At 45.6% G+C, this 57,671-nt stretch carries 58 protein-coding genes (1 of these 58 running past the window's edge); 7 read left to right on the forward strand and 51 right to left on the reverse strand.

The genetic code is table 11. From position 1 onward, the window contains the following. Window positions 1–257, forward strand: a 257-nt coding sequence (locus tag IEW67_RS06500; RefSeq protein ID WP_229671690.1) for a hypothetical protein, incomplete at its 5' end; no start/stop codon positions are given. A gap of 53 nt (window positions 258–310) precedes the next feature. On the opposite strand, the gene IEW67_RS06505 is transcribed toward IEW67_RS06500, so the two are convergent. The 6 genes from IEW67_RS06505 to IEW67_RS06530 all read right to left on the reverse strand — a co-directional run bounded on the left by IEW67_RS06505 (window position 311) and on the right by IEW67_RS06530 (window position 6,383). Then, complete coding sequence (locus IEW67_RS06505) at window positions 311–1,423, reverse strand: acyltransferase (protein ID WP_229671691.1); 1,113 nt, start codon at window positions 1,421–1,423, stop codon at window positions 311–313. A gap of 121 nt (window positions 1,424–1,544) precedes the next feature. Beyond that, the gene (gene galU / locus IEW67_RS06510) at window positions 1,545–2,438 is read right to left on the reverse strand and encodes a UTP--glucose-1-phosphate uridylyltransferase GalU (protein WP_188632252.1); all 894 of its coding nucleotides are present in this window, start codon (window positions 2,436–2,438) and stop codon (window positions 1,545–1,547) included. A 198-nt stretch (window positions 2,439–2,636) separates the two neighbouring features. Further along, window positions 2,637–3,713, reverse strand: coding sequence for a glycosyltransferase family 4 protein (locus IEW67_RS06515; protein WP_188632253.1), 1,077 nt, complete (start codon window positions 3,711–3,713; stop codon window positions 2,637–2,639). Between the two features lie 232 nt (window positions 3,714–3,945). Continuing rightward, window positions 3,946–4,584: a TetR/AcrR family transcriptional regulator gene (locus tag IEW67_RS06520; RefSeq protein WP_188632254.1), complete on the reverse strand. Its 639-nt coding sequence runs from the start codon at window positions 4,582–4,584 to the stop codon at window positions 3,946–3,948. Window positions 4,585–4,648: 64 nt separating this feature from the next. Continuing rightward, a complete protein-coding gene (locus IEW67_RS06525; protein WP_188632255.1) occupies window positions 4,649–5,665 on the reverse strand; it encodes an ABC transporter permease in 1,017 nt (338 codons plus the stop codon). Further along, on the reverse strand, window positions 5,643–6,383 hold the full coding sequence (locus IEW67_RS06530; protein WP_188632256.1) for an ABC transporter ATP-binding protein: 741 nt from the start codon (window positions 6,381–6,383) through the stop codon (window positions 5,643–5,645). The genes IEW67_RS06525 and IEW67_RS06530 overlap by 23 nt, the downstream gene beginning before the upstream one ends. A gap of 246 nt (window positions 6,384–6,629) precedes the next feature. Here IEW67_RS06530 and IEW67_RS06535 point away from each other — a divergent pair, with 246 nt between their 5' ends. The 3 genes from IEW67_RS06535 to IEW67_RS06545 all read left to right on the forward strand — a co-directional run bounded on the left by IEW67_RS06535 (window position 6,630) and on the right by IEW67_RS06545 (window position 8,556). Continuing rightward, the gene (locus IEW67_RS06535; protein ID WP_188632257.1) at window positions 6,630–7,058 is read left to right on the forward strand and encodes a DUF2935 domain-containing protein; all 429 of its coding nucleotides are present in this window, start codon (window positions 6,630–6,632) and stop codon (window positions 7,056–7,058) included. 262 nt (window positions 7,059–7,320) lie between these two features. Then, window positions 7,321–8,058: a threonine/serine exporter family protein gene (locus IEW67_RS06540; RefSeq protein WP_188632309.1), complete on the forward strand. Its 738-nt coding sequence runs from the start codon at window positions 7,321–7,323 to the stop codon at window positions 8,056–8,058. Between the two features lie 54 nt (window positions 8,059–8,112). Continuing rightward, complete coding sequence (locus IEW67_RS06545; protein ID WP_188632258.1) at window positions 8,113–8,556, forward strand: threonine/serine exporter family protein; 444 nt, start codon at window positions 8,113–8,115, stop codon at window positions 8,554–8,556. A gap of 14 nt (window positions 8,557–8,570) precedes the next feature. Here IEW67_RS06545 and IEW67_RS06550 read toward each other — a convergent pair whose 3' ends face one another. Continuing rightward, window positions 8,571–8,861 (reverse strand): hypothetical protein, encoded by a 291-nt coding sequence (locus IEW67_RS06550; RefSeq protein ID WP_188632259.1) that lies wholly within the window; start codon window positions 8,859–8,861, stop codon window positions 8,571–8,573. A gap of 106 nt (window positions 8,862–8,967) precedes the next feature. Here IEW67_RS06550 and IEW67_RS06555 point away from each other — a divergent pair, with 106 nt between their 5' ends. After that, the gene (locus tag IEW67_RS06555) at window positions 8,968–9,219 is read left to right on the forward strand and encodes a hypothetical protein (RefSeq protein ID WP_188632260.1); all 252 of its coding nucleotides are present in this window, start codon (window positions 8,968–8,970) and stop codon (window positions 9,217–9,219) included. Here IEW67_RS06555 and IEW67_RS06560 read toward each other — a convergent pair. After that, window positions 9,166–10,125 carry a nuclease-related domain-containing protein gene (locus IEW67_RS06560; RefSeq protein WP_188632261.1) on the reverse strand — a complete coding sequence of 320 codons (960 nt, stop codon included), beginning with the start codon at window positions 10,123–10,125 and terminating at the stop codon, window positions 9,166–9,168. The genes IEW67_RS06555 and IEW67_RS06560 overlap by 54 nt on opposite strands. Window positions 10,126–10,245: 120 nt before the next feature. On the opposite strand from IEW67_RS06560, the gene IEW67_RS06565 reads away from it, so the two are divergent. Further along, the gene (locus IEW67_RS06565; protein WP_188632262.1) at window positions 10,246–10,767 is read left to right on the forward strand and encodes a hypothetical protein; all 522 of its coding nucleotides are present in this window, start codon (window positions 10,246–10,248) and stop codon (window positions 10,765–10,767) included. Here the strand turns inward: IEW67_RS06565 and IEW67_RS06570 are convergent. The 8 genes from IEW67_RS06570 to IEW67_RS06605 form a co-directional block, all read right to left on the reverse strand. After that, the gene (locus IEW67_RS06570; protein ID WP_188632263.1) at window positions 10,687–13,758 is read right to left on the reverse strand and encodes an efflux RND transporter permease subunit; all 3,072 of its coding nucleotides are present in this window, start codon (window positions 13,756–13,758) and stop codon (window positions 10,687–10,689) included. The genes IEW67_RS06565 and IEW67_RS06570 overlap by 81 nt on opposite strands. Beyond that, window positions 13,755–14,624, reverse strand: a complete 870-nt coding sequence (locus IEW67_RS06575) for an efflux RND transporter periplasmic adaptor subunit (protein ID WP_188632264.1) — start codon at window positions 14,622–14,624, stop codon at window positions 13,755–13,757. The genes IEW67_RS06570 and IEW67_RS06575 overlap by 4 nt, the downstream gene beginning before the upstream one ends. Window positions 14,625–14,741: 117 nt before the next feature. Continuing rightward, the gene (locus tag IEW67_RS06580; RefSeq protein ID WP_188632265.1) at window positions 14,742–15,602 is read right to left on the reverse strand and encodes a TetR/AcrR family transcriptional regulator; all 861 of its coding nucleotides are present in this window, start codon (window positions 15,600–15,602) and stop codon (window positions 14,742–14,744) included. A 120-nt stretch (window positions 15,603–15,722) separates the two neighbouring features. After that, the gene (locus tag IEW67_RS06585) at window positions 15,723–16,226 is read right to left on the reverse strand and encodes a competence protein ComK (RefSeq protein ID WP_188632266.1); all 504 of its coding nucleotides are present in this window, start codon (window positions 16,224–16,226) and stop codon (window positions 15,723–15,725) included. Between the two features lie 916 nt (window positions 16,227–17,142). Further along, window positions 17,143–17,469 (reverse strand): hypothetical protein, encoded by a 327-nt coding sequence (locus IEW67_RS06590; protein WP_188632267.1) that lies wholly within the window; start codon window positions 17,467–17,469, stop codon window positions 17,143–17,145. A 546-nt stretch (window positions 17,470–18,015) separates the two neighbouring features. Then, window positions 18,016–18,435 (reverse strand): 3-hydroxyacyl-ACP dehydratase FabZ, encoded by a 420-nt coding sequence (gene fabZ, locus IEW67_RS06595; protein ID WP_188632268.1) that lies wholly within the window; start codon window positions 18,433–18,435, stop codon window positions 18,016–18,018. A 417-nt stretch (window positions 18,436–18,852) separates the two neighbouring features. Continuing rightward, window positions 18,853–19,224: a DNA-directed RNA polymerase subunit beta gene (locus IEW67_RS06600; protein ID WP_188632269.1), complete on the reverse strand. Its 372-nt coding sequence runs from the start codon at window positions 19,222–19,224 to the stop codon at window positions 18,853–18,855. 278 nt (window positions 19,225–19,502) lie between these two features. Further along, window positions 19,503–20,504: a rod shape-determining protein gene (locus IEW67_RS06605; protein ID WP_188632270.1), complete on the reverse strand. Its 1,002-nt coding sequence runs from the start codon at window positions 20,502–20,504 to the stop codon at window positions 19,503–19,505. A 516-nt stretch (window positions 20,505–21,020) separates the two neighbouring features. Between IEW67_RS06605 and IEW67_RS06610 the strand changes: the two genes are divergently transcribed. Further along, the gene (locus IEW67_RS06610; protein WP_188632271.1) at window positions 21,021–22,064 is read left to right on the forward strand and encodes a nuclease-related domain-containing protein; all 1,044 of its coding nucleotides are present in this window, start codon (window positions 21,021–21,023) and stop codon (window positions 22,062–22,064) included. Between the two features lie 471 nt (window positions 22,065–22,535). On the opposite strand, the gene spoIIID is transcribed toward IEW67_RS06610, so the two are convergent. From spoIIID to IEW67_RS06780, 35 genes are all read right to left on the reverse strand, one after another. After that, window positions 22,536–22,820: a sporulation transcriptional regulator SpoIIID gene (spoIIID, locus tag IEW67_RS06615; protein ID WP_188632272.1), complete on the reverse strand. Its 285-nt coding sequence runs from the start codon at window positions 22,818–22,820 to the stop codon at window positions 22,536–22,538. A 602-nt stretch (window positions 22,821–23,422) separates the two neighbouring features. Then, window positions 23,423–23,554, reverse strand: coding sequence for a hypothetical protein (locus tag IEW67_RS18325; RefSeq protein ID WP_268238649.1), 132 nt, complete (start codon window positions 23,552–23,554; stop codon window positions 23,423–23,425). 92 nt (window positions 23,555–23,646) lie between these two features. Beyond that, entirely contained in the window at window positions 23,647–24,684 is a 1,038-nt protein-coding gene (locus IEW67_RS06620) for an AimR family lysis-lysogeny pheromone receptor (protein WP_188632273.1), read from the reverse strand. A gap of 255 nt (window positions 24,685–24,939) precedes the next feature. Continuing rightward, a complete protein-coding gene (gene spoIIQ / locus IEW67_RS06625; RefSeq protein WP_188632274.1) occupies window positions 24,940–25,920 on the reverse strand; it encodes a stage II sporulation protein SpoIIQ in 981 nt (326 codons plus the stop codon). Window positions 25,921–26,355: 435 nt separating this feature from the next. Next, window positions 26,356–27,477 carry a stage II sporulation protein D gene (spoIID, locus tag IEW67_RS06630; RefSeq protein ID WP_188632275.1) on the reverse strand — a complete coding sequence of 374 codons (1,122 nt, stop codon included), beginning with the start codon at window positions 27,475–27,477 and terminating at the stop codon, window positions 26,356–26,358. Between the two features lie 297 nt (window positions 27,478–27,774). Further along, on the reverse strand, window positions 27,775–28,794 hold the full coding sequence (locus tag IEW67_RS06635; protein WP_188632276.1) for an ABC transporter ATP-binding protein: 1,020 nt from the start codon (window positions 28,792–28,794) through the stop codon (window positions 27,775–27,777). Beyond that, entirely contained in the window at window positions 28,794–29,750 is a 957-nt protein-coding gene (locus IEW67_RS06640) for a C40 family peptidase (protein ID WP_188632277.1), read from the reverse strand. The genes IEW67_RS06635 and IEW67_RS06640 overlap by 1 nt, the downstream gene beginning before the upstream one ends. Before the next feature lie 38 nt (window positions 29,751–29,788). Next, entirely contained in the window at window positions 29,789–30,706 is a 918-nt protein-coding gene (locus IEW67_RS06645; RefSeq protein ID WP_188632278.1) for a S66 peptidase family protein, read from the reverse strand. A 148-nt stretch (window positions 30,707–30,854) separates the two neighbouring features. After that, a complete protein-coding gene (locus tag IEW67_RS06650) occupies window positions 30,855–31,127 on the reverse strand; it encodes a hypothetical protein (protein WP_188632279.1) in 273 nt (90 codons plus the stop codon). Between the two features lie 97 nt (window positions 31,128–31,224). After that, complete coding sequence (locus tag IEW67_RS06655; RefSeq protein ID WP_188632280.1) at window positions 31,225–32,880, reverse strand: peptide ABC transporter substrate-binding protein; 1,656 nt, start codon at window positions 32,878–32,880, stop codon at window positions 31,225–31,227. A 19-nt stretch (window positions 32,881–32,899) separates the two neighbouring features. Further along, complete coding sequence (locus IEW67_RS06660) at window positions 32,900–33,907, reverse strand: ABC transporter ATP-binding protein (RefSeq protein ID WP_188632281.1); 1,008 nt, start codon at window positions 33,905–33,907, stop codon at window positions 32,900–32,902. Between the two features lie 8 nt (window positions 33,908–33,915). Next, window positions 33,916–34,872, reverse strand: coding sequence for an ABC transporter permease (locus tag IEW67_RS06665; protein WP_188632282.1), 957 nt, complete (start codon window positions 34,870–34,872; stop codon window positions 33,916–33,918). Between the two features lies 1 nt (window position 34,873). After that, window positions 34,874–35,806, reverse strand: coding sequence for an ABC transporter permease (locus IEW67_RS06670; RefSeq protein WP_188632283.1), 933 nt, complete (start codon window positions 35,804–35,806; stop codon window positions 34,874–34,876). A gap of 483 nt (window positions 35,807–36,289) precedes the next feature. Next, window positions 36,290–37,615, reverse strand: coding sequence for a UDP-N-acetylglucosamine 1-carboxyvinyltransferase (murA, locus tag IEW67_RS06675; protein ID WP_188632284.1), 1,326 nt, complete (start codon window positions 37,613–37,615; stop codon window positions 36,290–36,292). Window positions 37,616–37,648: 33 nt separating this feature from the next. Then, entirely contained in the window at window positions 37,649–38,365 is a 717-nt protein-coding gene (locus IEW67_RS06680) for a YwmB family TATA-box binding protein (protein ID WP_188632285.1), read from the reverse strand. A gap of 432 nt (window positions 38,366–38,797) precedes the next feature. Continuing rightward, on the reverse strand, window positions 38,798–39,031 hold the full coding sequence (locus IEW67_RS06685; RefSeq protein WP_188632286.1) for a DUF1146 family protein: 234 nt from the start codon (window positions 39,029–39,031) through the stop codon (window positions 38,798–38,800). A gap of 651 nt (window positions 39,032–39,682) precedes the next feature. After that, a complete protein-coding gene (locus tag IEW67_RS06690; protein WP_188632287.1) occupies window positions 39,683–40,078 on the reverse strand; it encodes a F0F1 ATP synthase subunit epsilon in 396 nt (131 codons plus the stop codon). Window positions 40,079–40,364: 286 nt separating this feature from the next. Next, window positions 40,365–41,768 carry a F0F1 ATP synthase subunit beta gene (gene atpD / locus IEW67_RS06695; protein WP_188632288.1) on the reverse strand — a complete coding sequence of 468 codons (1,404 nt, stop codon included), beginning with the start codon at window positions 41,766–41,768 and terminating at the stop codon, window positions 40,365–40,367. A 38-nt stretch (window positions 41,769–41,806) separates the two neighbouring features. Then, entirely contained in the window at window positions 41,807–42,679 is an 873-nt protein-coding gene (gene atpG / locus IEW67_RS06700) for an ATP synthase F1 subunit gamma (protein WP_188632289.1), read from the reverse strand. 103 nt (window positions 42,680–42,782) lie between these two features. Next, window positions 42,783–44,294 carry a F0F1 ATP synthase subunit alpha gene (gene atpA, locus IEW67_RS06705; RefSeq protein WP_188632290.1) on the reverse strand — a complete coding sequence of 504 codons (1,512 nt, stop codon included), beginning with the start codon at window positions 44,292–44,294 and terminating at the stop codon, window positions 42,783–42,785. A 21-nt stretch (window positions 44,295–44,315) separates the two neighbouring features. Further along, entirely contained in the window at window positions 44,316–44,855 is a 540-nt protein-coding gene (locus tag IEW67_RS06710; protein WP_188632291.1) for a F0F1 ATP synthase subunit delta, read from the reverse strand. After that, window positions 44,848–45,375 (reverse strand): F0F1 ATP synthase subunit B, encoded by a 528-nt coding sequence (gene atpF / locus IEW67_RS06715; RefSeq protein WP_188632292.1) that lies wholly within the window; start codon window positions 45,373–45,375, stop codon window positions 44,848–44,850. The genes IEW67_RS06710 and atpF overlap by 8 nt, the downstream gene beginning before the upstream one ends. 118 nt (window positions 45,376–45,493) lie before the next feature. Next, a complete protein-coding gene (gene atpE / locus IEW67_RS06720; protein WP_188632293.1) occupies window positions 45,494–45,700 on the reverse strand; it encodes a F0F1 ATP synthase subunit C in 207 nt (68 codons plus the stop codon). Between the two features lie 100 nt (window positions 45,701–45,800). Then, window positions 45,801–46,523, reverse strand: a complete 723-nt coding sequence (gene atpB, locus IEW67_RS06725; RefSeq protein ID WP_188632294.1) for a F0F1 ATP synthase subunit A — start codon at window positions 46,521–46,523, stop codon at window positions 45,801–45,803. Between the two features lie 27 nt (window positions 46,524–46,550). Continuing rightward, a complete protein-coding gene (locus tag IEW67_RS06730; RefSeq protein WP_188632295.1) occupies window positions 46,551–46,916 on the reverse strand; it encodes an ATP synthase subunit I in 366 nt (121 codons plus the stop codon). A gap of 377 nt (window positions 46,917–47,293) precedes the next feature. After that, on the reverse strand, window positions 47,294–49,492 hold the full coding sequence (locus IEW67_RS06735; RefSeq protein ID WP_188632296.1) for a S8 family serine peptidase: 2,199 nt from the start codon (window positions 49,490–49,492) through the stop codon (window positions 47,294–47,296). A gap of 236 nt (window positions 49,493–49,728) precedes the next feature. Continuing rightward, entirely contained in the window at window positions 49,729–50,844 is a 1,116-nt protein-coding gene (wecB, locus tag IEW67_RS06740; RefSeq protein ID WP_188632297.1) for a non-hydrolyzing UDP-N-acetylglucosamine 2-epimerase, read from the reverse strand. Window positions 50,845–50,862: 18 nt separating this feature from the next. Next, window positions 50,863–51,492, reverse strand: a complete 630-nt coding sequence (gene upp / locus IEW67_RS06745) for a uracil phosphoribosyltransferase (protein WP_188632298.1) — start codon at window positions 51,490–51,492, stop codon at window positions 50,863–50,865. A gap of 236 nt (window positions 51,493–51,728) precedes the next feature. Continuing rightward, on the reverse strand, window positions 51,729–52,964 hold the full coding sequence (gene glyA, locus IEW67_RS06750; RefSeq protein WP_188632299.1) for a serine hydroxymethyltransferase: 1,236 nt from the start codon (window positions 52,962–52,964) through the stop codon (window positions 51,729–51,731). A gap of 162 nt (window positions 52,965–53,126) precedes the next feature. Next, entirely contained in the window at window positions 53,127–53,699 is a 573-nt protein-coding gene (locus IEW67_RS06755) for a TIGR01440 family protein (protein ID WP_188632300.1), read from the reverse strand. Next, entirely contained in the window at window positions 53,699–54,166 is a 468-nt protein-coding gene (gene rpiB / locus IEW67_RS06760) for a ribose 5-phosphate isomerase B (RefSeq protein ID WP_188632301.1), read from the reverse strand. Before rpiB ends, IEW67_RS06755 begins: the two co-directional genes overlap by 1 nt. Before the next feature lie 60 nt (window positions 54,167–54,226). Continuing rightward, on the reverse strand, window positions 54,227–54,835 hold the full coding sequence (locus tag IEW67_RS06765) for a low molecular weight protein arginine phosphatase (RefSeq protein ID WP_188632302.1): 609 nt from the start codon (window positions 54,833–54,835) through the stop codon (window positions 54,227–54,229). Window positions 54,836–55,165: 330 nt separating this feature from the next. Further along, a complete protein-coding gene (locus IEW67_RS06770; RefSeq protein WP_188632303.1) occupies window positions 55,166–55,720 on the reverse strand; it encodes a manganese efflux pump MntP in 555 nt (184 codons plus the stop codon). 111 nt (window positions 55,721–55,831) lie between these two features. Continuing rightward, window positions 55,832–56,854 (reverse strand): L-threonylcarbamoyladenylate synthase, encoded by a 1,023-nt coding sequence (locus tag IEW67_RS06775; protein ID WP_188632304.1) that lies wholly within the window; start codon window positions 56,852–56,854, stop codon window positions 55,832–55,834. Between the two features lie 427 nt (window positions 56,855–57,281). Further along, window positions 57,282–57,671: the 3' portion of a GNAT family N-acetyltransferase gene (locus IEW67_RS06780; RefSeq protein WP_188632305.1), read on the reverse strand. Its footprint extends 12 nt past the window's final position; only the last 390 of its 402 coding nucleotides appear in the window; its start codon lies off the right edge, out of view — the gene reads right to left on this strand; the stop codon is at window positions 57,282–57,284.

Here is a 57,671-nt window from a genome sequence, read left to right on the forward strand (position 1 = left end):
GGGGCTCGCGCGAAATCTCGGGGGTGTCGCGCGATTTCGGCGGGGGCTCGCGCGAAATCCCGGGGGTGTCGCGCGATTTCGGCAGGGGCTCGCGCGAAATCTCGGGGGTGTCGCGCGATTTCGGGGTGTGCTCGCGCGAAATCCCGGGGGTGTCGCGCGATTTCGGCGGGTGCTCGCGCGAAATCCCGAGGGTGTCGCGCGATTTCGGGGTGTGCTCGCGCGAAATCTCGGGCGTGTCGCGCGATTTCGGTGGGTAGCGTGCTTTTTCCTTTTAATAGAAAATTTTCGGCGGCTGCCGAAAATCAACACCTTATAGGTTACTTTTTGAATCTATAGTAGTTATTTTTCTGCTTTGAAAAAATGCTGCACCATTCTTTTTAATTTGCTGAAGGTTTTCATAGAACAAGTAAGCTATTATTAACAAAAGCGGTGTAAAGAGAATGTTCCAAATCAACGTTTCTTGTATCTCTTCTACGCCTATTCGTGATATAAAAATTCTAACCGTCTTCATAATAAATACATGCGACACATAAACACCCACCGCCCGAGATCCAATTTTTGATATTAGTGTACCTTTTCCAATCGAATTATACTTCATAATGAACATAAACAAAATAACGACTAACGGAATGGTCGTCAGATAATAATCACCGGTGTTACCTCCAAACTGCTTAATGGTAATATTCCCCTCCAGAGCCTGCAGCAGTGGCAGGATGACAAGCAAAGCCCCGTAAAGCAAGTCAGGAATGCTGTTCGCTATTTTGTTCAGCTGATCACCATAGCGGGCAAACAACGCTCCCAAACTCGTATAGAACAACCCGAAAAACAATGCATCCCTTGTATCGAGTGGCACATCCGCTAAAAATGAATACGATTGCCCAGAAAGGCCATATATATTCAAACCTAGACTAATAACAAAAAGAACACGCACAAGTCTTGCTTTTGCAAAAATGAAAAGCATTGCTACAGACCATATCAGTGCAAGCAAAAACCACAAATGATACTGATTATGCCCTGAACCATAGTAAAACGTTTCCCATGACAAAAAGCTTTCAATATAATCATGATACATGACCATAAGCGCTGCCTGGTTTTTTTCCGTTTCAATGATATTGATTGCCAGATCAAAGCAGAAATAAAATACAAACCATGCAGCCCATAGTTTGATTAGTTTTACCATGTACTTTTTTGCATAGTGCAGCTGTGCTTCAAATCCTTGCAGCGTATCCAACTTTTGAAAGAACAAATATCCGGAAACCGTAAAGAAAAATGGGACAGCAAATCTCGCTACTGTATTGATAACAAAATCAATTGTTTCGCCGTCAATTCCACTCTGTACATCTCTTAGTGTACCTGTGTGGATACATACCACAGCAAAAATGGCGAAAAATTTTACAAAATCAATACTATAATGGCGCTCCATCACGATGTACATCTCCCTGTCATATTTCGTCTATTTAAACTATTCGAGATAGCAGTTTTAAAACAGGGTGGAATGGGAATTACATTTCAATTAAAAAAAGCCACCGTCTGTAACGTGGCTTTTACATATTGATATCTTTTTTTTCTTCCAGGTCTTTCTGCAATTCACTCAAATACGCCTTCAGCGGCTCGCGTAAATCATCGCGCGATAAGGCAATTTCAATCGTTGTCTGAATAAAGCCAAGTTGTTCGCCGACATCATAGCGTCTGCCTTCAATTTCAAGGGCGAACACACGCTGGATTTTATTCAATTCCTGGATGGCATCCGTCAGCTGGATTTCCCCGCCGGCGCCAATTTTTTGCTGTTCGAGGAAATCAAAAATCTGCGGTGTCAGGATGTACCGACCAATAATTGCCATATCGGATGGTGCGGTGCCCTGCTTTGGTTTCTCAACAAAGTTCTTCACCTGATGCAGGTTACCGGACTTTTCAAATGGATCAACAATCCCATAACGATGCGTCTCATCTTCCGGTACTTTATGTACGCCGATGATCGAGCTTTGCGCTTTTTCGTATTCACGGATCATTTGACTCAAACCCGGCGTACCACTTTCGATGATATCATCTCCTAAAAGTACCGCAAACGGCTCCTCGCCAATAAACTTGCGTGCGCACCAGACTGCATGTCCCAGCCCCTTAGGCTCTTTTTGCCGGATATAATGGATATCAACATTGGCTGACTTCTTAATCCGCTCCAGCTGCTCAAATTTTTCCTTTTTCATCAGGTTATCTTCCAGTTCAAGCGAGTGGTCAAAATGATCCTCAATTGCACGCTTCCCTTTCCCCGTGACGATAATGATATCTTCAATACCTGATTCAATAGCCTCATCGACAATATATTCGATTGTTGGTTTGTCAACGATTGGCAGCATTTCTTTCGGCATCGCCTTTGTGGCCGGCAGAAACCGTGTCCCAAGACCCGCTGCAGGTATAATCGCTTTTTTGATTTGCTGCATAATGATACCTCCTTATTTGGTTCTATTGTAGCTGAACTTTTGAACAAGTGCATGGATTGAGCTGATTTGTACCATGATGGTTGAATAGGGTATGTACGGGGATTTGGTCACAGATGGATCCCGGCCGATATTTATCAACGGTTGCGACGCAGGGAGGATTAATGGCTGACGTTCGTAATGGTCCTGGATCCAACGCAGTTACCGTCCCCTCTTCCGCTTACTGAACGTTTTTCCCACTGTATCCAGAAACGGTTTTTTGCCACCCATGACAAGGCCCCCAATCTCGGCAAAAATATGCAGCAAAAACAGAACCAGAAACGTGATGACGAGTGCTGTCGTCAGGCTGGCGTAAGAAAACAGGATGGCCATAAAGCCAAACAGGACGCTGAACGCGTAAATGATCAGCACCGTTTTTCGGTGGCTAAATCCCGCTGCAATCAATCGATAGTGAATGTGCTTGTTATCCGGCATCATGATCGGCTCTTTATTATAGGCACGTCGGGTGATGGCAAACAGTGTATCAAAGATCGGTACCGCCAGTACGATAACCGGAATGATAAAACTGAACAGGGCAATGTTTTTGAACAAACCAACGATGGAAACAACGGCAATCATATAGCCCAAAAAGTTCGATCCGGTGTCGCCCATATAAATGTTAGCCGGGTAGAAATTGTGATACAAAAAACCAAGGTTCGCACCAATCAGGATGACGCACAAGTAAGCAGCCAGAATCTTGACATCAATCACCGCCATAACCAGCATGCTTGAGAGTGCAATTGTCGAAACACCTGTCGCAAGCCCGTCCAGTCCGTCGATCAAATTAATCGCGTTCGTGATACCGATGATCCATAGCACTGTTATCAGCACACTCATAAATCCCAGATCAATCATACCAATGATCGGGAGTGTAATCCGGTCGATGATTAACCCGGATGAAATAAGAAATGACGCAGCGATAAGCTGACCGGTCAATTTGACGACGGGCCGAATAGCAAAACGGTCATCCAAAGCGCCGGTAATAAGAATGACAATGCCGCCCAGTATGATCTCCGGCAAATGCGGGTGACGCGGCTGCAAATAGAGCCCACCCAAAAGGACTCCCGCAAATATCGCCACACCGCCCAGCCTTGGTGTAACCTTTTTATGGATTTTCCGATAGTTCGGCAGGTCAACCGCTTTAAGTTTGATGGCCAGTTTTTTGACGGGATTGGTTAACAAAAAGGCCGAAATGAGGGCGATTAAAAACGCAATCGCCAAATCGGTATAATTAAACATGATTGGTCTCCTTGGAATGGCTATATCGAACGATGTCATTATTGTTTAAATTATAGCGGAATATAGCCGGATGAGGCAAATTTATTCACATTTCGTCACGATACTGAAGTTGCCAATGCCCGCTTGAGACTTATTTCGACAACCATCATGTCCGGTTCACTTTTTTGATAGCCAAACGTCTCCCGTCGGAATGTCAGGCATGAAGCTACGGCGGGTATGCTGTTATGTTGGCTCACACCTTTCCTAACCCATCCATCATGATGTCGATGGTCTGTTTTATCTCCGCTTCATCATCCCAATTCTGATCCGGCTTTAACATGAACCGTGTCATCATGAATCCCAGTATGGTAGATACTATGGTGCGGATAATCGTCTCGTTCGGCATATCCTTAAGCTCACCTTTTTGTTTGTAAAAATCGATTGCCTGATTAAGCGCCGGATAAACTTTTTCAGAAAACTGCTGCTTATACACAGTCTGGATTTCCGGGTGAAACGCCAGTTCCTGCAGCAGGATTCTGATCAGCGGAACGTTGGATTGTGCAAATTCAAAGCGGTTTTTGATGAACGCGTAAAGCAATTCTTTAAAGGTCGCATATGCCTCGCGGAAAACTTGAGCAACGAATTGTTCAGCAAATAATGGTGCCGAAAAATTTGAAATAACAGGCGTCACGATTGCAACAAGCAAATCTTTTTTCGTGCGGTAGTGGCGAAAAATCGTCCCCTCAGCGACACCCGCCCGATCGGCGATTTCACTTGTCGATGTATTGTAGTAGCCTTTTTCGGCAATCAGTTCAACCGCCGCCCTTAGAATGTCAATCTGTTTTGGCGTCATATTTTTTTCATTGCGTAATGTATCCATCATATCCGACATGCTCATTGCCTCCTGTATGTATATCAATTTTACTGGTCAAAGGGTCGAAATGCGCCCCACTGCATTACAGTGTCCGATGCCGCTTAAGTGCGATGATATTCAATGTGATGAAGCCTGCTGAAAAACCGATCAAAGCGGCCATATCCGTGATAACTGTGTTCAATCCCGCACCCCTTATCATAATGGCTTTCAATGCGTCCGCCCCAAACGTCAGTGGCATGATGTGTCCAATCGCATTGATCCAATCAACCGATTCGATCGGAAAAACGCCGGAGAAAAACACTTGGGGGACGATGACAACCGGGATGAACTGGATCATTTGGAATTCGTTTTTGGCGTATGCCGACAGCAGTGTTCCCAGGCTCAGGGCCGTGATAGCCAGCAGAAATGCAATCACCAGCACCGACAGGAATGACCCCGCCATATAAATATCCAGCACATAGATGGAAAATGCCGCTACAATAATAGATTGAATGATGATAAAAAGACCGAAACCGAGCAGATAGCCGGCAACGATTTCCCAACGCCGCAATGGGGTGGCCATCATCCGCTCCAATGTGCCTTGTGTGCGTTCGCGCAAAAATGACACACCACCGATAATAAAAACGAAAAAGAACACAAAAAAGCCGATCAGGACGGAACCGGTATTATCAAACAGGTTTAAATCGGATGATCCGTGCAGAAACGACAGCTCCATATCGGGCGCCTTGGGATTCATTTGTTTGACCGCACTGCTGACAACATTCCGGACAGCTGATGTTGCGGTGGGGTTGCTTCCCTCCATCGTCAATTCCGGTTTGCTATGTTCGAATGATAGATGAGCATCAGCATCTCGTTCCTCCAGCGCTTCTTTACCATGCCTTTCATCCGTGGTCAACATATCGACGTCCTGTGCCTCCAGAGCTTCCTGCATAGGCTGTGGCGCATTGGTGACAGCGATTGTCGGAACATAATCGTCCATATCGAGAACAAGCCATAGCAGCGTCATCACCAACAGCGGTGCAATCATCATGAGTGCGATGCTGCGTTTATCACGTAAAAACTGCCGGATGATCCGTTTAACGATTGCCTGTATGCGCATAATCAGCACCTCCAAAATATAAAAATGCGTCTTCAAGCGTTTGTGTACCGCTTTTTACCCTTAAATCCTCCGGGTTGCCCTGGGCGATGAGATAACCCTCCCGCAGAAGTGCCAGATTATCGCATTTTTCCGCCTCATCCATGACATGGGTCGTGATAATAATCGTCGTTCCCGCTTGCTGCATTTTTCGGAAGGCTTCCCAGATCGATGCACGAAGAACGGGGTCAATGCCGACGGTCGGCTCATCCAAAATCAGCAATTTGGGCTGGTGGAGCAAGGCAATCGCCAGAGACATGCGCCGTTTCATGCCGCCTGAGAATGTTTCCAGTGTCTGATCCAAAACGTCTGACAAGTTGACAAGCTCGGACACTTCAGCAATTCGTTCCTTCTGTTTCTGCTTGGGGAGTTGATACAATGCTGCAAAAAATTGCATGTTTTCTCTGGCGGTCAATTCATTATACAAAGCATCAGACTGGGCCATATAGCCAATTTCCGACATCAGTTTGAATGAAGGCATTGGTTTATCCTCGATTTGGACGGTTCCACTGCCAGGTGTCAAGAGACCAATGATAATTTTCACAAGCGTTGATTTGCCTGAACCGGATGGCCCGAGCAGCCCAAACAACTGCCCCTCCGGAATGGCGAGATTCACATCTTTTAAGACCAATTTTTTATTATAGCTATGCTGCACGTTTTCCAGTTTAACAACATCAGACATATGCACCCCTCCCATTGGTGGATGTTTTGAATATTTGTGAGTGATTATGAGTTATAGTAAGTAGTTGTGAGTGATTGCGAGTGATTGTGAATTATAGTAAGTGGTTGTGAGTGATTACTCACTATAATACTGTATTCATTTATATTTGTAAATATGGCCCTTTTAGTGGTAGTGGCGAAATCATAAACATGCTGTTGCAGGCATAAATATTACGGGACAAAAGTTTTGATAACAGGGGGAAGCACTATGCAATTCTATTACGGCAAGCAGATGCCGCTTCGAGTGCTTGATGAAACGGAATTCTGGAAACAGCAGGAAGCAGAGCATACAGTGGTCATGCGGGAACTGGTCACCAATCTGGAGGAAGAATACATTGAAGCCCTGAAACGCTGGGAGCAAGAACTTGACGCCTCCCACCAACACGTCAAACGCTTTATCGAGACAGTCATCAGAAGCCACAACACCATCTCGCCCGCGCTCCATCAACAAGTGCTCGAACTCGTATCATTCTGTCTGCAGGAGTCGGTCGCTTTTATTCAATTTTGCAGACAGATCAAAAACGGGAGCTCTGCCGTTTCAAGCAACCCAACAGCCAAAGTCGTGATTGATCACATTATTGATGAATCGGAATATTTTATAGGCATCGCACAGACTATTTTGTACGAGCAGAACTAAATAAGAGAGGGGATGGGGTGGCGGTCCGCCCGGGTCGGGGATGCCATCGCTCAAGTTCGGGGTGCTCTCGCACGAGTTCGGGACGCTCTCGCACGAGTTCAGGGCCTTCTCGCACGAGTTCAGGCCGCTCTCGCTCGAGTTCAGGGTGCTCTCGCACGAGTTCGGGACGCTCTCGCACGAGTTCGGGGTGCTATTGCATACGTTTTACCTTCCAAAACGAGCTGTAAAACATTATAATGTGAACAGAAAGGTGGTGCGGCTAATGGATCGTGTGTTAATTGCGAAGGTGTGTATGCTGGCCGGGAAGATCATGCTTGAAAGCGGTGCGGAAACATATCGTGTAGAGGATACGATGAACCGGATCGCATCCGCTACTGGTTTGGAAAATGTGCAGAGCTATGCAACACCGACCGGGATTAATTTTTCAGCCGATTTTGCTGCTGTGACCAATTTTATCCGTATTGAAAACCGCTCGACGGATCTACATAAAATTGCGGACGTCAACAGTATCTCACGTGATATTACGTCGGGCCGCATCACTATCAATCAAGCACTTACACGTTTAAATGATGTTGATCACAAACGCCTGCCCTTCCCTTATTGGATGCAGATCGTCGCTGCTGCGTTTGTCAGCGGTAGTTTTTCATTTATGTTCGGGGGCAGCTGGTTAGATATCATCCCTTCGTTTATCGCCGGCGGAATAGGGTATGCTATCATGGCCGTGGCAGCAAAATGGGTGGCGATCAGCTTCATAGCCCATTTTACAGCTTCGTTTTTCATCGGATTGATCGCGATACTGTTTATAGCAAACGGATTAGGCAGCAATTTGGACAAAGTAATCACCGGCGCCGTGATGCCGCTCGTGCCGGGACTACATATCACAAATGCTGTCCGTGATTTGATGGCCGGACATCTTGTGGCAGGGGTGTCCAAAGGTGTCGAATCTTTATTGACTGCTTTTGCCATCGGTGCAGGCGTTGCGGTTATATTTGCATTTTAAAAAGCTTAATTGCTGTGAAGAACTTTTTGATAAACTTCCAAGGGAGCTATTCTTATGATAACAGCTCAGCTGATAACCAGTTTTATTGCAGCAGCAGGATTTGGGGTGCTGTTCAATGCACCAAAAAGAGCCCTCATCCAATGCGGCATTGTCGGCATGTCAGGGTGGATTTTGTTTTATTCACTCTCAACTGCCGGCATGGATATTGTACCCGCAACGGTTTTTGGAGCGATACTTGCGGGAATCCTCAGCCAAATTTGCGCAAGAATGTTTAAAATGCCGGTGATCATCATCAGTGTTTCCGGAATTATTCCACTTGTTCCCGGTGGGGTTGCCTATGATGCCATGCGCCATTTTGTAGAAAATGATTACTATACGGCTGTCCAATTATCGGCAAAGGTGATGCTCCTTGCCGGTGCAATTGCCATCGGACTGATGTTTTCAGAGGTGGCAAACCAGATTATGCGAAAAATGAATCCGAAAAACGCTGCATCATAGTATCACGCAGCACGTTACTGTTTATGGAGCGCAGCGTCGATAAGCAATACAATCGCAGTAATGATGTGCATGATCATGCCAAGAATGGGAATGACACCAATAAACGAGGTTACCATACCGAGAACGCTCCCCGCGATGCTTCCCTTTTCATTTCGTGCGATAATCAGCGTGACAAGATGGAGGATAAACATGACAAGCAGAGCTCCCCATGATGTACTGAGGATAAACGAACCGCCGATAAGCGGGATTCCCAAAAACGCCTCACACCCGCCGGTTATCCATTTCATAATTCTGGAAGACGACATAACTTTGCCTCCATTCACTATTTCTATTCCTATCATACCATATTATTATATGCATTCATTCGTTCAATAACCAAATCGCATCAAAGCGTCGCGCGATTTTGTGTAGTTGTCGCGCGAATTCGGGACGTTCTCGCGCGAAATTGCGGTGGCCTCGCGCGAATTCGGGCCGTTCTCGCGCGAAATTGCAGTGGCCTCGCGCGAATTCGGGCCGTTCTCGCGCGAAATTGCAGTGGCCTCGCGCGAAATTGCGATGGCCTCGCGCGATGTGATGACTACCTCGCGCGAATTTCCAAAAGCAATTTGTTTAATAGATTCTCGTCTTCTTAACCCAGCATTTGGGCTCTTTCAAATATATTAAGCCGCTTTTTTGCAGAACTCTGGTTGCAGTACTCCTTGAATTCAGTCCAAGCAGCCACATGCATTCGGTGTTGGTTATGGACCCATTTAATAACACATAATCATGAACTTCTTTCACATGTGCATAATAGCTTTTGTGCCTGCATTTTCTGCAAATCCATCCGCCATGAATGCGCTGCATCCCGCGTATCCCGCATCCGGGGCAAAAGACTCCCGGAAGCAAATTTCTGCATGTCAGACCAAATTGCCCCATAATATCCATATCATATACGCCACATTCATGTAAAATCATTTTACCTATCTGATAATCAGGAAGTTTAGGCTTTCCTGCTTGAGCAAGTTCCTGATCCTTCTCGATAATCATGCCGGGAATGCGCGCTGCGTGTGCAACCACTTTTGAAATGGCCTCGCGATCCCCGTCTACCTTGATGATGGTTGTAGGATCCGCTATAGCGATAAAGTAATAAATAGGAATATGTGTGAGTCGATGTTTTAGGAGCCAATTCCGGAGATGAAATTTCTGAGTTTCCGTTTGGGTAATGGGATAATTAAAACCTGATTCAACATTGCCATCATCTCGGATGAGTTGTTTGAGGATGGAATCAAATATAATGGTTCCCATATAATTTTTCGTTTCAATTATGAAAATACCGTGATTACCTGCAATAAGAGAATCAATTTGGAAGTTTTTACTGTTATTGTGGAGGTAGACGTCATCGAGAAGTGTATATCGGCTTGCTAAAATTTCGAGGTGATAATCAACCTTGATTTCGCCTGAATAACCGCGTCCCTGCTTTTTAGCTTCTTCTTTCATCTCAGGGAGCCGTGGGAATTGCGGGGATAATCTTGGAATGATCACATCAAGTTTTCGGAGTGGAAGAGGTTTCGATCGTTTTTTAATTTTCATTTTATGCTCCTTTTATTTAGTTTTTAGGGTTCAATATGACTATAGCACATTTATCAGGATAAAGTATATATTCAAAATGAAGATTTTCGGCAACCGCCGAAAATCAACGTTATTGAAAGTTTGTGCGCTGAACAATTTTCCACCTCGCGCGAAATTGCGGGGGTCTCGCGCGAAATCAGGCCGTCCTCGCGCGAATTCCCGGGTGCCTCGCGCGAAATCAGGCCGTTCTCGCGCGAATTCCCGGGTGCCTCGCGCAAAATCAGGCCATCCTCGCGCGAATTCCCGGGGGTCTCGCGCGAAATTAAGCCGTCCTCGCGCGAATTCCCGGGTGCCTCGCGCGAAATCAGGCCATCCTCGCGCGAATTCCCGGGTGCCTCGCGCGAAATCAGGCCATCCTCGCGCGAAATCGGGCCGTTCTCGCGCGAAATCAGGCCATCCTCGCGCGAAATCGGGCCGTTCTCGCGCGAAATCAAGCCGTCCTCGCGCGAATCGCCACCCTCCTTTCAATGCCCAGCAAGCAACAGGAGCTCCCCGCCTCGGCGGGGAGCTCTCCTTCAGCGATTATTCAGCTTTTTTGCGTCGGCGTGTTATTTTTGCTGTCAGATCATCAAACAATGTGTAGACGACCGGTATCAGCAATAATGTGAAGATACTCGAGATAGTCAGGCCGAAGATGATCGTTACAGCTAATGGTTGCTGCATTTCGGCCCCTTCACCCAGCGCAAGTCCGAGCGGCACCATAGCGAGAATCGTCGTTAGCGTCGTCATCAATATTGGACGCAGACGGCTCGGGCCGGCTTCCAATATCGCTTGGTAGCGGTCTTTGCCTTCCCGCCGGACAATATTGATATAGTCAACGAGCACGATTGAGTTATTGACGACAATTCCTGCAAGCATGATCACTCCGATAAATGCCGGGATGCTCAGCGGCAGACCGGTTATGAATAATCCGCCCAATACACCGACAACCGTTGCCGGCAGTGAAAACATAATAATGAACGGGAACAGGAAGTTTTCAAACTGGACCGCCATCACGGCATAGACAAGGAATATCGAGAATACAAGTGCAATAGACAAATCCCTGAATGAATCGGCCATATCCTGCGCTTGCCCGCCGATTTCATAACTGTAACCCTCAGGCATGCTCATGTGATTCAATTTCTGTTTAACATCACTCATAACGCTTCCTAAATCACGGTCAAGAATTTCTGAGGTCACGTTTACTTGCGGCTGCTGATTTTCACGCTGTAGTGTGACCGGACCTTGAACCTCTTTTAAGGTGACCAGTGATGACAGTGGAACGGCAGCACCGCTCTCGGATTGGATGCTCATGTTTTCCACATCACTGATTGTACGCCGTTCTTCCTCCGGATACATCAGCGTCACATTCATTTCGTCGCCTTCTTCACGGTACTGTGCAGCTGTCTGTCCCGTAAATTGGAGCTGAATCTGACTGACAATCTGTTGTTCTGTCAGACCGTACATAGCAGCTTTTTCTGAATTGACGTTGATGCTCATCTGCGGAACGCCTTCTTCAGCTGATGATGTCGCATTATGAACGCCGTTAACCTCGGAAATGGTGCCAGTCACTTCATCGGCTAACTCGCGGAGCACCTCGTGTTCCGGCCCTTTCAGGCTGATTTGAACCGGATCCCCTGTTCCCGCGGCACTGTTTGTTGCCGTGACGGATATTTCTGCTCCCGGAACGGCAGACAAATCATCACTGATAGATTCCACAACATCATCTGTATTTTTTGTCCGTTCAGACGCTGGGATCAGCTGCAGCATGTATGTTGCCTGATTGCCTGACGATGCCATTGGTGCACCGCCCCCACCACTTCCGCCGACATTCAGATAACTCGTTTCCAGAAGATCATCATACGCCTCTAACTCTCTACTGACTTGTTCCGTCACATCCTGTGTATGGGCCAGTGAACTTCCCGGTGCGGTTTCGACCGTTATCTGAAGCTGTCCTTGATCGGATGACGGGATAAACGAAGCACCGATCATTGGGGTGAGCGCAAGGCTTCCGGCAATGACGGCAAGCGTTCCAAATACAGTTGTTTTCCGGTGTCCAAGCACCCATTTCAGAACGCTGCGATACCCATTATTCACACGGTCCAGCACGCGGTTGAACCAATAACGCCTTCCACTTTCCTGCGTTGCTTTGGCCAGTAGTTTTGATGAAAGCATCGGGACCAGTGTCACGGCGACAATGAGTGATGCAATCAACGAGAATGATACGGCCAGTGCCAATGGTGTGAACATATCAGATGCGATACCCTCAACAAAGACCATCGGCAGAAAGACAACCAATGTCGTAGTCGTGGAGGCAATAACGGCCGGGGCCAGTTCAGAAGCACCCTTAATGGCTGATTCCATCAGCGAATAGCCACGCTGCCTGTACGTATAAATATGTTCGAGTATAACGATTGAACTGTCGACCATCATTCCAAGTCCGAGCGCGAGTCCGCCCAGTGTGAGCACATTCAGCGTTTCACCGGTAAAATACATTAGCGTAAATGTGGAGATAATGGCAATTGGAATCGATAGACCGATAACAATCGTCGCGCGCAGACTCTTCAAAAACAGCAATAAAATCAGGAACGAAATAATGCCACCGATCAAAATGTTCTGTACGACCGAGCTAATCGACATTTTAATGTACTCAGACGTGTCAATGATAACATCCGACTGCACATCTGAAGGCAGTTCACCTTCCAGTTCTTCCATGCTGTCATTGATATTGTTTGCCACTTCGACCGTGTTGGCATCAGTCTTTTTCATGATGGACAACACAACAGCGGATTCACCATTCACCAGTGTTTCGCCTGATGATTTTTTGTACGTATCGTTTACTTCCGCAAGCTCGTCGACGTGAATGGTACCGCCTGATTCGGTCTGGACAATCGTTTCTCGAATATCGTCGACCGATTCAAATTCGCCGGTCACTCTCAGTTGCAGATCCTTGTTCCCTTTTTCAACGTCACCGACTGAAGCCGATTGGTTCGAGCTGTTCAAGGCTTGTGTAATCGTTTGTGCCGTCACACCATACTGCTGCATTTTAGACTGATCAAGCACAATTTGGATTTCGCGTTCTTTTGCCCCCTCAACGGTGACAGATGCTACACCGCTCTGGCGTTCAAAAAACGGCACGATCTGATCGTCGGCAACCTTTGTCAGTTCCGAAGCTTGATCCCCTGTCAGACCAACCCACATAACGGGCAGCTGATCAGGACTAAACCGCATGATGCTCGGCTCGCCGGCTTCATCCGGGAGCATGCCCTTGACTTGATCAACACTTTCGCGTACGTTGAGCAAGGCCTGATCAAGATCGGTTCCATTATTGAACATCATGACCACAAGGGAGGAACCCGACTGTGACTGCGATTGTACAGTCTGAATCCCTTCCACCGAACTGACCGAGGACTCAATTGGCCGGCTGATTAAATTTTCGACTTCCTGTGGTGCGGCATCTTCATACGATGTTGCGACAACGGCAATCGGCAAATCAATTTTCGGAAACAGATCGACATTCAAATTGCGCAGTGACACCGTACCGAGGGCGATGATCGCCAGGACGATCATAATCACACCGACAGGCCGTTTAACAGAGGTATTGACGAGCTTCAAGATTTATCCTCCCCTTCAATGACGTTGACTTCCATGCCATCCGACAGGGTCAATAAGCCATTGACAACGACCTGATCGCCTTCAGCGACATCACCTTTGACAGCTGTCTCCTCGGACTGGCTTTCTTGAATCGTCACGTTCGTTTTCACCGCCTGATTGTCCTTTACAACATACACAAACGTCTCACCGCTTTCGGTGACAATGGCTTCAGTCGGCAGGATCATTGTATCTTTTACTCGGTTTTCCGGCACTTGCAAATTGGCTACGGTACCCGTTGTAATATGGCCGTCGCCGTTGCTGATGTCGGCTTCTACCGGATAAAGGCCTGTATCATTGGGCATGGAGGCGACAGACGTGATCTCAGCTTCATATTCCTGATCATCAATCGTCACCGGATACGTATCCCCTGTTCCCAGTAAATCCAGTGTTTCCGCGGCAACCGTCAGATTGATCGTCAGCGGATCAAAATCGGCAATGATCATAAGCGGGCCGGAATCAGGTGAGGCCATCGCTCCCTCTTCCGCCGTCAATTGAGCAATTTCACCTGCCTTGGAGGCATTGATATGTTGACTGCCTGCAGCTGTTTTAACGGTTGCCAGATGCTCATCCTCTTCCACGGTATCGCCATTTTCAACCTTGAGTTCGGTGATTTCCCCTGCAGACTGTAGTGTCACCGGTGTTGTGCTGCCCGGCTCAGTGCGGCCGTATAGTGATTTTTTGATGACCAGATCACCACTTGCTGCTTTGGCCGTTTCCACCGCCGTGGGCTGTTCCTCCTGTTCTTCATTGTCGTCTTCGTTCTGACTGCATGCAGCAAGCATACTTATCAGTACAATTGCCGCTGCCGTTAGAAAAAATTTTCGCATGGCTGTATCTCCTCTTTTTTCGTTTTATGTAATGGCTGTTTTTTGATAAGTTGTTGACTAACCCGCAGATCATCTGTCATAGGTCAGTAGCCATAACTTTTCACAAAACGGGCCGGTCTAATCAAGCAAATCGATGTGTAAGCGACGTGCCATTTCCTGACATTCCGTTCTAAATTCCGGGATGCGTTGAAAATGAACCAGCATCCCCTGAATCATTGCCTTCTGCGGACATTCTTTCACCGCTTCATTTCGGATAATTTCGAGGATCTCTTTCAGTTCACTCGCCTTTTCTTCAGATAATTCCAGTGTAGCGATCTTAGTTTTCATAGTGTTTAAGATAGCGGTAATGGCGTCCTGGTCCTGATGAGCTGCGTAGGTATGTGCCGTGACCAGCGGTGTTTCATTCCGCTCCACCAAACCGTTAATTAGATCATCCATTCTTCGTACGATATAAGCCCCTAATCGGTTCCCGTCGATTTGGATTCCGTCTATGATAATCCATTTGAAGTAACTGTTAATCAGTCCTTCAAGCTGGATGATGATATCCGGGTCATATGGTTCCATTTGCTCTTTGTAAATGGTCATAACATTTCGCCGCAGCCAGTGAAAATTCTGGTCGTTTATTTTCTTAATGAAAGCATCCGTGTTTTCTCCGATTGAAATAGTTTGAGTAAGATGCATGGTAAGAAAATCTTTGTATTGATAAATGTAGGTTGTCACCACGTCGATTTGTTTGGCGAAACTGTCGCGCGCCTGCAAATCTTCCTGTTCGACGTGCTCAATCCTGCGGTTAATTTCGTCATGATAGTATTGAAACGCGGTCATGATAAAGTCCTTTTTGGATTGGAAATACAAATAAAAGGCGCCTTTGGAGACGCCCGCACCCTCTGCAATCGCTTCAACCGAGGTCATATGGTAACCTTTTTCAGCAAACAATTTCATCCCGGCTTCAATCAATTTTATTTTTTTCGCATTCACTGTGAACACCCAGTTTCATATTTATTAAGTCAGAATTATATTACTAACCAGTCAGTCATTTTTCCATTCTACATGGCTCAGTGTGAAAAGGCAAGGATTGGAACCGAGATACGGGAAAGTTTATAATAAAGGTCTCCACCAGAATGGACCGCCGCCAAAAAAGAATGAACGATTCATTCTGGCAATGATTTCGCCTGTCCGCTTATATTGCATGTCAAAAGCGGATTCTGAAACATTAACAAACAATCCGGTGCCATCATGGAACGACACATAGGTCCTGTTATCACACTGCTCAAAATCATTGATCTGGTAAAAGGAAATCCAGACATTATTCTTGTTTTTTGATGCGCACGTCGGTAACATATAGACCCCTTTTTCAGGAACGACCGGTACCGGCACTTTGCTGTTCAGTTTTAAGAGACCCTTCATTGAGTCACGCCGGCCTTTTAATGTCGACCCATTTAATATGCACGTATTATTGATAATTTGATCCGGCCTGTGTACCGAATTCCGTTCGTTTGACTCCTCAAGAATACGTGACTGATAATAGGATGAATCTTCTCTTAGTATAGCTTGCGTACGCTCGGTGATTATGTATAACGGTGATGAAAAGTTTTGTGCCATGAACTTTCCCCCCTCAAACGCTTTATATTAAATGGTGTATTCGTGACCATTGTACTACTATCCTACATATTTAGCTATCAAAATTGGAAAATTTTATAAATATTTTGCATATATTTCATTTCTTATGTTCGGAGAGTTACTCTATAGGCAAACGGATATAGGAAAAAATGGGTAAAGGACGGTCCGGTCTCTCTTTCCATATTCGTCAGAGAAATTCCGATGATGTGTATTCTTGTCTATATATGGCTTTACAATATTCTGGATACATCTATCCCCTACAATGTTCACAGCTGAATTTTGCCAAGAACTATTTCGGAAACATATTACGACGGCTCTTACCCATAACTGTCACAGGCTCGTAATCCACAGAAGCGCATGACGGCAGAGAGGAGCCGCTTAAACGGGAGTATTCATAGCCTAACGGATCCTGATTCCGCTAAATGGGCATAAATGACTTTATTAAGTGGTGTCATGAATCCTCATTCCGTTATTTAAGTAAAAACAGGGCAAAACTAAGGCGAAAAGAAGAAATAGCGGCATGAGAATCCGCTAACGTGCTGGAAAAGTCTTAATTGACACAAATAACGGAATGAGGATCCACTAAAGTTGGGTTTTCCGGGCCTGAGCCCTCGTTCCGCTATTCAAGCAAAATTCGGGGCGAAAAAAGGGAATAACGGGGCAGAATTGTTCATTGAACTGCAAACAATTTATCTAACGTTTGACCTTACACCGGATACGATATTTAATCACGCCTTAATTTCCGAACCTATTCTTAAGGTCATATTAGAAAAACGCGGCATTCGCCTTGTCTTATAGCGAATGCCGAAGCTTTTCTTATAAGGTCATCCATCATTTATACTTTCTGACGTTACTAAAAATCCCCTTTCGCGAAAGGGGATTCAATGCCGTCGAACCTTTACTTATTGTCTTCTTCTTTATCCATCGGGTTATCTTTATTGTTATCATTCGGAGTGCCGTCATTATCGTTTTGATCGTTGCCGTTCATGCCGTCCTGGTTTGTATCTGTTCCATCTTCGTTTGTGCCGTTATCGTTGTCGTTATCCAGCTGTGGATCATCCTGGTTTTCACCGTTCATATCCGGATTATCTTCCTCCTGGTTCAGCGGCGCTTCGTCTTCATTATCGCCGGCCGGATCTTGCTGCTCATCATTTCCGCAGGCGGCAACAAGTGACAATGCCAAAATGGGTGCTCCAAATTTTATCAGCCATTTACGCTGTATCATGTTATCCCTCCTTTTCAAGTTCACTTTCGTTTATAGCTTAACCGTTTTCTTAGAAGTGATACTTGTTTTTTTGAAAATGATTTTTAAGAGGCAGTGCGATAGGTTGAGGGAAATAGAAAAATTCCCCACAGCTTAGGTGGGGAACCTACAGACATGTTATTTTATTCTGTACATAACTGGCATTAAGACCCCCACTTCAAGCTTGTGAAGGAAAGCCAAAAAAAATGAGCGGGAATCCGACTGTCCATTAGTGCCTGATTGGTTCAACTAACATTCCGTGGGGAAAACCGCCCCACGGAATGAAGTTTCGACTTTTCCACGCATCTTATGGTCTGTAAGCCGCCAAAAAACGCCGGCTAACTGACCATTAGTGCCTGATTGGTTCAACTAACATTCCGTGGGGAAAACCGCCCCACGGAATGAAGTTTCACTTTTCCACGCATCTTATGGTCTGTAAGCCGCCAAAAAACGCCGGCTAACTGACCATTAGTGCCTGATTGGTTCAACTAACATTCCGTGGGGAAAACCGCCCCACGGAATGAAGTTTCACTTTAAGGCAAAGGTGATTTCGCCTTCTGCGGCTACTTCGCCGTTGACGGTTGCAACACCTTTGCCTTTGCCGACCGGACCTTTCAAGCGGATGATCTCGACTTCCAGATGCAGCTGATCGCCCGGCTTTACCTGGCGTTTAAACCGACATTTTTCAAGTCCTGCGAGAAAACCGACCTTGCCCTGGTTTTCTTCAATGCCAAGCACGCAAATCGCGCCGGCCTGTGCCAGTGCCTCAACAATCAACACACCGGGCATGACCGGATAGTCAGGAAAATGTCCCTGGAAAAATGGCTCATTTGCCGTCACATTCTTGATTGCTTCAACCCGCTTGCCCTCTTCTATTTCCGTTACTTTATCAACCAGTAAAAATGGATAGCGGTGTGGTATGGTCTCCTTGATTTGGTCGATATCCATGCAATCGCTCCTTTATATATGTAAGATATTGTTATTATAAGAGGTTGTTCAAAAAGTCCGGTAAACATGACACTTCGAATTTCTTCGTTGGCTTGTTTCTCCGCTCCTTGGAAAAGAAAAACACTTTTCCTGCGTGCGAAGCGGATTCAGGGTAGCCTTACTTGTGCTCATGTATCTAAAGGCATACATTCCGCTGCTCGAAACTGCGCCGTCTCGAACTTCTTGGTCCTTTTTATCCTCCTTTTTGAACACGCACTATAACAGAGGCGCGCTGTTTTCAAGGGGAATTTCGGCATAAAACATGCCCGTGTGGAGCGGGCATGTTTCGTTTTATAACGTCAGAAAGTATAAATAATGGATAACTTTAATGGAAAAATTTCAGCACGCGCTATGAGACGAGGCGAATGCCGCGTTTTTCTATTTTTTCACCACGATATCGATAATATGCTGCCATGTTTCCCACTTCAATGCGTCAGTCGGGTTACCGTCCCCAATCACACCATAGCCAACCATCACACCCACCAGAAGTGCGATTACCGAAAGAACGAGCACAACAATAAGCCGCAGCCAGATGGGAAAAATGCGGCGGCGCGGTTTTTTGTTTTGGCGCTTTTCCTCTTTCCGCTTTTTCCTTTGTTCTTTCCGTGCCGCTTTATCTGTTGAGATTTCCCCCTGCTGTTTCTGATCTTCGCGCGTCACCTTGTCCGGAGTCTGTTCCTGCTGTTGTTCTTTTTCCTGTACTGCTGCATTACTGTGTTCTTCTGTTTTTTCTTTTTCGTCTGTTGGCATGGCATGTTTCTCCTTACATCTGTTGTTGCATATGACTCATCGCTGTCCGGATTTTTTAATCGTATTAGGGCTTTATATTTCGAATCCCTGTTTGCCGAATTTCATTATCATTATGATTTACATTACCACGACAGTCCAAATGTTGTCCATTTTACTGAATTGGCTCGATTCACCCGGCGCGGCTGACAAATACGGTACTCACTAAGGTCTGCACAAAGGATGCTTTTGCGCGTACAGACGTGCTCGCCAGCTGCCGTTTTACCAAAGTAATGAATCAATCAGACAATCTTTTTCCGTTCAATTTTGTCAATATTCTCCAGCATGATGCCGGTTCCTTTGGCAACACAATCCATTGGGTCCTCAGACAGGAGGACGGGGACTTTCAGTTCATCAGCAAGCAGTCGGTCAATTCCGTGTGTCAACGCACCGCCGCCGGTCAAAATAACCCCGCGATCGATGATGTCAGCCGACAATTCAGGCGGTGTCTTCTCCAGCACCTGCTTGGCAGCGTGTACGATAATAGAAACCGGCTCCCGTAGTGCTTTTTCAATTTCCTCTGAATGAACTGTAATTGTACGCGGCAAACCGGTCATCATATCACGACCGCGAATCTCCAGTTCCTCCTCGCGCGAACCTGCCCAGACAGTTCCCACATGAATTTTGATTTCCTCAGCCGTCCGTTCGCCAATCAGCAGTTTATACTCTTTTTTGATGTATTGCAGAATCTCCGCATCAAATTTGTCCCCGGCCATTTTAACCGTTTCAGCCGTTACGATATTACCCATCGACAACACCGCAGCATCCGTTGTGCCGCCGCCGATGTCCACAATCATGTTCCCGCTCGGCTGGTAAATCTCCATACCCGCACCGACCGCGGCCACTTTCGGTTCTTCTTCCAGATAAACTTTTTTGCCACCGGATTTTTCAGCCGCTTCTTTTATCGCCTTCTGTTCGACTTTCGTAATATTTGTCGGACAGCAAATCAGCATCGTCGGTTTGGAGAAAAACCCTTTAACATTTATTTTATCAATAAAATGCCGCAGCATTGCTTCTGTCATATCAAAGTCGGCGATCACACCATCTTTTAATGGACGGATCGCATCAATATTGCCAGGCGTCCGCCCCACCATGCGGCGCGCCTCCTCCCCGACCTCAAGCACGCGGCCGGTATTGTTATCAATTGCCACAACGGAGGGTTCATTCAACACAATTCCTTTTCCTTTTAAATGGATCAACACATTGGCCGTACCCAGGTCAATTCCGATATCCCTCGAAAACATTTATTTAATCCTCCCTGATATCAAATACTTCTCGTATCCATATGTAAACACATTACCGCTAATATTATATTTTACCACAAAACATTATATATAACTTCCATTTGCATAAAAATGCTTAGGAAAAATTCACTATGCAGCGGAAGTGTGTGACATCAAACCTGAAGAGGATACGAGGTCGGAAATAGCTGCCCTAATAGCCCTAGAGACGGGGTGATAATGTGGTTTTCCGGAACATGTTTGCGCTCTCCGGAACATGTTCGTGCTCTCGGGAACATGTTTCAGCTCTCGCGCCCATGTTTGCGCTCTCGGGAACATGTTTCAGCTCTCGGGAACATGTTTGCGCTCTCGGGAACATGTTTCAGCTCTCGCGCCCATGTTTCACCGTTCGGAACATCCTCGCTTTTCAATTTTAGATGAGTCTCATAATATTTTTAAAATAAATGCATTCTTAGCAGGAAATCGTATAAATATGTCGAATAATAAATTGATCAATCATTTTCAATAAGGAGTGATGACTTGTTCCCCACTACAATCATGCAACGAAATAAGCCACACGAGCTGCTAGCTTATGAAGCGCTGTTCAGGCGTATCCTGAAACAGTATCGGCACCATGAAGCCATCGTTTCAGAATACAAACGAGCCAAGGCAGGTTATGATGGCGAGAAGAATGTTGACTACAAACTTTCCACTTATCCCTGCAAAGATTTCTTCGTTTTTCAAGGTGTCCGGTTGGAAAACCCTCCATTTTATTTTCAAATTGATTCGCTAATCCTGACAAAAAAGGCTCTTTATATACTTGAGATAAAGAATCAGAAAGGAACTTTTAAATACGATTCCGAACAACGACAATTAACGCAGTCCGTAAATGGTGAAATAAAGTCGTATAAAGATCCGATTTTACAAGCGGAAGCGCAAAAAACACATTTGCAGAGTTGGCTTGCACAGCATAATATCTTCAATATTCCGATTGAAACGCTCGTTGTTGTTGCTTACCCCTCAACTGTTATTGAAAATGTCACAAAAGATGCGGATGTTTATAACAAGATCATTCATAATGAAAGCCTCCACCATCAACTTGACAGACTTAGCTCAAATTACACAAAGGACATCCTTACCAATTCAGATATCAAAAAATTGTGCCAGATTTTAATAAAGGGAAACATGCCGCTCCGAACAGATATCTTGCATTCGCACAATATAGGCGAACACCATCTGATAAAAGGCATACCTTGTGAAAAATGCGATCAATATCCGATGAAACGCCTATACAAAAAATGGCAATGTCCTCGGTGCAATGCCATCAGTTACAACGCCCATGAACGTGTTATTCTTGACCTTTTTCTTCTGCATGGCCCTACAATCACGAATAAACAATGCCGAGAATTGCTGCAAGTTGCTTCCAGAAAAACAATATATGTCATTTTAAACTCGATGAATCTCAAACATTCTGGCAATAATAGTGCCAGAGTTTACTACTCGCCATCGATTCAAGATTTTCCGCAACACTCATCAATACCTATCAAATTTAATAATGACTTTGCGAAACAGAGCTTATATTAATATGCTAAAGGGTTGGTTCATGGCACTCTCGCGCCCATGTTTGCGCTCTCCGGAACATGTTTCGGCTCTCGGGAACATGTTTGTGCTCTCCGGAACATGTTTCAGCTCTCGGGAACATGTTTGCGCTCTCGGGAACATGTTTCGGCGCTCGGGAACATGTTTGCGCTCTCCGGAACATGTTTCGGCTCTCGGGAACATGTTTGCGCTCTCGGGAACATGTTTGTGCTCTCCGGAACATGTTCGTGCTCTCGGGAACATGTTTCAGCTCTCGCGCCCATGTTTGCGCCCTCCGGAACATGTTCGCCGTCTTGTCGCGCGTCCATCACGGCCAGCCAGGCATCACAAAACCCGGCCGTACTATCAGGGCCGGGTTTTTCCAAAGTAGCTGCACCTCCTCCTTAGATGTAGACTATAGTGGTGTTGTGGTGTAACCACCTCCTTTAGTGGTCATCAATTGTGTTGATTTTCACTTTATCCTACTGGCTTGAAGGTGGGGTCCTCTGTTTTGCTATCATTTCTGTATTTGGTGCGTGTTGCTTCGCCTCCGCGGAGATGACGGATTGATTTGTTGTAATCGAGTACATCTTTGACCTGGTTATAGAGTTCGGGATCTATTTCTGGCAAGCGTTCTGTTAAGTCTTTGTGGACTGTGCTTTTGGAGACACCAAATGCTTTGGCAATCAATCGGACAGTTTTCCTCGTCTCCACGACATATCTGCCTATCCTGATTGTCCTTTCTTTGATGTAATCGTGCACACCATTCGCCTCCCTAAGTTGGATATTTCCGAGGTGTGGTTTGAGACAAGGTGATACATGTTACACTGTTCACTTATCTTCTGGACAATTCTTATGTGCAGCTCTGGCTGTATTTTATTTACAGGATCAACTGAAAAAAACCCCTTCGCATATGATGTTTGTATGTATTGGATGACAATTCGGATGGCTGGATGGAAAGCTACACAAGCTCTCACCTCAGACGATTCTGAATGCTTGGTTTGTAACATTTTATTAAAGTTAAGGGAGGATTATGATTAAATTCGCACTTTGGTGAAATAGGGACAAGACGTATTTTTTACAACATTGCAGGAGCAGCTTCATTGTAAATGGAGGTGAATCAAAAAATCCCCGAAATCCACAGCAGGCACCAGACCCTGGAAAATAATTCGGGAATCACTCGATTTTTTATTCTTTTTCAGATATAATAAAAAATGAAAATAGGGATACGGCTTGGCATTGATGCTCGTTCTGCACAACTGAGCATATCAGAAAAACAAATCATTCCCGGATAAACGGTGTATGATGCTGTTGCAAAACATTTATCCGGAGTCTATTTTTTTATGAAGAATACCTCTCTGTCACTACATCAAGTCTCCCAAATCCGGATCATAATTTACAATCGGCTGGTCGCCCGCTATACTTGTTGATCCAAACGGCAATACACCTAACAGCAATGTTGCAACTACACCAAGCGAAACAATGAATTTTTTCAATTTTAAGCTCCTCTCAATTAATGTAAAAGCCGACCCTATTTTCATATTAAGCAAAATTATGTGTGCGTGTGGCATGTTTTTCAAACTGCAAACTAACTGTTCAGTTTCCTTAGCGCATTTAACGGCAGTCTGCAGAAAAAGTAGTCGCTTCTTTTTTCAATAAATTGGTTGTACGATTGCAAGAGAATGGTTTTATCCTTCTTTGCGAGCCCCAAATAGTACAGTCTGAATGGTGTATTAATTTCTATCCCGCTTAAAATAGCCTCTGCCCTTGCATCATTTCCTTTAGCTATTTCAATATGAGCCTGTTCACTCCTGTCCGTGGATGTAACGCCTTCAACCTCGTTAAAATGTGCTGCAATAAAAGGGATATTTTGCTGTTTGATTACCTCCACAACTTTATCCTGTCTTTCTTTTTGTGCAATTTTAAGTGCTTCTGTAAAGTGGTGCATTGCCTGAAAATATGTGTCAAACGTGTACGATAACCCAAGTGCAATGTGCAAACTTATTTTTATTTCGGGATTGGTTGTTTGCGTAAGAACCCGAAAAGCATATTTACGCGCCATGATCACTTCATTACGAACAAGATAATAAACGAATAAATTATGATACAGCCGGATGTAAAAAAACTCCAGCAAAAAGGCATCATTGATTTTTCCGAATAAATTCTGCTGTTTATCCATGATGTTGCCTAATCTTCCATATTCACACCGCTTAAAATAAATGGATGTATTTATAAACTCGAGTAGACATTCAAGCTCAGCTTCCTCTGTCTGAAATGTTTGGACACATCTTAAAATTTCATTATCGGGATACCGTCTTTGCTTGCGGTCCAGTGTCAGCTGATAAACATCGGCCCATTTGTGATTGGACGGCGATTTCGATAATCTGTTTTTGATAATGAGCTGCTGCAAATCGTCATAAAAGCCATGCATATATAGATATTCCATGCCTTTTTTTCTGATTTCTTCAGAGGTCGTCTCATGACAAAATTGCCGCATCAGTTGACGAACGGTGTGCTCATCGTAATGCTGCCGCAAGATCAATAAAATTTGTTCGATTCCCAGTTCGTTATCCATTGCCAAATCTGCGATCGAATCAGGCATCATATTAGTCCTAAAACTTGACATGAAGGCACCACCTCATTAAAACAGGCATTTATTCGGCTATATAACAGAAATATATGAAAAATTACATCTGTTGCTATAATAACACAAAATTCGGCAAATAAAAGACATTTCCTTCGACAAATTTCGCACAATTGATAGAAAACGTTCTGGAAAACGCGAAGAACCCTAGTTAATGATAACTAGGGTTCTTATACAAATAGATGAAACGTTTTGTGATGTGGAAGATGAAGGATAAATTTTCATCTTCCGCATCGCTCATTCGGTACCTTGTTGTGTTGCACCGTTTGAAGTATCATCCTGATTGCTGTCTTCACTTGCCCCGGATTCCGGGGTGTCACTGTCGGAAGAACCGGATCCGCTGTCTTCTGCGTTATCAGATCCGTCAGATCCTGAACCTTCTTCTTCAGTTCCTTCTGAGTCTGAGTTCTCTTCTGAATCCTCGGAATCAGATTCACTAGTTTCTTGGTTCGATGCATCCGGTTGTTCGCTCTTGTGCTCGCTTCCGTCAGTTTTCGAACCTTCGTCGCCTTGTGCCTTTTCATTATCGGCTGCAGCTTTATCAAGTGCGCTTAATGGCTGGTTAAAAAAGTCTTCCGGATTTACAGCATTGCCATCTTTTCTTATCTCAAAATGGAGATGTGTGCCGTTGTCCTTGCCAAAGAGATTTTTACCCGCACTTCCTAGAGTTTCTCCCTGCTTAACTTTCTGATCAGCGGAAACCTTAACGTCTCCTAAACTGGCATAATGCGTCGTCACGTCATTCTCATGTTTCAATGTTACGACATTACCAAGCAATGGATCTTCCTTGATTTCAGTAACTTTCCCACTCAATGACGCCAACACATCAAATGTTTCGCCGTCAGCAGATGCAATATCAATGCCTGTACTTTGATAGTAGCGGTCGTTAAATACGACGATTGCATTCTCCTGAGCTTCCTGCTCCGCGTTGTAGTCATAGTATTTAGTTACGATTTCTGCTTGATCCATGCTTTCGACGGGCTTTTGCACAACTTCCTGTTGATCCATAACCGGCTGTGCTTCTTCGCCATGCTCAACTGGTGAGTACTCTTCTGTATTTTCCTCCTGGCTTTCATCTATTTGATTGCCAAGATTCTGGTACCATACCACCATTGAGAGAAGAAGAGCAGCAATCGTCAAGTAGACTGCCGGAAAGAACCACTTCTTCCGGAAAATGCGACTCCATTTATTTTTTGGAGTGTTGTTTTCTTCTTTCATGTCTATCACCTCAACAACCATTCTGAGCAGAAAAACGGGAAACTATACATTTTAATCAAAAAATTTCCCGGTTTTGTGCATGTTTTCTGAAATCCAGGGTAAGGTAAGGAGGTTAATATGGCTGTTGGCTGCAGATTTGAAGGATTTTCCGCCGATTGGAGGTTTTTAAGGTGATTGACTGGCTTTCGGTACGCGGTGCTATCTCCCCATGTGCGCCCGCTTTCCTTTTATGTTCGAAAAAATCAGCATTCGTCAAGGACATCCATAATCTATACCTTCTAACGTTAGGACACAAAAATGCCCGGGACATCAGAAGACCCCGGGGCATACAAGCTACTATTATTCGAAACCGTCACACAACAGCAGCTCGCTTTCCATCATTCTGTTGGTCATGATAGTCACTGAGAAATCGCCTCAACCCGCATAAATGTATCTTTATTTGGCAACTAATTTTGGCGCGATATCAGATACAGAGCTAATTTCGACTCCCTGATAATAGTGCTTTACTATTTCTTTATATGTTTTGCCCTCTTTTGCCATGCCATTTGCACCGAACTGGCTCATGCCGATGCCGTGGCCGAATCCTTTTGTCGTGAAAATCAGATGGTCATTCTTTTTCTCGATGGAAAAATCACTTGATCTTAATCCCAGCTCTTCACGAATTTTACGTCCTGAATAGGATTTTTCACCAATTTTGAGCCGGTCAACACGTTGCCCTTCCGTTCTTGTGATTTCCATTGACAATTGATCAAGTGATGGAAGGTCCGTGCCAAGTGATTCTTCCATTTCATTTATCGTCAATACTTTTTGATCCATGAATTTTTGTGTATCTTTATCCCACGGGCTCTTCACACTGCGCAAATACGGCACTTTATTTTCCCAATAATCCTCGGAGTTTTCCGTATAGCCATTACTGGTGGAAAAATAGGCAGCTGTGATTGGGTTATTCTTATAGGTTAAAATGTCACCTTTAGTGGCTGTGACCGCTTTTTTGATTTTAGTCATTTCCTCATCATAGTCGCTTCCCATTGTCTTTCTGAGTTCCTGTTCATTATGATATACCTGATCACTGGTGGTATCTGTCACATCCGGATTGTCCGCATTGCCCTGATGAAGCAGGCGATTGACGATGAACGTCCTGGCAGCCAAAGCCTGAGCCTTTAAAGCCTCCACATCAAATTCGGCTGGTGTCTCTGAGGCAACCACACGTGAAACATATGTCTCAAGCGGGACTTTTTCAACCTGTTCAGAGTTCGCCCGCATGACTTCAACCGCAAACGGAGAATCTCCCATCGCAATTTCCACATCCTCGCCGCTTTTTTCAACAACTTTTCCTTCATCATCAGCATTGGACATAAACGGCACAACGATTAAAGTCGGAATCACCAGAATAAGCGTCACTAAGCAGGATAAAAATAGAATAGTGGATGCTTTCCATGATGCCGGAGACTTGTTGAGTGACACCGGTCCTCTATTTTTTTGCAGCAGCTGCACGGATTGAGCCTGACGTTTTTTTCGCTTTTTTCTGATCTTTGGTATGATGTTGTCTTTTCGCATGTACTGCCTCCTTAACCTTATAAAATTCGCAGGTACAGCCTCTAGCATTCCTACTATTAGATTTTATACAGTTGAGGAAAACAATAGAACCAAAGATTTTAGAAAAACGCGGTATTCGCCTCGTCTTATAGCGAATGCCGAAGCTTTTCCTATAAGGTCATCCATAATGTATACTTTCTGACGTTATTAGAAAAACGCGGCATGCGGCCCCATCTATAACGTATATCGAAATTGTTTCTTATAAGGTCTTCTAAACATCTATCCTGTCCTTAGACCTATTCGATTAGAACCTGCATTTTATGACTGCACAGGCTTCTGATTGATTGTTATGTCCGAATGATCCGTCTTATTCAACGTTTCGTCATATAAGTGGCATGCGACATAATGATCTTTTTCGACCTCACGCCACTCAGGCTTTTTCCGGGCGCAGACATCCATCGCAAACGGACAGCGCGTACGAAACACACAGCCGCTCGGTGGATTGATCGGGCTCGGCAGCTCACCTTCCAGGATAATTCGCTCGCGTGTATCCTCGATATCCGGGTCCGGAATCGGAATCGCCGACAGGAGTGCCTGTGTATAGGGATGAAGCGGGTTTTCATAAAGCGAATCACTCGAAGTCAATTCCACCAGATTCCCTAAGTACATCACACCTATCCTATCAGAAATCTGTTTCACCATGGATAAATCATGAGCAATGAACAAAAAGGTTAGGCTTTTTTCCTCTTGCAAATTTTTTAATAGATTCACGACCTGAGCCTGAACGGAGACGTCCAACGCCGAAATCGGTTCATCAGCTATGATAAAGTCCGGGTCAAGCGCCAGAGCACGCGCAATTCCAATCCGCTGCCGCTGTCCGCCGCTGAATTCATGCGGGTAACGGTCGGCATGATCCCGATTCAGCCCAACCTCTTCTAAGAGCTGAATAACCCGGTCAAGCTGCTCCTTTTTATTCGGGTAGAGGCCATGGACTTCCATCGGCTCAGCGATCACTTCCTTCACAGTCGAACGCGGATTCAATGATGCATACGGATCCTGGAAAATCATTTGCATGTGACGGTAAAAATGAAGCGTTTCGTTGTCATCGAGATTATGTACGTTCTGCCCGTCATACAAAACATCACCTGATGTCTTGTTATAGAGACCCATGATGGTACGACCGACCGTTGTTTTGCCGCACCCGGATTCCCCGACCAGGCCAAACGTTTCCCCTTTATTAATATGAAACGTCACATCATTAACAGCTTGCAGGATTTGCCCTTTACCCATATTAAAGTGTTTAGTCAGTTGATTGAGTTGTAATATTTTCGCTGTCATTATGATGACTCCTCTGCTTGCTGCCAGTATCTGGTTGCAGCACAAAGCTCTTTTTCGTATATCGTGCCGTTCAGGTCAATCAGCTCAATGCCGCGTCCGGTTTGCGGCGAATGGAGCATGTTGCCGTTACCGTAGTAAAATCCCACATGATGCAATTGGCCTTTGCCTTCTTCATAAGCGAAAAAGAGCAAATCACCCGGTTCCAGCCGGTCATATGGTATTTTTTGACCGTATTGTGCCTGATCACCGGCGTCACGCGGAACTTCATAGCCGTTCGCTTTATGCATGGCATAAGCAAAGCCTGAGCAGTCATAGCCGAATGAACTCATACCACCCCAGAAGTAATCCAAGCCTATATAGGGCATGCCGGCTTTTACCAGTTCAGTACCCGGGCGTTTGGGCAGACCTTGATCCGCCCTGAAAATCGTCACATCATTGTCCTGTAAATAAAAATAACCATGTGGCGTGTTCACCTTAACACGGGTGCCCGTCTTGGCCTCTACCGGTAAAATCGTCATATAACTGAGCTTCATCGTGCTTTTGCCGTCTTCAGCCTCGAGCCAGGCATGCTGTTGTGTAACCACAGCTGAGTTCTCGCGCTGCCAGTCCGGCTTATTCATCTTTTTCAGTTGATTCAGCGGTATCCAGCCCGGGTAGCCGCGTTCGTCCTTTACTGAGGGCTGCGTCGGGATAACAACATGTGCCCAGTCATCTTCTATGCCTGTAACGATGACTGTTTCTCCGTATAGTGTCTGTGTCTGAATACGATTTTCGTCCGATAAAGCAACGGTTGATGCGTAACTGAGACTGCTAATCCAGCTATCCATGTTCGTCGGATTACTGATTCCGTGTTGGTCAATTGAACGCGGAGACAACGGTGATGTCCATACCGTTGCAACCTGCACCGATGTCACCCAAATCTCTTCTGAAAATTGATTAAAGGTTTGTTTCGTCAATCACGTGCTCCCCCTTTATATTTATCCAATCACGTTATCTATCTCACGCCCGCTTCGACTGTCAATGTTTTATCCGCTGTGTTCATAACGGCCTTCTCTCCTAATGGCAGAGAAAAGTGCGGGAAACAGTGACCGATTTTAAATCCGGCCATCACCGGACACCGCAGACCGGAAAAATAATCATGAAAGACCTGCTCCAAAGAAAGGGATGATTTCCCTTCCGGCGGCTCTGCCTCAGCAAAATCGCCGATGACGATGCCTGCTGCCGCATCCAATTTGCCGGCAAGGTGCAACTGGTTAAGCATGGAATCGATTCGATATGGCGCTTCGCCGATATCCTCCAGCAAAAGCAGTTTTCCTTGTGTATCGATTTCATATGGTGTCCCGAGTGAGCTGATCAAAAGTGACAGATTCCCGCCGACAAGTTCCGCGACCGCCTGGCCCGGTACCATGACACGCAATGGGGAAATGGCTTCCGAATAATGCAGTGTGGCAGGTTCGAGCAACTGCCGAAACATACTTGCAGACAGGTCATCAAAATCACTATCAGCGATATCAGAGGCCGGCATAGGCCCATGAAACGTTGTCAGCCCGGTTATTTGGCGAATGGCTGTATGCAGATAGGTGATATCGCTGTATCCCCATATTATTTTGGGATGCTGCTCGATCAGTTGATAGTCCAAATTGTCAGCTATTCGCGCCGTCCCATAACCGCCCCGGGCAAACATAATCGCTTTGATGGAATCATCGACAATCATATTATGAATATCAGCAAGGCGTTCCGTATCGGTTCCGGCCAAATAGCCATACCTCAGGTGGATTGTTTTGCCAAGCTTGACGTGCACACCCATCTGCTCAAAAAACGGGATTGCCTGACGTATTTTTTGGATATCGGCCGGGCTTGCCGGTGCTGTTATGCCAATTGTATCACCTTGTACCAAACGCTTAGGTCTCATTGGATCAAGTCCTTTTTTGTAACATCGGAAAGTCGTTTTGTGCCCTGATCGAAGCGAAGGGAATGGTTATAATGATGAATGACCTTATAATAAAAGCTTCGTTATTTGCTATAAGGCAAGGCGAGTGCCGCGTTTTTCTAATGCAAATCTATCCTTCATGAGCATCACGATGTATATTATGTATAGAAATGAAAGAAGGAGCAGCCGGCCAAGGCCATTCCTTCCCCACTTCAATTCGACCGCGCGGCTTCCCTTTGAGGTCGCGCGATTTCATGGCGTTCTCGCGCGATTTCGTGGCGTTCTCGCGCGATTTTCCGGCGACCTCGCGCGATTTCATGGCGTTCTCGCGCGATTTTCCGGCGACCTCGCGCGATTTCGTGGCGACCTCGCGCGATTTTCCGGCGACCTCGCGCGATTTCATGGCGTTCTCGCGCGAATTTCCGACGACCTCGCGCGATTTTCCGGCGACCTCGCGCGAATTTCCGAAGCGACGATTTCAACATCTGCCGCAATCAACCTTACTGCTGGATATCTGCCCATTTCAGTTCAAGATAGCCGACCGGATGGCGCACAATGTCTTTGACGTCATCTTTGTAAATGTAAACCTGGTTATAGTAATGGATTGGGAAAATCGGCATTTCTTCCGCCAATATTTTTTCCGCTTCATACATCATTTCCCAGCGTTTTTCTTCGTCCGCCTCCTTTTTGGCTTGTGAAATCAGCTTATCATATTCCTCATTGGACCAGCCTGTGCGATTCATAGAAGAATCCGTGATAAAACTTTCCAAGAAGTTGATCGGATCGCCATAATCAAAGATGAACGAACTTCTGGAGAACTGCAGGTTCAGTGACTTCTGATCTTCCAGGAAGACGTTCCATTCCGTATTAGCTAACTCAACATCAACACCAAGGTTCTCACTAAACATATTTTGCATCGTCTCGGCAATCGCCTTATGCTGCTCATCGGTGTTATATGTCAATGTGACCGGCGGCAGTTCATCATAGTCTTCTTCTCCCATGCCTTCTTCCAATAATTGTTTTGCTTTTTCCGGATCGAAGTTGACAAGATCACCGTTCGCCGCACGGAAATCCTTGCCGGATGGTGCTGTGAATCCTGGTGATACAAATGCTTTAGCTGCCTTCTCTTTATTTTTGGTGACATAGTCAACGATTTCCTGCTGATTAATAGCCAAGGCAAACGCTTTACGGATCTTTTTATTTTGGAATGGTTCCTGATTGACATTAAAGCGGTAAAAATAAAGACCCGCCTGATCTTCAATGACTACATTATCCCCGTCAATCAGCTGATCCGCCATATCAGGTGGAATTTCGGTCATATCCAGTTCATCGCTTTCAAACATCTGATATTCGGTATTAACGTCAGTAACCATAGCCCAGTGAACTTTATCAAGATTCACCGTATCTTTATCCCAATACTGATCGTTCTTCGCAAATACCATTTCCTTATCGTGTTTCCAGGTCTCCAGTTTGAATGGTCCATTGGAAACAAATGAATCCGCTTCAGAATACCATTCCGGATTTTCTTTGGCCACTTCTTTATTGACCGGGAAGAATGCTGGATTGGACACCACATGCAGGAAGTAGCCGGTCGGCGCTGTCAATGTCACTTCAAAAGTCTTGTCATCAACGGCTTTTACTGCTACATCATCTGCCGCACCGTCACCCGCGTTATACGCTTCCCCGCCTTCAATGAAATAGCCGAGAAATGCTGCAGACGAGCCAGTCTCCGGATTCAGCAGCTGTTTCCATGCATAGGCAAAATCTTCAGCCGTGACCGGATCACCATTTGACCACTTGGCATCGTCGCGCAAATGAAAGGTGTATGTCTTTCCGTTATCAGAGACCTCCCATTCCTCTGCCATCGCAGGCTGGGGCGTATCATCCTTACCCAGTCGCGTCAGTCCTTCCATCAAGTTATTCAGCACATTCCATGAAACGGAATCAAAACCGACCGGCGGATTTAACGAAGTCGGTTCTTCGCCATTATTCATGCGTAATACCTTCTCACCGCTACCGTCATTTTCCTCACTTGCCGCTGCATCTGATCCTGAGTCTTCCTCTTCACTGCCTTCATTGCCTGTTGACGTTGTACATGCCGTCAATACTAGAATAAAGGCAACAAGCATGACTAACAAAAACCCCTTTTTCTTCATACGTCTTTTCTCCCCCTTGCTAATTGTTGTCGGCTGTTGCAGCCAAAAGCTGTTTAGCCCGTTCATCCTGAAGCCAGCAATCCACTTTATGCGTCTTGCTGATTTCCGTCTGGAGCGGGTAAACTTTATCACACACCTCCATAGCCATGGGGCACCGCGCTGTAAACGGGCACCCTTGTGGAGGTGAGAATAAATCCGGTGGTGTGCCGTCAATCGGAGTCAGTTTATCCTCTTTAAAGTCAAGCCTCGGTACTGATTTTAGCAATCCCCTTGTATATGGATGCTGCGGCGTGTAAAATACTTCCTTCCGTGTACCCTCTTCGATAATCTTGCCGGCGTACATGACAAGGATGCGGTCGGCTATTTTCGCGACAACCCCGAGATCATGTGTGATCAGGACAATCGATACACCGGTCTGTTCCTGAATGCGGTCAAACAATTCCAGTATTTGAGCCTGAATGGTCACATCAAGTGCGGTCGTCGGCTCGTCAGCAATCAGGAGCTCCGGTTCACAAATCAAAGCAATGGCAATCACAATCCGCTGCCGCATACCGCCGCTGAACTGGTGCGGGTACTGCTTAAGCCGTTCCTCCGGGTTCGGTATCCCGACCAGGTTCATCATCTGCAATGCTTTTTCGCGGGCTTTGCCTCTGGACGTTTTCCGATGCTCCATCAAGCCTTCTGTCAGCTGAGTACCGATCGTTAATGTCGGATTCAGTGCGGTCATCGGATCCTGGAAAATCATCGATATGTCGATGCCGCGAATTTTCCGCATATCTTTTTCAGGAAGTGCTGTCAGTTCTTCTCCTTTGAATGTAATCGTTCCGTTTGAAATTTTCCCGGGCGGATTGGGGACCAACCCCATGACTGCGTTTGAAGTAACGCTCTTCCCGCAGCCGGACTCCCCGACAATTGCCAACGTTTCGCCTTTATGTAAATCAAAACTGACGCCCCTCACTGCTTTCACTGTCCCGCCATAAGTCCTAAAGGTTACGTGCAGGTCGTTTACATCTAATATTTTTTCCATCGCTTCACCTACTCCCTCAGCTTCGGATCAAGCGCATCCTGAAGCCCGTCACCTAATACGTTAAATGCAAACATGGTAAATGAAATAAAGAAAGCCGGAAAAAACAAGGTCCACCAGTAGCCTGACAAAATGGCGCCTAATGCATCGTTTGCCATCACACCCCAGCTCGCAAACGGTGATTGGATGCCCAATCCCAGGAAGCTCAGGAATGCCTCGGCAAAAATCGCATTCGGTACGGTCAGTGTCATTTGAACGATAATCGGCCCCATTGTATTCGGGATCAAATTTTTCCGGATGATCCTCGATGTCTTAGTTCCGAATGATTTCGATGCCAGCACAAATTCAAAATTTTTGATCTGCAGAACTTGTCCCCTGACAATCCTGGCCATTCCAACCCAACCAGTGACACACAGCGCGATAATGATGGTTGCAAGGCTCGGCCCCATGACAACCAGCAGCAATATGACAACCAGCAGATACGGCAGACCGTACAATACTTCGATAATCCGCATCATGATACTATCTGTCCGTCCGCCTTTATACCCGGAAACACCGCCGTAAATGACGCCGACAAAAAAATCAATCAAGGCTGCCATTAACCCGACGAAGAGTGAAATTCTGGCGCCATACCATGTGCGCGTGAAGACATCACGTCCGAGTGAATCTGTACCAAACCAGTGATCAGTTGAGGGCGGCATGAACTGATTCGGACGGTTCTGGTCTGTTACAGTATATGGTGAAATCATCGGGCCAATAACCGCCAGAATCCCCAGGATAATCAGAAAGGCCATCCCCGCCATGGCCAGTTTATTTTTTTTAAGACGCTTCCATGCATCTTTCCAGTACGAAAGCGATGGACGTGATACGGCTTCAGCCGCTTTCAGGTCTTTATCTCTCCATTGAAACCAATCATCCGGTATACTGGCAGAAGAATGGGCGTGTTTTGTTTCATCAGGTGCAGCCATTTTATTCGCCCCCCTTCTTATGCAGTTTAATGCGCGGATCAAGCAACCCGTAGGCAACATCAACTAAAAACAGCATCAGGATCAGAAAGGCACTGTAAAAAACGGTTGTCCCCATAATTACCGGGTAATCCCGCTGATTAATGCTTTCGACAAAGTATTTTCCCATGCCGGGAATACCGAATATCTGTTCAATGACGAAGGTTCCGGTCAAAATACCGGCAAGAAGTGTGCCCATAATCGTCACCACCGGCATCAATGCATTTTTCAGTGCATGTTTAATGATGACTTTCCAAGGTTTCAGACCTTTGGCGCGCGCCATTTTAATATAGTCCTGTGTCAGCACTTCAAGCATAGTCGATCGCGTGAGGCGTGCGATAATTGCCATTGGACCGGTAGCCAGCGCAATGGTCGGCATAATCATATGTAGCGGGCTGGACCATGTCGCAGCCGGGAGAATGCCCCAGTAGACTGCCAGCACTTGAATCAGCATGGTCGCGAGAACAAAGTTGGGGATTGATATGCCCAGAACAGCAATCGTCATCGCCAGATAATCAATGATTCCGTTATGTTTCAGGGCTGCAAAAATGCCGAGTATAATCCCGGAAATAACGGCGACCGCGATCGTGACCACTCCGAGTTCAAATGAAATCGGAAACCCCCGTCCAAGCAGATCGTTCACCGATTCCGTCGGCTGTTTAATTGATGGACCAAAATCCAATGTCACAATTGATTTTATGTAAAGCAAATACTGTATGAAATAAGGCTCATCCAGATTATAATGCGCTTCAAGGTTAGCCTGAACCGTCTCGTTGGTCGTCCGTTCCTCATTTAGCGGCGACCCCGGCAGTGTCACCATCAGAACAAATGTCAGTGTGACAATGATCCATAGCGTCACAGCCATGATAGCGAATCGTTTTAAGATATAACCGAGCATCCTGATACACCCCTATGTCAGCCGTTTTCTCTGTAAGCGATTTCAATACGAAGAAGCTTAAAGACACAAAATTTCTTTGACCCTTTTACATTACGAAAAGTATATACCTCGACCAAACGTGAATGAATCGAGCCTTTTTTTAAGCGTCATTTTTCTTACAATTGTTTTTTAATTTTCTTAAATTTTATCATATAATAGCCAGAATGCAATATAAAATTTAACTGCCTTGGTAAAAGACTCAGAAACAAGAGCCCGTCTGCAGTGTTATCCGGCCGTTTAAGCATACAGGATGATCGTTGAAGTATATCCCTGCTATCGGGGTGATATCCCCGCTCATTAGAAAAACTTGGCACTCTCCTCGTCTTATAGCGAATGCCGAAGCTTATAAGGTCATCCATAATTTATACTTTCCGACGTTAAAATAAAAACAGATGGGTGTCCCATCTGTTTTTGCAATATTGGATAATCATTCAGTTCAAATACTTAACTTTCGGCTTCAACCGCAATGTCTTCATGATCAATTTGGACAAACGGATTAACGGCATTCCCGTCTTCATCTACCCGTTCAATGTCTGCTCCCAGGCGAGCCAGCTTGTCGGCAAAATCAACATAGCCGCGGTCAAGATGCTTCAATTCCGTTACACGCGTATATCCGTCAGCAACCAATCCGGCCAAAATCAATGCCGCTGCTGCACGCAAATCCGTTGCAGCAACTTCGGCACCCTGCAGATCAGCAGGACCTTCAATAATGACATTGCGTCCTTCAATTTTCATTTTGGCGTTCATACGGCGGAACTCTTCTACGTGCATAAACCGGTTTTCGAACACTGTTTCCGTAATAACACTTGTGCCATACGCATTCAGCATCAGAGCCATCATTTGCGATTGCATGTCAGTCGGAAATCCAGGATGTGGCAGTGTTTTAATATCAGTCGAATGTAATTTATCAGGACCGATAACGCGAATGCCCTCGCCCTGTTCAAAGATTGTGACATCCATTTCTTCCAGCTTGGAAATAACAGAACGCAAATGCTCGCTCTCCGCATTTTCAATCAGAATGTCCCCACCGGTAATGGCACCTGCAACCATAAAAGTGCCGGCTTCAACCCGGTCCGGAATAATGGCATGTTCTGCACCGTGAAGTTCTTCAACACCTTCGATACGGATTGTTTCTGTTCCTGCACCAACAACTTTGGCTCCCATTTTATTTAGGAAGTTGGCCAAGTCTACAATTTCAGGTTCTTTTGCACAATTTTCAATGACAGTTTTACCTTCTGCCAGTGATGCTGCCATCATAATATTCTCAGTTGCCCCAACGCTTGCCATATCCAAGTAAATTTTAGCACCCTGCAGGCGTCCGGCAGTTTCCACTTCCACGTAACCATTTCCAACGTGTACATCGGCACCCATAGCCTCAAAGCCCTTCAAATGCAAATCAATCGGCCGTGATCCAATCGCACAGCCTCCGGGCATAGCTACTTTCGCATGGCCAAAACGTGCAAGCAATGGTCCGAGAACCAATACAGATGCACGCATTTTCCGCACATACTCAAAAGGAGCTTCAGTCAGCAGTTGATTAGTTGCATCAACGTTAACGGTATTATTTTCGAAATGTACATTCGCATTCATATTCCGCAATACTTCATTAATTGTATACACATCAGCCAGGACGGGAACATCTTTGATAGTACTTTTTCCTTCGCTGGCCAATATGCTGGCGGTTATGACCGGCAGCACCGCATTCTTCGCCCCTTCAACTCTTACGGAGCCATGGAGACGTTCTCCGCCTTTTACTATGATTTTGTCCATGTTCTATTCCCCTTATAATCCATTTTCACTATATCAATATTCATTTATCAGGATAGGTGTGCCTATCGTCAGACGCTTGCTGTTTTGTGCTGCGTTTTGAATCACAATCTGCAAATTGATCGGTTGCTTCATTTTAATCGTTTGCTCCCATAATGGTGTATACCCGTAAATGATTTTGTTAACCGTCGATTGTTCCACATTATCTGTCTGTTCACGAACTTTTGACAGTTGCAGGGTATTTTTTAATCGAGCAAAAAAATTATCATCTTCTATTATATCATTATTTATTGTTGAGAGACAAGCAAATTTTGTCGATTTATTTGTGAAATATGAGGTATGTATGTCGCCTATACGATCAATATAATCAGCGGCAACTTTATCATTCCATTTATCTCCCTGCAAAACGGCAATTAACTCCGCATCATACAACGGATTTTCCGGAATGACAACACTATAGCTTTCGGAAAAGCTGGTCTGTTTCTGTACGCGCTCAAAGAAATATTTTACTGTATTTTCATCTTCATCGCTAGAGACCTTATAACTATTTTTGTCCCTCAACTTTTGTAACAATCTGTCGACATCATCTTTAGCCATTTTTTCTTTGATGGTCACCTGCCAGTTGTCTACGGATAACCCATTGTCGCTTACCACGGATCCCAGTTCGGTCATTTCATCGCTCTTGTTGGCAAATGCCGTTGTACTAACCGTCATCAATATAACTATACTCATAATGAGTGCAAACGACCGCATTAAAACGCCCCCTTGTTTTACTCTATAATTAGTATGAACAAGAGGGAGAGTCCGCAAACGGTTATAATAATAGTTTTATAGAATGGGCTGTTGACCAAAATCTATGGTTGACAAATTAGATGTCATTTTAACGTCAGCAGTCGCTTCGGAAAAACACTAGTGTGCTCGTCGTGTTGCAAGTTTTTCGGTGAAGCAGCACTCCTCGCAACTCGTAGCTCATTCGGTGGATGTTTCGCTCGTCGCTTTCCGTGGGCTTGTCCTCAGCCTCCTCGAAAAAGAAGGTCGCTTTTTCTGCGGGGTCTTAACACTGCGCATTCCCACAGGAGTCTCCGTGTTTTTCCTCCGCTAGCTAGTTTCACTACTATATTCACTCATTCATCTCAACCATAGATTTTGGTGTTGACCCATAGAATGATGTTAAAATTCTTTTAATCAGAACAGGTACAGCAGATCCTGTGACCATTGAAGAAACTCAAGGAAAAATCTACTGACCCCCGTGCCGATAGTAATTGTAATGAATATAATGAGTACTCTGGCTTCTGTTTCCCGGCCCTTTCGGATCAGCGGATCAAAATTGATTGTCGTGATAACCCGCCATGTAATATAAATGAAAATCAAATGCGATATCATACTTATGATCGCAGTTACACCAATTGAAGAAAACATAGTTCCACACCTTTATCTGTGATCTTAGAAAAACTCGGCATTCGCCTCGTCTTATAGCGAATGCCGAAGCTTTTCTTATAAGGTCATCCATAATTTATACTTTCTGACGTTATTAGAAAAACTACAAGCCTAGGAGCTTTGGACAGAAGGCGTCTTATTAAGGAAAATCCGACTAGATAGAGCGTATACACCGATCCGGGAATATACTTCGCGCACCTTAGGGCGGCTGATAAATCCCTCGCGCTGAACACTACGGGAGTTCACCTATGCCAATCTTCACGCAGGAGTTATCTACGTATATTTCCTCCGCTAAATTGATCTTATAAGGTCATCCATAATGTGTACTTTCTGACGCTAAAATCAAACATGTTGCTTTGTATCAACTGTTACTTTGCCATGTATTAGGGTGTTTGTCAAATAAGGCAGCCACTCTCCCAAGCCTCTCTTTTTATCGACAGTTCTTATTATTTCCCGGGAAATATCGACAGAAAAATCGGATTATTGATAGTAAACTTTTGGCTGATAGTGATGCTTTTCTGCAGCTCCAATCAAAATGCCTGTTGGCTGAACAGAAAAGATCTCTTATAACAAAGTGTTATAAGAGATCTTATGTGTACGCATTCGCTATAAGTAACTACCTGATCTGCTCAACTATCGTGCAATATCCAATCGATTCATTGCGCGTTTGAGTGCTGATGCTGCCCGTTGGAAGTCAACATCGTCCTGCTTGGACTGGAGGCGCCGCTCGGCACGCTGTTTTGCTTTCTCGGCCCGTTCAACGTCTATGTCAACAGGCTTTTCAGCAGTCTGAGCCAGAATGGTCACGTTATCCGGGCGCACTTCCAAGAAACCGCCGCTTACAGCCAGGTTCTTGATATTATCATCATGTTTTAACCGTACCGAACTAATCGTTAAAGGCGCAACCATAGGGATATGCCCAGGCAGTATACCTAGTTCGCCGTTTTCGGCTTTACAGCTGACCATATCAAAACCGTCTTCCAATACTGGACCATCAGGAGTAACAACACTCACAGTCAGTGTTTTCAATGCAACCCCTCCTTAAGACAGGTAAATAAATGGATGTTAGAAAACTTGGCTTATCGCCAAGCTTTAATGGCGAAAGCCTTAGTTGCACTTATGCAGTAAGAAATAATTTATACTTTCTTAACTGCTTAGAAAAACTCGGCATTCGCCTCGTCCTATAGAGTGCCGAAGTTTTTCTTATAAGGTCATCCATAATGTATACTTTCTGACGTTAAAACAACAACAGCTGCTCGTAACTAGCAGACACGCTTGTCACTGCATGTCACTGTTTAGTTGCTTTTGTCTCTATTTATTCCATGTCTTTCGCTTTTTCCACAACTTCTTCGATACGTCCCACCAGGCGGAATGCATCCTCAGGCAGGTCATCATGTTTGCCGTCCAAAATTTCCCGGAAGCCTTTAATTGTTTCACTGACAGGTACATATGAACCTGGCTGACCCGTAAACTGTTCAGCTACGTGGAAGTTCTGGGATAGAAAAAATTGGATGCGGCGTGCACGGGAAACCGTCAATTTATCCTCGTCCGAAAGTTCATCCATACCAAGAATCGCAATAATATCCTGCAGCTCTTTATACTTTTGAAGGGTTTGCTGAACTTCACGCGCTACATCATAGTGATCTTCACCGACAACCTCGGGGTCAAGCGCACGGGAAGTCGATGCCAGTGGATCCACTGCCGGATAAATGCCTTGCTCAGACAATCCGCGGTCAAGGTTTGTGGTTGCGTCCAAATGCGCAAACGTTGTTGCCGGCGCAGGGTCGGTATAGTCGTCGGCCGGCACGTAAATGGCCTGGATCGATGTTACTGAACCCTTATCCGTGGTTGTAATGCGTTCCTGCAGCTGTCCCATTTCAGTTGCCAGTGTCGGCTGATAACCAACGGCTGATGGCATACGGCCGAGCAGTGCGGATACTTCCATACCTGCCTGTGTAAAACGGAAGATATTATCGATAAATAAGAGCACATCCTGCCCTTCCTCATCACGGAAGTATTCTGCCATTGTCAATCCCGTCAGAGCAACACGCATACGCGCACCCGGCGGCTCGTTCATCTGACCGAATACCATTGCCGTTTTATTAATAACACCTGAATCCTTCATTTCGTAATACAGGTCGTTTCCCTCACGTGTACGTTCACCTACACCTGCGAAAACCGAAATACCACCGTGTTCCTGGGCAACGTTGTTGATCAGTTCCTGAATCAATACTGTTTTGCCGACCCCGGCACCACCAAACAAACCGATTTTCCCACCTCGTGTATAAGGTGCCAGCAGGTCAACAACCTTAATGCCCGTTTCCAAAATTTCTGTATCGGTTGTCAAATCCTCAAATTCAGGCGGCTGACGATGAATCGGATCCCGTCTATTATCTGCAGGCACCGGTTCATCAAGGTCAATGTGGTTACCAAGAACGTTGAAGACGCGACCGAGCGTGGCTTCACCGACCGGTACTGAGATCGACTCGCCTGTATCTTCAATTGTCATATTGCGCTTCAGACCATCTGTTGAGTCCATCGCAATCGTACGTACCGCATTATCCCCAAGATGAAGTGCGACTTCGAGAGTCAAATCGACATCCACATCATCTTCACCGGGGCGGACAACTAACGCATTATTGATATCCGGGAGCTGGCCTTCGTCAAATTTAACGTCGACAACAGGTCCCATAACTTGTGTAATGTGTCCTTTGCTCATTGATTTCCCTCCTATCCTATATCGAACATAAAAAAGAGCTATTCAAGTGCAGCTACACCGCCGATAATTTCATTGATTTCCTGTGTGATTGCTGCCTGGCGTGCACGGTTATAAGATAATGTCAAGTCATCAATAAGCTCGTTGGCATTATCGGTTGCATTACGCATGGCGGTCATCCGTGCTGCGTGTTCACTCGCTTTGCCGTCAAGCAATGCGCCATAAATTAAACTTTCCGCATATTGAGGCAAGAGTACTTTGAGAATCTGCTCCTGATCCGGCTCATATTCATACTGGCTATTGCCCGTGCCGGTACTGCCTGCCATATCCGCAAGGTCAGTTAACGGCAATATCTGTTTTGAGGTTACCACCTGTGAGATGGCACTCTTGTAATGGTTATAATACATGGTCAGTTCATCTATTTCTTCATCGGCAAACATTTGAACCGTTTCAGATGCGAGCTCCTTAATATCATTGAAATCCGGCTGATCCGCCATTCCAAGCATGCTTTTAGATACCGGCATACCACGTTTTCGGAAGAATTCATAACCCACACGTCCCACAACGATGATGGTGTATTCATCAGTGGATTGATGTTTCGTGTGAATGGCTTCATAGATTTTTTTCAGTACACCGCTGTTATAAGCGCCTGCCAATCCGCGGTCAGAGGTGATCACAAAATAGCCGGACTTCTTAACGTCGCGTTTTTCAAGCATTGGATGGACAACATCCATGTTGTTATTCGCGATATTCGCAACAACTTCCTGGATTTTTTCGCTGTAAGGAACAAATGATTTGGCATTCTCCTCGGCTTTGCTCATTTTTGAAGCCGAAACCATTTCCATTGCCTTTGTAATCTGTTTCGTCTTAGATGTCGAGTCAATCCGTTTTTGAATATCTCTAAGTGATGCCAAGCATTTCACCACCCTTCCTGTACAGAGGTTGGAGATGAGATGACAGAGCCTGGCCGACAGAAGCCAGAGCCCTTTAATCCAAACTCTATTATTGCCTGATCATTTATTGGTCACTGGGTAAGAATGTTTTCTTAAACGCTTCAACTGCTTCATTCATATCTTCAGTTTCAGCCAATTTGCCTGTTTCACGAATGGTTGAAAGCAATTCTTTGCGGTTTTCATCAAGCCATGTATGCATTTCTGACTCAAAACGGGTGATGTCTTCAACCGGGACATCATCAAGATATCCTTTTGTCAGCGCATAAATAATCATGACCTGTTTTTCAACAGCAAGTGGTTTATGCAATCCTTGCTTCAGAATTTCTACTGTCCGTGCACCGCGGTCAAGTTTGGCTTTCGTCGATTTGTCAAGGTCTGAACCGAATTGTGCGAAGGATTCCAGTTCACGGAATGACGCCAAATCAAGCCGCAATGTACCGGCAACTTTCTTCATTGCTTTCAACTGAGCCGAACCACCGACACGTGAAACGGAGAGACCTGCGTTAATCGCCGGGCGCACACCCGAGAAGAACAAGTCGGACTGCAGGAAGATTTGCCCGTCTGTAATGGAAATAACGTTGGTCGGGATATAGGCACCGATATCGCCTGCTTGTGTTTCAACGAATGGCAGTGCGGTCAATGAACCGCCGCCTTTTGAATCATTAAGTTTTGCCGCACGTTCCAACAGGCGTGAGTGGAGATAGAAAACATCTCCGGGGAAAGCTTCACGTCCCGGCGGGCGACGAAGCAGCAAGGAAAGTTCACGGTAAGCAGCTGCCTGCTTGGTTAAGTCATCATATACAACCAGTACGTGCTTACCATCATACATGAACTCCTCACCCATCGATACACCTGCATATGGTGCCAGGTACAAGAGTGGTGCAGGTTCTGATGCACCGGCGGATACGACAATTGTATTATCGAGCGCACCGTAGCGGCGGAATGTTTCAACCGTGCTTCTTACCGTTGATTCCTTCTGCCCGATAGCTACATAAATACATATCATATCCTGGTCTTTTTGGTTCAAAATGGTATCAACAGCGATTGTTGTTTTACCAGTTTGACGGTCACCAATGATTAATTCACGCTGTCCGCGCCCAATCGGAACAAGGGCGTCAATTGCTTTGATGCCTGTCTGTAATGGTTCTTTAACTTCCTGACGATCCATAATGGAAGGGGCTGGTGCTTCAATCGGACGATTTTTAGTCGTTTCAACCGAGCCTTTGCCGTCAATCGGCTGCCCCAATGGGTTCACAACGCGTCCAAGCAGCTCCTCCCCTACAGGTACTTGCATAACTCTGCCTGTACGGCGGACTTCATCGCCTTCATGAATATCTGTAAATTCGCCTAAGATGACAATACCAACGTTTCCTTCTTCAAGGTTTTGAGCCATCCCCATCACACCGTTGGAGAATTCCAGAAGCTCACCGGCCATAGCATTGTCAAGTCCATGTGCACGTGCGATACCGTCACCGACTTCAATAACAGTGCCGACATCATTGACTTCAATATCCGAGTCGAAATTCTCGATTTGCTGTTTTATCAGCGAACTGATTTCTTCAGCTTTAATGCTCATACCAATTCACCCCTATCTTCTTTAGTCTGCTGTTACGATATTCCGTTTGATCCGCTTTAACTTACCGCTGATTGTGCCATCGTAAATCGTATTGCCGATTCTTAATTTAAGGCCGCCGATGATAGATGAATCCACAACGGTATTAAGTTTGATGGCTTGTTTATTGAAACGCTTTGCAAAGGTGTTTTCAAGTTGTTCTTTCTCACTGTCCGACAATTCGCGGACAGTATATACTGTTGCTTCCGCAATTCCTTTTGCATCATTTACCATATGGGTAAAATGGTCAATAATAGCGGGCAGGTTTCCGATACGATGCCGTTTATTCAAAAGGTCCAACGTCGTCACAACCTCATTGGAAAACGCTTGAAACACATCGTCAATGAATTGCTTTTTCGTATCGTTATCAATACGCGGATGCTCCAGGAAAGACACCAGTTGTTCATTTTCAACAAAGATTGATTTCAGGACATCCAATTCCTCAGCCAGTTGATCCATTTTGCCTTTTTCGTCACCAATCTGAAAAAGAGCCTCGGCATAGCGGCTGGCAGCTACGTCACTCATCGTTTTCTCCTGCCTCTTTAATGTATTGATTAATCAGCTCTTCCTGATCCTGTTCACTGATTTCTTTTTCAATCACTTTGCTGGCTATTAATACGGATAGAGAAGCGACTTTGTCCTGAAGAGTCTGTACCGCTTTTTCTTTTTCATTTTCAATTTCTTCCTGAGCCGATTCTTTGATACGTTCCGCCTCACGACGGGCGGATTCGATGATATCCTGCTCCTGTTTTGTCCCGGCATTTTTAGCATCTTCTATAATCTGCTGTGCTTCCTGTTTGGTCTGTTTCAATTGTTCAGTTGCTTCCTCACGCGCCTTTTCAGCTTCAGCACGGCTTTGTTCGGCAGCTTCAATTTCACCTGCGACGTAGTCCTCACGTTGTTGCATGACGTTCATTAGCGGGCCCCATGCAAATTTACGAACCAACAGGATTAAGACAATGAAGAAGAACAGTTGGGTCAGCATATCGCCAACCTGAAGCCCGCCGATTCCAGCGTTAATTGTTAACCCGGAGAATGCCTGCACAGAATTCACTCCTTTCACGTTACATATCGCGTTGTCGATCGTTTAAGCTTAAAGCATAAACAACGGCGAAGGGTCTTTGTGTAACATGATCTCCGCCATTATCTTTCATTCCATTCAGTTACATAACAATAAGTGCGATAACAACCGCGATAATCGGCATCGCTTCAACCAGACCGACACCAATGAACATGGTTGTTTGAAGTTGGCCTCTCAATTCCGGTTGACGCGCAATCCCTTCAACTGTACGACTTACGATCAAACCGTTACCTACACCGGCACCCAATGCCGCCAAACCTACTGCTACTGCTGCTGCTAGAGCTGACATAATATAAATCCTCCTCAAAATGATTATAGTAGTTTTTTAGTAATTTCCTGTTCCGGTATCTGATTACCGAAACGGGTTACTTAACAATATTCAGCGTAACTTAGTGTTCACTTGATACTTTGTGCGAAATGTAAACCATTGACAGCATGGTAAAAATAAATGCCTGGATTGTGCCAATAAAGACACTGAAACCTTGCCATGCCAGCATAGGAATCGCACCGCCAAAAAATCCCAAAAACGTTGAGGATGTCAAACCGGCCAGCAGTCCCAGCAGAACCTCGCCGGCATAAATATTGCCAAACAAACGAAGACCCAATGTCAACGTGTTTGCAAACTCTTCAACAATTTTAATAGGCAAAAATACTGGGAATGGGCGTATATAATCCTTCCCATATTCTTTCAGCCCGCGTGACTTAATGCCATAATAATGGCTCAGCACAATCACCATTGCCGCTAATGTCAAGGTGATGCCGGCATCCGATGTCGGTGACTTCCACCATAGTTCATCACCGAAGACACCTAGTGTTACGACACCGAGCAGGTTACTCACCAAAATATATGTGATAAGTGTCAAGGCAAACGGCAGGAATATTTTCCCGGTTTTCCAATCCATCGTGTCACTGATCATACCTTTAACAAAATCGAGGACCCACTCCATGAAATTCTGTGCACCTGAGGGCTTCATTTGAAGCTTCCTGGAGCCCAGGACACACAGGACAAACACGATAAGTGACGTAATGGCTATCATTAGTACGTTCGATATGTTAAAGTCAAGCCATGATATGCCGAACACATTTTCGGCTATTGGTGCTTCATGATCCACTTTGCTTCACCCCTTTTCCAAACATTATTATTTAGATTCAGACATAAAAAAATCTATCACAATGACCAGATAGGATGTCATTAATCCAACTATAACGAAAATCATGTCGAAATAGGCGTCATAGCGAAGTGCAATAATCACAACCAAAACGGCCGAAGCCATCCTGGAAAGCGTGCCGATCCCTGTTGCGGACTTATTTGTTGCTGCTGACTCTGCAAACGCAGCTATTTTACGCTGCAGCAGCCACAAATTGTAAAAACTCGCAGCACCGCCTAACAGAAGACCGAGAAAAACACGCGGATATGGTGTAAAGCCTGCTCCCAGGACAAATGCAGCGAGAAGGTAAAACATCCACTTGCGTTGTCTCGTAATCGTCATTCCATAATACGACATGATTTGACTCTTCTCCCAATAAAATCGAGCATGATAAATGTCCTCTGCATCAGCTCACTTAGCGGGAATGAGCCTTTGTAACAGAAGTGAGGTAAATCACAGCTAATGCGGAATATACATCCTATATTCTATGTAAGGTACTGGCTGTTCCTAGTCTCTCAACGACCCTTTGGAACCCTTACCATTCCCACTACGCTAGTTTACATTAGCGATACCCCATTGTCAATTAGTATGTTGATAAAATGACATGCCGTCTGCTGCCGTTTTTGTGCGTTTCCGGAGGCTGCTTTCACTCCTTGATTTCAGCCCTTTTCAGCTTCTCATTATATAGGAAAATCCGATCTGATTCTATGAACATTATGTGAACAAATCCGCCGCTATTCAGCCGGGTGGGGTTGCCTCGGAATATGAATTTTAGTCTGATAACCGGCCCTCCTGCCTTCACTGAATTTGACATTGATGACAGCCAAATATTGCCCCGGCTCGCCTAATTCCGACTGATTAATCTGCCCTTCATTCAGGCCAACTTTTACATCATCCGACTTCACCAGGGTACGCTCATATATGAGGGTATCCGGATTATAGAGCGTGACATCGACACTCTCCGCCTGTTCAGACAGGTAAAACTGATAGGTGTACGTGTCATCGGAAAATGGCTTTAACGAAAATTCAAAGCCCATTGCTCTCGGGTAGTCCGCCGTTTTGTTGACGAAAAGATACGGCAAATGATACGTCTGCTCTCTCCCGTTCAATGTCAGCCAACCTTGATGCAGGCCTTTGTCAACCTGCCTGCTGTTCACATCCAATTCGATCGGAAGTTTCTTTGTTTCCCCTTTTTCCAGCGTAAAACGTTGCGGCAGCTTCCAGGTGATACCTCTTTGCTTTTTCGGTATAGAAAACGTATAAGTCTGAGCCTGATCCGATTGATTTTCGATCGTCATATGGTGCATTTTCTTTTCATGATGGCTATCGACTTTACCGAAAGACAGGAGCGGTTTATCGATAATGGCCCGAGTATTGATGGCTTTTTCCGGCCGGATTTCACCCGCCCCTTGAATGATGGGGGCAAACGGTTTACCTTGTTCATTTTTGATGCGTGCTGCTGTCGTTTTCAACGCGCCTGTCAGCTGTTGTGCCGACCAGTTGGGATGAGCTTCCATCAGAAGTGCCATGGCCCCTGTTACATGCGGTGCCGCCATACTCGTGCCCTGCAATTCCTGATAGCCTCCGGGGACCGTGCTTAAAATATTGGTCCCGGGCGCACTCACTTCCGGTTTCAAATCCCAGTTCACAGTAACCGGCCCGCGTGAGCTGAAATCAGCCATCGTTTGTTTCGTTGTTTTATGTCTCGTTTTCATGTAAAGATTTTGGTTTCGAGCGTTTTGAACAAGCCACTGGCCATCCTGTTTTGAAATCGATGCGACAGGGATTTGGATCGGCTCTTCGTCATTGGCAATCATCCCCTGAAAACGGCCTCCTTCATTATTGTAAATGATAACAGCGACTGCACCGGCTTCCTGTGCCTGCTTGGCCATTTCTGAAAAGGGGGGTTTACCGCGCTCCATCAAGGCAATTTTTCCCCGGACATTATCACCTTTAAAAACAGCCGTGTCGTAACTTTTCCCGAGATCCCATGCTTTCGACCCACTCATTTCGGTCAGCGGGATTTTCTTGTTACTGAGTGATTCAAACAAATATGGGACAGTCTGCGGATTGGATGCAGCACCAACAGAAATTGCATTGGCTGCTGTTGCCGGGGAGCCAATTGTCCAGTTCTCCGGCCCATTGTTACCATTAGCTATCACGACCGGCACACCAAGATTCTGCGCCCGATTGACAGCAACGCTGGTCGGAAAATCAGGCCCATTGACACTGTTACCTAACGAGAGATTGATAACATCCGCTCCGTCCTTAACCGCCTGCTCCAATGCTGCAATCACCTGGACAGAGGTTCCCATACCACCGGGGCCAAGCGCACGATACGCAAAAATGTCCGCATCCGGAGCCACACCCTGCAGTGTCCCATCCGCAGCAATGATACCCGCCACATGTGTGCCGTGTTGTGTCGGGAGACCATCTTCAGCAGTTGATTCCATCGGATCTTCATCAAGATCGACAACATCATACCCGCCGGCATAACTTCCGGCAAGATCAGGATGCTCGTAGTCGATTCCTGTATCGATCACCGCAACCTGAACACCCTTTCCTGTATAGGCCGTTTGATTAAGCGTAGCCGGGAGGACACTGTTTGGGCTTTTTTTAAATGGGTCGGGTTGACCAAATTGTGTTTTATATGTAGCAACCGGATGCACCGCTTTTATGAAATCCAGTGACTCAATTTGCTCAAACCGGTCGGGATACGCTTTCAATGCCAAGCCATTAAAAAGCGTATCATAGGTATGCACCACATCGATGTACGGGTGGTAGGTGTTGAGGTATGATTTATGCTCTTGGGGATTGCCGTCCACTTCAATGATAACAGCTTCCTTTTCCGACTTTTTATCCGTCGATTCAGCCGCTGCCGGTACGGACGCGACTACAGTAAGAGCAATTAACGATATCAGAAGTCGATGCATGGTGCGTGCTCCTTTTCGGGTAGGTTTATGGCTAGCATTTGGAAATGAGAAGGAAAACATACATGAGAAGTTGATTTATGGAAGGATTGTGCTGATGTTTGGTTTCTCAGGTCGATTTTCTCGCTCTCGGGTCGATTCCCGGCTCCCTCCGGTTGATATTCGCACCCTTGGGTCGATTCCGGGCCTATATGACAAGCATCACAGCGAAAAGACCCAGCAAACAGGGCTGGGTCTTGCTACTTATTAAAATACGTCACAATCGCATCAACTATTTTGCCTGACGCCTCACCGTCGCCATATGGATTGGAAGCTTGGGACATTTCTTCATGAGCGGCGTCATCGCTTAATAATTCATCTGCCAGATTGAAAATATTCTCCTCATCAGTGCCGGCCAGTTTCAGCGTACCCGCCTGAATGCCTTCCGGGCGCTCAGTCGTTTGACGCAGGACAAGAACCGGCACCCCCAATGACGGAGCCTCTTCCTGCACTCCGCCGGAATCCGTCATGATTAAATAAGATCTCGCAGCAAAATTATGAAAATCGACTACACCGAGTGGCTCAATCAGCTTAATCCGGTTGTCATCGCCCAAAATGGCGTGTGCTGTCTCTTGAACGGCCGGATTCAAATGGACTGGATAAATAACCTGAACATCGCCGTGTTTATCAATCAGCCGTTTGATGGCCCGAAACATTTGCTCCATGTTGCTTCCAATATTTTCACGGCGATGGGCGGTCACAAGCACCAGCCGGCGATCACCGATTTCATTGAGCACGGGGCTTAAGTATGCATCATCAACTGTTGTCTTCAGCGCATCAATCGCCGTATTGCCGGTTACAGCAATACGGTCGGACGGTTTATTTTCGTCCAGAAGGTTTTGCCTGGATTTTTCTGTCGGCGCAAAATACAAATCGGCCATGACATCTGTCAGCTGCCGGTTCATTTCTTCCGGGTAAGGCGAATATTTATCCCACGTGCGCAGCCCTGCCTCGACATGACCGATTGCAACCTGGTTGTAGCAGGCGGCAAGCGACGCAGCAAACGTTGTCGTTGTATCACCGTGAACCAGAACCATATCAGGCGCAGTCTCCTTCATGACAGTATCAAGTCCTTCGAGTGCGCGCGTCGTGATCTGGGCAAGTGATTGGCTTTTCTTCATAATGTTCAAATCAAAATCGGGGGTGATACCGAAAATATTCAGGACTTGATCAAGCATTTCACGATGCTGTGCAGTCACCGCTACAATCGACTCAAAAATTTCAGGCCGTTTTTTCAATTCCAGAACGAGCGGAGCCATTTTAATAGCTTCCGGTCTCGTTCCAAAAATCATCATCACTCTGATACGCCTGTCCATTAAGTACTCACTCCAGCACTATTTTGTTCCATAAAGCCTATCGCCGGCATCACCGAGCCCCGGTATAATATAACCATGTTCATCCAATTTTTCATCGAGCGCTGCCAGAAAAATATCAACGTCAGGGTGTTCGTTTTGAATAACCTCAACACCTTCAGGAGCGCCAACAAGACACATCAGGCGAATTTGCTTTGCGCCGCGTTTTTTCAATGAGTGAATAGCGTCATTAGCCGAACCGCCTGTTGCAAGCATTGGGTCAATAACGATTAGTTCGCGCTCTTTGATGTCAGAAGGCAATTTAATGTAGTATTCATGCGGTTTGAGCGTTTCCGGGTCCCGATACAAACCGACATGGCCGACACGAGCTGCCGGTATCAGTTTCAGCATACCGTCAACCATGCCAAGCCCCGCACGGAGAATCGGGATCAATCCGATCTTTTTACCGGCAAGCACCTGTGTTTGTGATTCCATAACCGGTGTTTCAATCGTCTTTTCCTGCAATGGCAGGTTGCGTGTAATTTCAAATGCCATGAGCATCGCAACCTCGTCAACGAGCTCACGGAATTCCTTTGTCCCGGTATGCTTATCGCGTATGTACGTCAGCTTGTGTTGAATTAATGGATGATTCAGCACGTGTACTTTTCCCATCTTAACCGATCACTCCTCATGTTTAGTGGCATCCTTCAAATTGTACTGAAAAATGGACGAGCTTTCAAGATTAAATGAGGATTTTTGTCAGCAGCCAAAATTCACCTTCATCCAGGAGGGCTCGCGCGAATTTCTGCCATCCTCGCGCGAATTTCCGCCTGTGTTGCGCGAGTCCCCTTCTACGGGCATGCTTTCCTCACTAAAAAGGACACTCCAATCGGGAGCATCCTTTACATTTATGCATATATGGCAAAATTGCCGGTCAGTTTCTGAACACGCACTTCTGCTTCACGCAGTGCGGTTTCTTCGTCATAATTCTTCAAAACCAATGCAATGATGGAGGCAATTTCTTTCATCTCCGGCTCTTTAAAACCGCGTGTTGTCACGGCTGCTGTGCCTATCCGCATACCGCTTGTGACAAATGGGCTCTCCTGATCAAAAGGGATCGTATTCTTATTGGCGGTGATGCCAATATCATCAAGGGCTTTTTCGGCTACTTTTCCAGTAAGGTTCAATGGTGTTACATCAAGCAGTAGCAGATGATTATCCGTCCCGCCTGATACAATACGAAGACCTTCGTTGGTCAGAGCTTCACTTAGTGCCTTCGCATTTTGGATGATCTGTTTCGAATATGTCTTAAAATCGTCAGACAACGCTTCCTTAAACGAAACGGCTTTAGCGGCAATGACATGCATCAACGGACCGCCCTGCATACGCGGGAATACATTTTTATCAATTGTTTTCGCATGTTCTTGTTTGCATAAAATCATGCCACCGCGTGGTCCGCGCAATGTTTTATGTGTTGTTGTCGTCACGAAATCAGCATGTTCTACAGGATTTTGATGGAGCCCAGCTGCAATAAGCCCGGCAATATGCGCCATGTCAACCAGCAGATATGCCCCGACTTCATCAGCAATTTCTTTGAATTTGGCAAAATCAATTTCACGGGAATATGCACTGGCACCGGCAATGATCAATTTCGGCTGAACTTCCTTTGCCCGCTCAAGTACAGCATCATAATCAAGTTTTTCCGTTGCTTCATCGACACCATAATCCACGACATGGTACAATTTTCCGCTGAAATTAACGGGGCTTCCATGTGTCAAATGACCGCCATGGCTGAGATTCATGCCAAGAATGGTATCACCCGGGTTCAATACAGAAAAGTACACAGCCATGTTGGCCTGGGCACCGGAATGCGGCTGAACATTAGCATGATCTGCTCCGAAGAGTTCCTTGGCCCTGTCACGAGCCAGGTTTTCCACAACATCCACATGCTCGCAGCCGCCATAATAGCGTTTGCCGGGGTAACCTTCCGCGTATTTATTCGTCAAAACTGATCCCATCGCTTCCATAACTGCCTCGGATACGAAATTTTCAGATGCAATCAGTTCAATTTTTTCCTGCTGGCGTGTTTTTTCAGCCTGAATTGCTTCGTACACTTCATGGTCTGTTTGCTTTACATGATCCATAAGATAAATCCTCCTTGTTTTACAGTATAATCTCTGACACGATCATCCGGGTGTAGTCGTATCAATCTTATCCGACAGCAGGACAGGCTGATTATTCTTAATTTATACTGAATCAGCACAACATTAGTCCCATCGGCATCGCTCGAAAATCTTAACAAATAATTAATCGCGCATTATATCGGCCGTTTCATGATCATACACAGCCCGTTTCCCGCCAATCAATTTCGGACGAGTGCGTGCAGCAGTGACGCGTGCATTTCCGACCATACGTTGCTCAAATCTGAGCGGAACGGCAACCGGTTTCAAATGCATGCCAATCATCGTTTCACCGATGTCGAGCCCGTAGTCCGCTTTGATCGTCTCAACAACAAGCGCATTTTTCATATGTTTGTAGGCAAATGACGCCATCGCACCACCGGCGCCGGGAACCGGAATCGCCGAAACGTCATCAAGACGATGCCGATCTCTCGTTTCTTTTTCAACCACAAGCGACCGGTTCAGGTGTTCACAGCATTGAAAGGCAATAGAGACACCGGTTTTCGATTGCAGCGCCTCCAGTTCTTCAAAGAGAATTGCTGCGATACCCTCACTACCGGAAGTACCGATCCGTTCACCAGCGACTTCACTGGTCGAGCAGCCGACAACAAACAGGTCGCCTTCATGCAAATAGCCACTTGCCTGCCATTCACCGGATATAGCCTGAATATCCTGTCTGACCTGCTCTCGGAAATCCATTACAGGTCACCTGCCTCTTGCTTTGGCCATTCCGCTTCATATGCGCTTACTTTTCCAATCCGGTCCGCATGCCGGCCCCCCTCGAATTCAGTTTCGAGCCATGTTTTGGCAATGTCACGGGCGAGTCCCGGACCGATAACCCGCTCCCCCATTGCTAGAACATTGGAATCGTTATGTTGACGCGTTAATTTGGCACTGTAAACATCGCTGACCAGAGCACAGCGGATGCCTTTCACCTTGTTCGCTGAAATCGACATGCCAATACCTGTTCCGCAAATAAAAATACCACGGTCAAATTCACCTCTGGCAACACGTTCTGCTGCCGGCAGCGCATAATCGGGATAATCAACCGAATGTTCACAAGAGCAACCCGCATCTTCATATGCAATATTCAGTTCATCAAGGAGCTTTATCACTTCATTCCGGATCGTCATACCAGCATGATCACCTGTTATCAATACGTTCATTATCTGCACCTCCCGTGTTTAAAAACATTCATAATTTTTTATTAGCTTAACATATCGCTTTCACGTGTCATACAATTTTTCAGCCAACTCATGAATATGTTTTTTCAACTCTTCTGACGTCTTTTTATATACAGCCATGCTTCCGCCAAACGGATCTGAAATGTCATAATTAATCAGGCTGGCCTCAAGCTTTTGAATCTTTTCCCAGTCATTTTGCAGGTGTTCACCGAGCTTCCGATGAAGTGTCTGTTTATCCATTTTGTGCTGATTGCGCTGGATGAATCGTGACCGCTTTTCTTCATAATCGGCATACTCACGCTTTAAATCATTCCAAATCTGCCGATCAGCATGGGAGACATACTCTTTTAATGTGAAATATTTTTGTTGGTAATCAGGAAACTCGAGAATCAGTGACTGTTTATGCTGGGTTGTCATCGTCAGCACCAAATCTGCCCAGTGCAGCAATCCCTGGGTCACCGGACGGGATGTTGTATCAAGGGTGACGCCTTGCTGTTTTAAAGCTTCTACGGCATGATTGTTCGGACGCTGATGGTTTACAGCAAAAATACCTGCAGATTGCACTTCGGCCTCAGGCACTTTATGCTTTAACAGCGCCTCCGCCATAGGGCTTCGACACGTATTTCCTGTACAAACAAACAATATCTTCATTAGGAAGAACCTCCGATAACCCTTATGTATTAAAGTGCATCATTCACTGCTTACTAAGGCTTAACAAAGTAACCATCAATCAAAAAAATATATGTAAAACCCTATCCAAACTATATCATAGAATTTTTGGATTGTCAGAAAAAAATTTGGAAAATACGCGATAGAAAAACTCGGCATTCGCCTCCTCTTATAGCGAAAGCCGAGGCTTTTCCTATAAGTGCGTGTTCAAAAAGGAGGTTTGAACAACCTCTATAAGGTCATCCATAATTTATACTTTCTGACGTTACAAAAAAGACTCTCCGTCCTTCGAAGAGCCTGCCGTTTCGTTATTCATCCAAACAATATATTCAGCCCAAACCCGCAAAGAATGCTGCCACCCAGTATTTCGCTGTAAATGCCAAGCAATCCATGCATCTTTCTGCCTAAAATCATACCTATCCATGTGAGCAGCATACTGGCGCCTCCAAACAATAATAAGGCAAAGACGGTTTTGACCTCTGACAGCCCAAGACTGAGGCCAACTGAAAAACTGTCGAGGCTGACGCTTAACGCGAAAAAAAGCAGCCCAAGCCCGACAGGTTGTACCAGCCGTTTCGCCTCATGATTAAATGCGGAAAAAACCATATGTGCCCCAATCCCAACGAGCAAAAGCCCTCCTGTCAATGTTGCATATTGCCCGATTTGCGTGGAGATTGCCTGTCCTAATAAAATGCCACTAAACGGCATCATGATATGAAATAAACCGATCACAGCACCGACAATGGCAATTCGCTTCAATCTGATTTCCTGCATTCCCATGCCAAGACTGACAGAAAAGGCATCCATCCCCAATGCAATCGCCATAAATACAAGGGATACCATCTCACCTAGTTGATAAACCGACATTCACAATCCCCCTCGGACATGCTACTAGACTATATGCCTGTCCACAGGGAAATATGCACTCGTCATTTATCATACCTGAATATCAATTATCCCCAATTGCCTGTTCGTCATTCAGCTGTCCACATAAGAAACGGCGGCTTTTTCCAGGCGGTTCATGATAGCTTGCCCGATATTCGTCCGAGGGAATGTTTCACACACAATCAAATCAACATCGCCATTTTTAAAAATACGCAGCGCATCATAAAGTCCGGCAGCAATATCACGCAAATCCGATCCGAGCGGGATGACCTTATCTGCGTGCAATTCGGCAGCCGTTTCCGTACTGGCCATGACACCAATACGCTTCTTAGGTCCACGCTCCCCATCAATGACGGTTTGTATATGTTCCGGTGTTCCTGCGACCAGCCACATTGGTACTTCAGGAGAATAATGGGTATATTTCATCCCCGGCGCTTTCGGATTTTCAGTGGTGTTGGCCAAGGCGGGATCAACCATCACAGAACCAATTGCTGCTTCAAGCTGTTCTGATGTAATGCCACCCGGACGTAAAACAATCGGAATATCCTGCGTACAATCAACAACTGTTGATTCAACGCCAACGCCGGTCGGTCCGCCATCCACAAGGCCGGCAATTTTTCCGTGCAAATCTTCAAAGACGTGATCAGCAGTGGTCGGGCTCGGCTTCCCGGAAGTGTTGGCACTCGGGGCAGCCACAGGAATATCACACACTTCAAGCAGTTTACGGGCCACTGGATGTTGCGGGATTCGTACGCCGATTGTGGATAATCCAGCCGTGACATTGTCAGCACACACACCATTACTCGGCAAAACGACCGTCAATGGCCCCGGTGTAAATCGATCCAGCAATGTTTCCGCGACCGGCGGCAAGGTTCTCACCAGACCACGCAGCTGATCCTTTGTGGCAACATGAGCAATCAGCGGGTTATCCTCCGGTCGTCCTTTAGCCCTGAATATACCTGACACAGCCGCCTCATTAGTTGCATCGGCTCCCAGGCCGTACACCGTTTCAGTCGGAAAAGCTACCGTCCAGCCGTTCCTCAGCAGTTCGGCAGCCTCCCGGATCGCCTGATAGTCCGGTTCTTGCACTTGAATATTCCAGCGTTTTGTCCGCATTGCATATGTCCCTCATTTCTATCGTAGATCCTGTATCGTCTGATTCGATTCATATATTCAGTGAAAAAGCACTCACTGAATGATGACTTTATTCTAGTTGAACCACTATTTTTACGCAAAAAAATAAGCCTGTCAAAGACTTATGCACAGACTATCCACAAGGTAACATAACTGCTTTTCTCATGAGGCCAAAGCAACCATTTTGGCATCGCTTCCCAAAGGCTCCATGCCGGAAAAAGACGCTATATCAGTGAAATCTGACTATGGTGCGTTTCCCGGCCTGATTGTTTTTTCCACAAATATGTGGCTATTAACACGAATTATCCAGAGTTTTAACATGTTATCCACAGATCATTGTGCATAATTGTTGACGAAATCAAGCGAAACTTCAATGAGCGAGGCCTGTATTATCCCCGGAAGAAAGAACCTATGAAACATTATACGTCCACCAGTTTCCTTTCGTGTCCGGCTGACTCGCCACAAATGCATTTTCTTTTTGCGGCGAAAACTGCAATGCTTCAAGCAGGACATCCACCATCGGCTGATGACTATGAACAAATAATTGCTTTGCCTGCTTTTCTTTTGCCAGTGCCAAAATAGATTCGAGTAAGACCGGCAATGATGCCGCAGCATTTTTGGTCACATATAACTGTTTCAGCCAGTAAATATCTTCCTCAACCGAATCTATGACAAAGCACCCTTCGATTGTTCCATTCAACTCAACCACATAACCCTTTTCAAGCAATAAATCGCGTTTGACATCTTGATTATTTTCCAAAAATATTTCAAGTTTTGCTTTTGTAGCTTGGTTTGCTGC

Source organism: Lentibacillus kapialis (genome assembly GCF_014646635.1).
Lineage (GTDB): Bacteria > Bacillota > Bacilli > Bacillales > Amphibacillaceae > Lentibacillus > Lentibacillus kapialis.

Excerpts from the sequence above, each read along its gene's own strand:
- IEW67_RS06560 (WP_188632261.1), bottom strand. The coding sequence starts at position 10,125 with ATGAAAATTAAAAAACGATCGAAACCTCTTCCACTCCGAAAACTTGAT.
- IEW67_RS06730 (WP_188632295.1), bottom strand. The coding sequence starts at position 46,916 with ATGTCGTATTATGGAATGACGATTACGAGACAACGCAAGTGGATGTTT.
- spoIID (WP_188632275.1), bottom strand. The coding sequence starts at position 27,477 with ATGCGAAAAGACAACATCATACCAAAGATCAGAAAAAAGCGAAAAAAA.
- IEW67_RS06540 (WP_188632309.1), top strand. The coding sequence starts at position 7,321 with ATGGATCGTGTGTTAATTGCGAAGGTGTGTATGCTGGCCGGGAAGATC.
- IEW67_RS06650 (WP_188632279.1), bottom strand. The coding sequence starts at position 31,127 with ATGAAATCGCGCGAGGTCGCCGGAAAATCGCGCGAGGTCGCCACGAAA.
- wecB (WP_188632297.1), bottom strand. The coding sequence starts at position 50,844 with ATGGACAGGCGTATCAGAGTGATGATGATTTTTGGAACGAGACCGGAA.
- IEW67_RS06660 (WP_188632281.1), bottom strand. The coding sequence starts at position 33,907 with ATGGAAAAAATATTAGATGTAAACGACCTGCACGTAACCTTTAGGACT.
- IEW67_RS06605 (WP_188632270.1), bottom strand. The coding sequence starts at position 20,504 with ATGTTTTCGAGGGATATCGGAATTGACCTGGGTACGGCCAATGTGTTG.
- IEW67_RS06600 (WP_188632269.1), bottom strand. The coding sequence starts at position 19,224 with ATGCCAACAGACGAAAAAGAAAAAACAGAAGAACACAGTAATGCAGCA.
- IEW67_RS06765 (WP_188632302.1), bottom strand. The coding sequence starts at position 54,835 with ATGAAGATATTGTTTGTTTGTACAGGAAATACGTGTCGAAGCCCTATG.
- atpA (WP_188632290.1), bottom strand. The coding sequence starts at position 44,294 with ATGAGCATTAAAGCTGAAGAAATCAGTTCGCTGATAAAACAGCAAATC.
- IEW67_RS06620 (WP_188632273.1), bottom strand. The coding sequence starts at position 24,684 with ATGTCAAGTTTTAGGACTAATATGATGCCTGATTCGATCGCAGATTTG.
- IEW67_RS06530 (WP_188632256.1), bottom strand. The coding sequence starts at position 6,383 with ATGTCTGATGTTGTTAAACTGGAAAACGTGCAGCATAGCTATAATAAA.
- IEW67_RS06550 (WP_188632259.1), bottom strand. The coding sequence starts at position 8,861 with ATGTCGTCTTCCAGAATTATGAAATGGATAACCGGCGGGTGTGAGGCG.
- atpD (WP_188632288.1), bottom strand. The coding sequence starts at position 41,768 with ATGAGCAAAGGACACATTACACAAGTTATGGGACCTGTTGTCGACGTT.
- rpiB (WP_188632301.1), bottom strand. The coding sequence starts at position 54,166 with ATGAACGTATTGATAACAGGTGATCATGCTGGTATGACGATCCGGAAT.
- spoIIQ (WP_188632274.1), bottom strand. The coding sequence starts at position 25,920 with ATGAAAGAAGAAAACAACACTCCAAAAAATAAATGGAGTCGCATTTTC.
- IEW67_RS06770 (WP_188632303.1), bottom strand. The coding sequence starts at position 55,720 with ATGTCGGTTTATCAACTAGGTGAGATGGTATCCCTTGTATTTATGGCG.
- IEW67_RS06515 (WP_188632253.1), bottom strand. The coding sequence starts at position 3,713 with ATGTTTAATTATACCGATTTGGCGATTGCGTTTTTAATCGCCCTCATT.
- atpE (WP_188632293.1), bottom strand. The coding sequence starts at position 45,700 with ATGTCAGCTCTAGCAGCAGCAGTAGCAGTAGGTTTGGCGGCATTGGGT.
- IEW67_RS06590 (WP_188632267.1), bottom strand. The coding sequence starts at position 17,469 with ATGATACAGCGTAAATGGCTGATAAAATTTGGAGCACCCATTTTGGCA.
- IEW67_RS06775 (WP_188632304.1), bottom strand. The coding sequence starts at position 56,854 with ATGCGGACAAAACGCTGGAATATTCAAGTGCAAGAACCGGACTATCAG.
- glyA (WP_188632299.1), bottom strand. The coding sequence starts at position 52,964 with ATGGATCATGTAAAGCAAACAGACCATGAAGTGTACGAAGCAATTCAG.
- galU (WP_188632252.1), bottom strand. The coding sequence starts at position 2,438 with ATGCAGCAAATCAAAAAAGCGATTATACCTGCAGCGGGTCTTGGGACA.
- IEW67_RS06505 (WP_229671691.1), bottom strand. The coding sequence starts at position 1,423 with ATGGAGCGCCATTATAGTATTGATTTTGTAAAATTTTTCGCCATTTTT.
- IEW67_RS06710 (WP_188632291.1), bottom strand. The coding sequence starts at position 44,855 with ATGAGTGACGTAGCTGCCAGCCGCTATGCCGAGGCTCTTTTTCAGATT.
- IEW67_RS06585 (WP_188632266.1), bottom strand. The coding sequence starts at position 16,226 with ATGGCACAAAACTTTTCATCACCGTTATACATAATCACCGAGCGTACG.
- IEW67_RS06545 (WP_188632258.1), top strand. The coding sequence starts at position 8,113 with ATGATAACAGCTCAGCTGATAACCAGTTTTATTGCAGCAGCAGGATTT.
- IEW67_RS06665 (WP_188632282.1), bottom strand. The coding sequence starts at position 34,872 with ATGGCTGCACCTGATGAAACAAAACACGCCCATTCTTCTGCCAGTATA.
- IEW67_RS06645 (WP_188632278.1), bottom strand. The coding sequence starts at position 30,706 with ATGAGACCTAAGCGTTTGGTACAAGGTGATACAATTGGCATAACAGCA.
- IEW67_RS06635 (WP_188632276.1), bottom strand. The coding sequence starts at position 28,794 with ATGACAGCGAAAATATTACAACTCAATCAACTGACTAAACACTTTAAT.
- IEW67_RS06535 (WP_188632257.1), top strand. The coding sequence starts at position 6,630 with ATGCAATTCTATTACGGCAAGCAGATGCCGCTTCGAGTGCTTGATGAA.
- IEW67_RS06685 (WP_188632286.1), bottom strand. The coding sequence starts at position 39,031 with ATGTTTTCTTCAATTGGTGTAACTGCGATCATAAGTATGATATCGCAT.
- IEW67_RS06755 (WP_188632300.1), bottom strand. The coding sequence starts at position 53,699 with ATGGATTTCCGAGAGCAGGTCAGACAGGATATTCAGGCTATATCCGGT.
- fabZ (WP_188632268.1), bottom strand. The coding sequence starts at position 18,435 with ATGGATATCGACCAAATCAAGGAGACCATACCACACCGCTATCCATTT.
- upp (WP_188632298.1), bottom strand. The coding sequence starts at position 51,492 with ATGGGAAAAGTACACGTGCTGAATCATCCATTAATTCAACACAAGCTG.
- murA (WP_188632284.1), bottom strand. The coding sequence starts at position 37,615 with ATGGACAAAATCATAGTAAAAGGCGGAGAACGTCTCCATGGCTCCGTA.
- IEW67_RS06525 (WP_188632255.1), bottom strand. The coding sequence starts at position 5,665 with ATGCGCATACAGGCAATCGTTAAACGGATCATCCGGCAGTTTTTACGT.
- IEW67_RS06735 (WP_188632296.1), bottom strand. The coding sequence starts at position 49,492 with ATGCATCGACTTCTGATATCGTTAATTGCTCTTACTGTAGTCGCGTCC.
- IEW67_RS06680 (WP_188632285.1), bottom strand. The coding sequence starts at position 38,365 with ATGCGGTCGTTTGCACTCATTATGAGTATAGTTATATTGATGACGGTT.
- IEW67_RS06575 (WP_188632264.1), bottom strand. The coding sequence starts at position 14,624 with ATGCGAAAATTTTTTCTAACGGCAGCGGCAATTGTACTGATAAGTATG.
- IEW67_RS06655 (WP_188632280.1), bottom strand. The coding sequence starts at position 32,880 with ATGAAGAAAAAGGGGTTTTTGTTAGTCATGCTTGTTGCCTTTATTCTA.
- IEW67_RS06670 (WP_188632283.1), bottom strand. The coding sequence starts at position 35,806 with ATGCTCGGTTATATCTTAAAACGATTCGCTATCATGGCTGTGACGCTA.
- IEW67_RS06520 (WP_188632254.1), bottom strand. The coding sequence starts at position 4,584 with ATGTCGGATATGATGGATACATTACGCAATGAAAAAAATATGACGCCA.